The 51,900-nt window shown below is 49.4% G+C and carries 45 protein-coding genes and 4 tRNA genes (1 of these 49 cut by a window edge); 23 read left to right on the forward strand and 26 right to left on the reverse strand.

Annotated elements, in window-relative coordinates; translation table 11 throughout:
* The 4 genes from HMPREF2865_RS08390 to HMPREF2865_RS08405 form a co-directional block, all read right to left on the reverse strand.
* Positions 1-277: the 5' portion of a hypothetical protein gene (locus HMPREF2865_RS08390; RefSeq protein WP_070583845.1), read on the reverse strand. It extends 17 nt beyond the left edge of the window; 277 of the gene's 294 nt are visible here — the first part of the coding sequence; it begins with the start codon at positions 275-277; its stop codon lies beyond the left edge, outside the window.
* 80 nt (positions 278-357) lie between these two features.
* On the reverse strand, positions 358-612 hold the full coding sequence (locus HMPREF2865_RS08395) for a hypothetical protein (protein ID WP_070646719.1): 255 nt from the start codon (positions 610-612) through the stop codon (positions 358-360).
* A 266-nt stretch (positions 613-878) separates the two neighbouring features.
* The gene (locus tag HMPREF2865_RS08400; protein ID WP_070646720.1) at positions 879-2,219 is read right to left on the reverse strand and encodes a DUF2868 domain-containing protein; all 1,341 of its coding nucleotides are present in this window, start codon (positions 2,217-2,219) and stop codon (positions 879-881) included.
* Between the two features lie 163 nt (positions 2,220-2,382).
* Positions 2,383-2,467, reverse strand: a tRNA-Leu gene (locus HMPREF2865_RS08405).
* Positions 2,468-2,628: 161 nt separating this feature from the next.
* On the opposite strand from HMPREF2865_RS08405, the gene HMPREF2865_RS08410 reads away from it, so the two are divergent.
* The 4 genes from HMPREF2865_RS08410 (at position 2,629) to HMPREF2865_RS08425 (ending at position 4,191) form a co-directional block, all read left to right on the forward strand.
* On the forward strand, positions 2,629-3,294 hold the full coding sequence (locus HMPREF2865_RS08410) for a hypothetical protein (RefSeq protein ID WP_070646721.1): 666 nt from the start codon (positions 2,629-2,631) through the stop codon (positions 3,292-3,294).
* Positions 3,287-3,880 (forward strand): GTP cyclohydrolase II, encoded by a 594-nt coding sequence (ribA, locus tag HMPREF2865_RS08415; RefSeq protein WP_063068903.1) that lies wholly within the window; start codon positions 3,287-3,289, stop codon positions 3,878-3,880. Before HMPREF2865_RS08410 ends, ribA begins: the two co-directional genes overlap by 8 nt.
* A 125-nt stretch (positions 3,881-4,005) precedes the next feature.
* A tRNA-Val gene (locus tag HMPREF2865_RS08420) sits at positions 4,006-4,081 on the forward strand.
* Positions 4,082-4,114: 33 nt separating this feature from the next.
* A tRNA-Asp gene (locus tag HMPREF2865_RS08425) sits at positions 4,115-4,191 on the forward strand.
* 189 nt (positions 4,192-4,380) lie between these two features.
* On the opposite strand, the gene parE is transcribed toward HMPREF2865_RS08425, so the two are convergent.
* Positions 4,381-6,366 carry a DNA topoisomerase IV subunit B gene (gene parE, locus HMPREF2865_RS08430; protein WP_070646722.1) on the reverse strand — a complete coding sequence of 662 codons (1,986 nt, stop codon included), beginning with the start codon at positions 6,364-6,366 and terminating at the stop codon, positions 4,381-4,383.
* A 68-nt stretch (positions 6,367-6,434) separates the two neighbouring features.
* Positions 6,435-6,971 (reverse strand): RNA pyrophosphohydrolase, encoded by a 537-nt coding sequence (locus HMPREF2865_RS08435; protein WP_070583356.1) that lies wholly within the window; start codon positions 6,969-6,971, stop codon positions 6,435-6,437.
* 328 nt (positions 6,972-7,299) lie between these two features.
* On the opposite strand from HMPREF2865_RS08435, the gene HMPREF2865_RS08445 reads away from it, so the two are divergent.
* The 3 genes from HMPREF2865_RS08445 (at position 7,300) to HMPREF2865_RS08455 (ending at position 10,190) form a co-directional block, all read left to right on the forward strand.
* On the forward strand, positions 7,300-8,439 hold the full coding sequence (locus tag HMPREF2865_RS08445; RefSeq protein WP_070646723.1) for a polyamine ABC transporter substrate-binding protein: 1,140 nt from the start codon (positions 7,300-7,302) through the stop codon (positions 8,437-8,439).
* A 107-nt stretch (positions 8,440-8,546) separates the two neighbouring features.
* Positions 8,547-8,819: an ACT domain-containing protein gene (locus tag HMPREF2865_RS08450; protein ID WP_003680574.1), complete on the forward strand. Its 273-nt coding sequence runs from the start codon at positions 8,547-8,549 to the stop codon at positions 8,817-8,819.
* A gap of 15 nt (positions 8,820-8,834) precedes the next feature.
* Positions 8,835-10,190 (forward strand): PFL family protein, encoded by a 1,356-nt coding sequence (locus HMPREF2865_RS08455; RefSeq protein ID WP_070646724.1) that lies wholly within the window; start codon positions 8,835-8,837, stop codon positions 10,188-10,190.
* A 69-nt stretch (positions 10,191-10,259) separates the two neighbouring features.
* On the opposite strand, the gene HMPREF2865_RS08460 is transcribed toward HMPREF2865_RS08455, so the two are convergent.
* Complete coding sequence (locus HMPREF2865_RS08460) at positions 10,260-11,789, reverse strand: helicase HerA-like domain-containing protein (RefSeq protein WP_070646725.1); 1,530 nt, start codon at positions 11,787-11,789, stop codon at positions 10,260-10,262.
* Positions 11,790-12,030: 241 nt separating this feature from the next.
* On the opposite strand from HMPREF2865_RS08460, the gene HMPREF2865_RS08465 reads away from it, so the two are divergent.
* Both HMPREF2865_RS08465 and murI read left to right on the forward strand, forming a co-directional pair.
* Complete coding sequence (locus tag HMPREF2865_RS08465) at positions 12,031-13,260, forward strand: multidrug effflux MFS transporter (RefSeq protein WP_070461994.1); 1,230 nt, start codon at positions 12,031-12,033, stop codon at positions 13,258-13,260.
* Between the two features lie 61 nt (positions 13,261-13,321).
* Positions 13,322-14,131: a glutamate racemase gene (murI, locus tag HMPREF2865_RS08470; protein WP_049331752.1), complete on the forward strand. Its 810-nt coding sequence runs from the start codon at positions 13,322-13,324 to the stop codon at positions 14,129-14,131.
* 70 nt (positions 14,132-14,201) lie between these two features.
* Here the strand turns inward: murI and pgmB are convergent, their stop codons facing one another.
* The 3 genes from pgmB to HMPREF2865_RS08485 form a co-directional block, all read right to left on the reverse strand.
* On the reverse strand, positions 14,202-14,867 hold the full coding sequence (gene pgmB, locus HMPREF2865_RS08475; RefSeq protein ID WP_070646726.1) for a beta-phosphoglucomutase: 666 nt from the start codon (positions 14,865-14,867) through the stop codon (positions 14,202-14,204).
* A gap of 12 nt (positions 14,868-14,879) precedes the next feature.
* Positions 14,880-17,138 (reverse strand): glycoside hydrolase family 65 protein, encoded by a 2,259-nt coding sequence (locus tag HMPREF2865_RS08480; protein ID WP_070646727.1) that lies wholly within the window; start codon positions 17,136-17,138, stop codon positions 14,880-14,882.
* A 76-nt stretch (positions 17,139-17,214) separates the two neighbouring features.
* Entirely contained in the window at positions 17,215-18,567 is a 1,353-nt protein-coding gene (locus tag HMPREF2865_RS08485; protein WP_070588154.1) for an SLC45 family MFS transporter, read from the reverse strand.
* Positions 18,568-18,906: 339 nt separating this feature from the next.
* Between HMPREF2865_RS08485 and ettA the strand changes: the two genes are divergently transcribed.
* Positions 18,907-20,583, forward strand: a complete 1,677-nt coding sequence (gene ettA, locus HMPREF2865_RS08490; RefSeq protein ID WP_003747462.1) for an energy-dependent translational throttle protein EttA — start codon at positions 18,907-18,909, stop codon at positions 20,581-20,583.
* Positions 20,584-20,646: 63 nt separating this feature from the next.
* On the opposite strand, the gene HMPREF2865_RS08495 is transcribed toward ettA, so the two are convergent.
* Positions 20,647-21,282: a multidrug efflux system transcriptional repressor MtrR gene (locus tag HMPREF2865_RS08495; RefSeq protein ID WP_070646728.1), complete on the reverse strand. Its 636-nt coding sequence runs from the start codon at positions 21,280-21,282 to the stop codon at positions 20,647-20,649.
* A 226-nt stretch (positions 21,283-21,508) separates the two neighbouring features.
* Here HMPREF2865_RS08495 and HMPREF2865_RS08500 point away from each other — a divergent pair, with 226 nt between their 5' ends.
* Genes HMPREF2865_RS08500 through HMPREF2865_RS08510 form a run of 3 tightly spaced genes read left to right on the forward strand, consistent with a single transcriptional unit; the run spans position 21,509 to position 27,463 of the window.
* Positions 21,509-22,777: an efflux RND transporter periplasmic adaptor subunit gene (locus HMPREF2865_RS08500; protein WP_070646729.1), complete on the forward strand. Its 1,269-nt coding sequence runs from the start codon at positions 21,509-21,511 to the stop codon at positions 22,775-22,777.
* Between the two features lie 11 nt (positions 22,778-22,788).
* Entirely contained in the window at positions 22,789-26,001 is a 3,213-nt protein-coding gene (locus HMPREF2865_RS08505; RefSeq protein WP_070646730.1) for an efflux RND transporter permease subunit, read from the forward strand.
* A gap of 55 nt (positions 26,002-26,056) precedes the next feature.
* Complete coding sequence (locus tag HMPREF2865_RS08510; RefSeq protein ID WP_141752538.1) at positions 26,057-27,463, forward strand: efflux transporter outer membrane subunit; 1,407 nt, start codon at positions 26,057-26,059, stop codon at positions 27,461-27,463.
* Positions 27,464-27,537: 74 nt separating this feature from the next.
* Here the strand turns inward: HMPREF2865_RS08510 and HMPREF2865_RS08515 are convergent, their stop codons facing one another.
* Positions 27,538-28,875: a GTPase/DUF3482 domain-containing protein gene (locus tag HMPREF2865_RS08515; RefSeq protein WP_070646732.1), complete on the reverse strand. Its 1,338-nt coding sequence runs from the start codon at positions 28,873-28,875 to the stop codon at positions 27,538-27,540.
* Between the two features lie 574 nt (positions 28,876-29,449).
* Positions 29,450-29,911, reverse strand: a complete 462-nt coding sequence (locus HMPREF2865_RS08520) for a winged helix-turn-helix transcriptional regulator (RefSeq protein ID WP_079453694.1) — start codon at positions 29,909-29,911, stop codon at positions 29,450-29,452.
* Positions 29,912-30,125: 214 nt separating this feature from the next.
* Here HMPREF2865_RS08520 and alr point away from each other — a divergent pair, with 214 nt between their 5' ends.
* Positions 30,126-31,184, forward strand: coding sequence for an alanine racemase (gene alr / locus HMPREF2865_RS08525; protein ID WP_070646733.1), 1,059 nt, complete (start codon positions 30,126-30,128; stop codon positions 31,182-31,184).
* 59 nt (positions 31,185-31,243) lie between these two features.
* Here the strand turns inward: alr and HMPREF2865_RS08530 are convergent, their stop codons facing one another.
* Positions 31,244-31,987 (reverse strand): pseudouridine synthase, encoded by a 744-nt coding sequence (locus HMPREF2865_RS08530; protein ID WP_036493902.1) that lies wholly within the window; start codon positions 31,985-31,987, stop codon positions 31,244-31,246.
* Positions 31,988-32,317: 330 nt separating this feature from the next.
* Between HMPREF2865_RS08530 and HMPREF2865_RS08535 the strand changes: the two genes are divergently transcribed.
* Positions 32,318-34,399 (forward strand): carbon starvation CstA family protein, encoded by a 2,082-nt coding sequence (locus HMPREF2865_RS08535; RefSeq protein ID WP_070646734.1) that lies wholly within the window; start codon positions 32,318-32,320, stop codon positions 34,397-34,399.
* On the forward strand, positions 34,389-34,583 hold the full coding sequence (locus tag HMPREF2865_RS08540) for a YbdD/YjiX family protein (protein WP_049343946.1): 195 nt from the start codon (positions 34,389-34,391) through the stop codon (positions 34,581-34,583). Before HMPREF2865_RS08535 ends, HMPREF2865_RS08540 begins: the two co-directional genes overlap by 11 nt.
* A gap of 60 nt (positions 34,584-34,643) precedes the next feature.
* On the opposite strand, the gene HMPREF2865_RS08545 is transcribed toward HMPREF2865_RS08540, so the two are convergent.
* From HMPREF2865_RS08545 to ppsA, 3 genes are all read right to left on the reverse strand, one after another.
* Entirely contained in the window at positions 34,644-35,126 is a 483-nt protein-coding gene (locus tag HMPREF2865_RS08545; protein ID WP_070646735.1) for a hypothetical protein, read from the reverse strand.
* Positions 35,127-35,298: 172 nt separating this feature from the next.
* Entirely contained in the window at positions 35,299-36,003 is a 705-nt protein-coding gene (locus tag HMPREF2865_RS08550; RefSeq protein ID WP_070646736.1) for a peptidoglycan DD-metalloendopeptidase family protein, read from the reverse strand.
* Between the two features lie 270 nt (positions 36,004-36,273).
* Entirely contained in the window at positions 36,274-38,658 is a 2,385-nt protein-coding gene (gene ppsA, locus HMPREF2865_RS08555; RefSeq protein WP_070646737.1) for a phosphoenolpyruvate synthase, read from the reverse strand.
* Between the two features lie 416 nt (positions 38,659-39,074).
* Here ppsA and HMPREF2865_RS08560 point away from each other — a divergent pair, with 416 nt between their 5' ends.
* Complete coding sequence (locus tag HMPREF2865_RS08560; protein WP_070588146.1) at positions 39,075-39,896, forward strand: posphoenolpyruvate synthetase regulatory kinase/phosphorylase PpsR; 822 nt, start codon at positions 39,075-39,077, stop codon at positions 39,894-39,896.
* A 55-nt stretch (positions 39,897-39,951) separates the two neighbouring features.
* On the opposite strand, the gene dcd is transcribed toward HMPREF2865_RS08560, so the two are convergent.
* The 4 genes from dcd to rdgC all read right to left on the reverse strand — a co-directional run bounded on the left by dcd (position 39,952) and on the right by rdgC (position 42,857).
* On the reverse strand, positions 39,952-40,518 hold the full coding sequence (gene dcd / locus HMPREF2865_RS08565; RefSeq protein ID WP_070646738.1) for a dCTP deaminase: 567 nt from the start codon (positions 40,516-40,518) through the stop codon (positions 39,952-39,954).
* A 125-nt stretch (positions 40,519-40,643) separates the two neighbouring features.
* Entirely contained in the window at positions 40,644-41,075 is a 432-nt protein-coding gene (locus tag HMPREF2865_RS08570; RefSeq protein WP_070646739.1) for an MORN repeat-containing protein, read from the reverse strand.
* Positions 41,076-41,097: 22 nt separating this feature from the next.
* Positions 41,098-41,880 (reverse strand): ADP-ribosylglycohydrolase family protein, encoded by a 783-nt coding sequence (locus tag HMPREF2865_RS08575; RefSeq protein WP_070646740.1) that lies wholly within the window; start codon positions 41,878-41,880, stop codon positions 41,098-41,100.
* Between the two features lie 77 nt (positions 41,881-41,957).
* Positions 41,958-42,857 (reverse strand): recombination-associated protein RdgC, encoded by a 900-nt coding sequence (gene rdgC / locus HMPREF2865_RS08580; protein ID WP_070646741.1) that lies wholly within the window; start codon positions 42,855-42,857, stop codon positions 41,958-41,960.
* A gap of 133 nt (positions 42,858-42,990) precedes the next feature.
* Between rdgC and HMPREF2865_RS08585 the strand changes: the two genes are divergently transcribed.
* Positions 42,991-43,066, forward strand: a tRNA-Glu gene (locus tag HMPREF2865_RS08585).
* 124 nt (positions 43,067-43,190) lie between these two features.
* The gene (serS, locus tag HMPREF2865_RS08590; RefSeq protein WP_070646742.1) at positions 43,191-44,486 is read left to right on the forward strand and encodes a serine--tRNA ligase; all 1,296 of its coding nucleotides are present in this window, start codon (positions 43,191-43,193) and stop codon (positions 44,484-44,486) included.
* Positions 44,487-44,552: 66 nt separating this feature from the next.
* On the opposite strand, the gene HMPREF2865_RS08595 is transcribed toward serS, so the two are convergent.
* The 3 genes from HMPREF2865_RS08595 to HMPREF2865_RS08605 all read right to left on the reverse strand — a co-directional run bounded on the left by HMPREF2865_RS08595 (position 44,553) and on the right by HMPREF2865_RS08605 (position 46,053).
* Positions 44,553-44,792, reverse strand: coding sequence for a putative hemolysin (locus HMPREF2865_RS08595; protein ID WP_070646743.1), 240 nt, complete (start codon positions 44,790-44,792; stop codon positions 44,553-44,555).
* Between the two features lie 129 nt (positions 44,793-44,921).
* A complete protein-coding gene (locus HMPREF2865_RS08600) occupies positions 44,922-45,725 on the reverse strand; it encodes a basic amino acid ABC transporter substrate-binding protein (protein ID WP_004521100.1) in 804 nt (267 codons plus the stop codon).
* A 76-nt stretch (positions 45,726-45,801) separates the two neighbouring features.
* Entirely contained in the window at positions 45,802-46,053 is a 252-nt protein-coding gene (locus HMPREF2865_RS08605; protein WP_003680526.1) for an NGO1151 family protein, read from the reverse strand.
* 161 nt (positions 46,054-46,214) lie between these two features.
* Between HMPREF2865_RS08605 and HMPREF2865_RS08610 the strand changes: the two genes are divergently transcribed.
* The 4 genes from HMPREF2865_RS08610 (at position 46,215) to HMPREF2865_RS08625 (ending at position 49,305) form a co-directional block, all read left to right on the forward strand.
* Entirely contained in the window at positions 46,215-47,015 is an 801-nt protein-coding gene (locus HMPREF2865_RS08610) for a hypothetical protein (protein ID WP_070646744.1), read from the forward strand.
* 121 nt (positions 47,016-47,136) lie between these two features.
* Positions 47,137-47,697, forward strand: a complete 561-nt coding sequence (locus tag HMPREF2865_RS08615) for a DUF3465 domain-containing protein (RefSeq protein WP_070646745.1) — start codon at positions 47,137-47,139, stop codon at positions 47,695-47,697.
* A 143-nt stretch (positions 47,698-47,840) separates the two neighbouring features.
* On the forward strand, positions 47,841-49,010 hold the full coding sequence (gene metZ, locus HMPREF2865_RS08620) for an O-succinylhomoserine sulfhydrylase (RefSeq protein WP_070646746.1): 1,170 nt from the start codon (positions 47,841-47,843) through the stop codon (positions 49,008-49,010).
* A gap of 88 nt (positions 49,011-49,098) precedes the next feature.
* Entirely contained in the window at positions 49,099-49,305 is a 207-nt protein-coding gene (locus tag HMPREF2865_RS08625; RefSeq protein ID WP_003747401.1) for a DUF2788 domain-containing protein, read from the forward strand.
* 67 nt (positions 49,306-49,372) lie between these two features.
* Here the strand turns inward: HMPREF2865_RS08625 and HMPREF2865_RS08630 are convergent, their stop codons facing one another.
* Positions 49,373-50,164, reverse strand: a complete 792-nt coding sequence (locus HMPREF2865_RS08630) for a Cof-type HAD-IIB family hydrolase (RefSeq protein WP_070646747.1) — start codon at positions 50,162-50,164, stop codon at positions 49,373-49,375.
* A gap of 198 nt (positions 50,165-50,362) precedes the next feature.
* Positions 50,363-51,754, reverse strand: coding sequence for a 3'-5' exonuclease family protein (locus tag HMPREF2865_RS08635; protein WP_070646748.1), 1,392 nt, complete (start codon positions 51,752-51,754; stop codon positions 50,363-50,365).
* Positions 51,755-51,900: the final 146 nt, after the last annotated feature.

Below are 51,900 nucleotides of genomic sequence, written 5' to 3' on the forward strand. Positions count from 1 at the left end.
CTTTCGAAGAAGCATCTTTCTGTTTGTACTGAATATATTTCAGGAATGTCCATATCATCAAGCTTACTGCGACGAGGCTTTCGATAATTTCTGAAAGGAAATATTCTTCCCCTAAAAAATATTTCGGATTGATCACATAGAGACTCAAGATAGTGTTCACCCCGATGACAATAAAGTTTACAGCGAAGCTGATGACCAGTAGGACCTTCCAATATTTTTTGGCAAAAGTTGCGAGCAACTGCAAGTTTTTCTTATAATTTTCCCAAAAATTTTTCATGCCGTTATCCTTCAGTATTGTTGATAAAGAATCCGTATCCCGTAAATATTTTCGGGATACGGAGTTTGATCGGCAATGATTTAATAGCCAAACGATCTTCTGGCGACAAACGAACCTAATCTGCCTCCTAAAACTCTACCTACGTTGGCTCCGATAGCACCACCGGCAGCCATACCGCCCGGTCCCGCAATCGCGCCTAACGCCATTCCGGTAAAGCCGCCGGCAAAAGCACCTGCTCCGGCACCAACCCAGCGGCCGGCTCCTGAAACCGCGCTTCGACTGAAATTAAAACCGCCGGAAACTTGTTGTAAATCATCCATGTTTAGTGTTTGCATATTAGCACTCCAAAATGAAAAATGGGGTGAAAAATAGCAAGCGTTTTCATCCGTTTGCTGTTGTATTGACAGTGCAAGTATGTAGTAGTTTTTTTTGAAATTATTTTTTAAGTTATATTAAAAAATGAAAACATAACGGATAGTCAAGAAATGATTAAATTTAAATTGGTTATATCATCAAGACAGCAAGACAATATTAAAAACAAGCTTCCAAGTTGCGATAAAAGGTCGTCTGAAAACTTTTCAGACGGCCTTCGGTTTATCTGTCAAATAGCGCTTTGCCGTTTTTCTTGTGCCAAACGGGTCGGTTCCAGCCAGGCAATGTTTCTTTCTGCCAGCGCATCGCGCCAATAATCCAGTTTGGTATCCAAATCTTCAGAGAAACTGTCTTGATTCAAAAGTTGAATGATAACGCCGCCGTCCGTAGCTTCAGCCAAGCGGCTGATTTGACGCAAAATGCCGCGATCGGGAACAGTTTGCGTGCGTACGCCGATGAGAAGTTGCGCCGGAGTTTGTTTCAATTCGGCTTCCAATTGTTCCAAATCTTTTCTGCCGGCGGCCACGCCTTTGTCTATCCATTCTTGCGCCAAAACGCCGGAAAACCAAAGCGGATCAGGCCATTCCGTTTCCAGTGTAACAGCCCATTTAGGCGCATTATTCAGCGTAATTTTAGATGAAACGGGAACGATGTTTTCCTGAAAATCATCGGCATCAACAATCTTCGTTTGCCATGTGCGAAGGATGTTTTGATAGTAGGGCTGATTCAAATCCAAACATTCGCGCAGGGTTTTTAAAGTAATCTTGCAAGCCAGCCAAGCAAGCAAGCGCGGCAGAATGCCATAGCAGATAATGCTGCCGATGAGTAAGCCTGCCCAAGCGTGTGCATCTTCGATATGATTGTTTAGACGGCCTGCAATTACGGCCTGACTGTCGGGAACAGGAAAGCCCAAATGTTCCGGCAACCATGACAAAGCCTCAACCGTTTTCACCAATGCCGTATTGCTTAAAAGCGTACTTTCCCAGTTGAACGTATATTGACGCACCAAAAGCAGCAGCAAAACAGAAACCAACATTCCCGACAGCGTGCAAAGCCACAGGCCGTGTGAAGTTGCACCAATCAGCCAACGCGTTTGCGGTTTGCGCCATTCATCCACATAAAGCCGCAAAATTGCCTGATTGACCGGGTCTTTACCTCGGAACCAAGTTGTCGGACTGCTGATAAAGTGCATATTTTTCAAACGCAGGAATAAAGTCGCCAGCCACACCAGCAGCATGACTGTATTCATGCCCAAAATCCCGGCCAATACCAGAAAAAAGTTCAGCCCCTGATTATCCATTAAAAGATAAGTGCTGGAAAAACCGACCGTAAACAACAATGTCGCTGCAACAATCCAAAGCCAAAACGAGCCTGTCTCCACCTGTTGCAACACATATTTCAAATGCTGGTCGCGGTCAATAATTTGAGCGCGGCGTATCAGTTTTTCCTCATTGCCGCCATCAATATGTCGCAACGCTTCCGTCGCCTGCACAGGATCTCCCGGAAAAATATAGGCACGTTCTTCAAGGATACGGACCAATTCGACAAGTTTTTGCGATGGATTCAACATAAATGATAGGCCGTCTGAAAGATAAAATGGAAACGTCTGTTATACCCACAAATAAACCCCTTTTTTGCAAAGGTCAAAAAATTAAAAGCAGTTTTGATTTTGAATAGGGTATATAGTGGAATAGATGTAAAAAAAGCAGCCCGAAAGCTGCTCATTTTGAGTGTGGTGCGGACGGAGAGACTCGAACTCTCACACCTCGCGGCGCCAGAACCTAAATCTGGTGCGTCTACCAATTTCGCCACGTCCGCACTAATTTGAACCGTGGATTATACACAAGATTAATGGGGGCGCAAAGTCTTGTTTGCTTGAATTTTTCGGTTTATCCCTTATATAATGGTTTATTCCGGCCGTCTGAAAGCAGGGTTTGTTTTCAGACGGCCTCAACTTTACTATTGGTGAGGAAGGGCAGATGCCTGCTTTATTGATTAAAGATTTTTTGCAGACGCAAGGTTTGAAGTTGCCTGCGGATGAGATACATGTTGCTTATTTGACTACCCAGGCTGTGATTAAAATGGGCAATGCTTCGGTTGAGCGTTCGATTTTGTGGCCGTCTGAAGACGGTTGGCAGTTGGCGGATTATGTTGATGCCGAACATGAATGGTTGCTGAAACAGATTTTTATGGCTTTGGATTCGGTTGCCGAGCGCACCGAGCATTTGAAAAGCGCAGCGGTTTATACAGCGTTTCCGAAAGATGGCGCGTTGTCTCTGGTTCGACTGAGCCGTTGGGGCGTGCCGTTGGAAAATGTGATTCCAATCGACGAGCAGTCCGGACAGGCTTTTTTGGCTGTGCGTACGGCGCAAAGCGGCTGGATGAATGTTTGTCAGAATGTGGCGTATTGGCAGGAAATTGGTGAATTGTCGGACGAACGCAATCATCCCGGTTTGAGTCAGATTTCTGTTCCTGTCTGTATGCCCAGCGGTGCGGTTTTGGGTGTGGTACATGCCGAGTTTGATGTCAAAGACGGTGCGCCTGATGAAGTATTGGTGGCTTGGATTGCCCTTGCCTTGGCTCTGTCGGATTCTTTGAAAAATCTGTTGGGCGTGGCTGAAAAAGAGGAAGCGGAAAATGAGTAACGCCTTGAAGTTTGTTGCGTCATGCCGTTTGCCTACGGAATGGGGCGAGTTTACCATGCACGGCTTTGAAGAAGAGGGCGGTCAGGAACATGTCGCATTGACGATGGGCGATGTTTCAGACGGCCTGCCTGTGTTGTCGCGTATTCATTCCGAGTGCTTGACCGGCGATGCTTTATTTTCGGTGAAATGTGATTGCGGCCCTCAGCTTCAAGCGGCGATGCAGGCTGTTCAGAAAGAAGGGCGTGGCGTTATCGTATATTTGCGCCAAGAAGGCAGGGGCATTGGTTTGATAAACAAAATCCGTGCTTATCGTCTGCAAGATCAAGGTTTGGATACGGTTGAGGCCAATGTAGCGCTCGGCCTTCCTGTTGATGCGCGCGACTTCACTTTGGCCAAGCAGATTTATGATTATCTGCATATTCGTGAAGTCAAGTTGTTGACCAATAATCCTGAAAAAATCCAAACGTTGAAAGATTCCGGCATCAATGTGGTCGAACGGATTGCATTACATGTCGGCGAAAATGTGGAAAATGAACGTTATCTGCATACTAAAGCGGATAAATTGGGGCATTTGATTTTTGATTGATAGATGGGCATAACGGTAATTTTTGCGGTTAAATAAAATATTCTATATTCTTTCAATGGGATATATTTTTATTTAAATAAAAACCTTGCGCGTAGCCTGATTTTTTGATTTAATGTCGGCTTATCGGGTGATTAGCTCAGTTGGTAGAGCGTCTGCCTTACAAGCAGAATGTCGGCGGTTCGACTCCGTCATCACCCACCAAGTTTCTTTTTCATTGTCTTTGACAGTGAATGCGCGGTGGTAGCTCAGTTGGTTAGAGTACCGGCCTGTCACGCCGGGGGTCGCGGGTTCGAGCCCCGTCCGCCGCGCCATTATTTAAAAAGCACTGATAATATCAGTGCTTTTTTATTTGTCTTAAACACACAATTCAGCTGCAAAAATAGAAACAGGTAAGTAACAGGATATTGAAATACTGTTTAATCTTAATTTCTGATGATTGAAAAAAGGCCGTCTGAAACTTTTAAAGTTTCAGACGGCCTTTAGTCTATTAAAACAATGGATTAAATATCCAATTCTGCCGTATCGCCTTCTTTTTCCATCCATGCGCGGCGGGCGGCGGCTTCGCCTTTGCCCATCAGTTTAACGAAGATGTCGCGTGTTTCGTCATCTGCACCTTCTGGGATTTGTACCTGCAACAGACGGCGGGTGTCGGGGTGCATGGTGGTGTCTTTGAGCTGATCGGGGTTCATCTCGCCCAAGCCTTTGAACCGGCTGATGGAATAAGCAGTTTCTTTAACGCCTTCTTTTTGTAGTCGCTCCAAAATGCTGTCGAGTTCGTTTTGGTCGAGGGCGTAGAATTTGCGGGCGGGTTTGCTTTTGCCTTGTGCGTTGACATCGACGCGGAACAGCGGCGGTTGGGCGACGTAGATGTGTCCGTCGGCGACCAGTTTCGGGAAGTGGCGGTAGAACAGGGTCAACAGCAAAACTTGAATATGCGAGCCGTCCACGTCGGCATCGGATAAGATGGCGATTTTGCCGTAGCGCAGGCCGCTTAAATCGGGATTGTCGTTGATGCCATGCGGATCAACGCCGATGGCAACGGAAATATCATGGATTTCGGCGTTGCCGAAGAGCTGATCGGGGTGGACTTCGAAGCTGTTGAGCACTTTGCCGCGCAGGGGCAGGATGGCCTGTGTGGCTTTATCGCGGGCAAGTTTGGCTGAGCCGCCGGCGGAATCACCTTCGACGAGGAAGAGTTCGTTTTCGCGGATGTCTTCGCTTTCGCAGTCGGTTAGCTTGCCGGGCAGGACAGCGACGCCGCTGCCTTTTTTCTTTTCGATTTTTTTAACCGAACGCATCCGTGCTTGTGCCTGACGGATGGCGAGTTCGGCAATTTTTTTGCCGTAGTCCACGTTTTGGTTCAGCCACAATTCCAAAGGGTCGCCCGATACGGTGGCAACGAGTTTCAGTGCATCGCGGTTGGTCAGTTTGTCTTTGGTTTGACCTTGGAACTGAGGGTCGAGAACACGGGCGGAGAGGACGAAGGCGGTTTTGCTGAACACGTCGTCGCTTTGCACTTTCACGCCTCGCGGCAAGAGATTGTGCAGATTGATGAAGTTGTTGACTGCGTTGAACACGGCTTGTTTCAAGCCTGCTTCGTGCGTGCCGCCCAGAGGGGTAGGAATCAGGTTGACATAGCTTTCGTTGGCGCATGAGCCTTCTTCCAGCCAAGTCAGGGCAAACGCGGCGCCCTCGCCAATGCTGAAATCGCCGTTGTGGCCGTCTGAAATGTAGTTTTCGCAGGAGAAGATAGGCACGGCTTCCTGCGCATCGGCAATGAGGTCGGTCAGATAGCTTTTCAGGCCGTCTGGATAGTGCCAAGTTTGGGTGTGTGCTTCGTCTTCGCCTTTGACAGGACGGGTCAGGGAAACGCGTACGCCCGGCAGCAGTACGGCTTTGGCGCGCAGCAGGCGTTCGAGTTCGGGAATGCTGTAATTTGGGCTTTCAAAATATTTGCCATCCGGCCATACGCGCACTTCGGTACCACTGTCTTTGACGGCGCATTTGCCCACTTCAGTCAATGGCTCAATGACGTCGCCACCCGAAAAGATGATGCGGTGGACTTTGCCTTCGCGTTTGACCGTTACTTCAAGGCGGGTGGAAAGGGCGTTGGTAACAGATACGCCGACGCCGTGCAGACCGCCTGAAAAGGCATACGCGCTGCCGCCGTCTTTTTTATTGAACTTGCCGCCTGCGTGCAGACGGGTGAACACGAGTTCGACTACAGGTACGCCTTCTTCAGGGTGCAGGCCGACGGGAATACCGCGACCGTTGTCGCGTACGGAAAGCGAACCGTCTTCATGAATTTGCACGTCGATTGCAGTCGCGAAACCGCCCAACGCCTCGTCCGCCGCGTTATCAATCACTTCCTGACAGATATGGGTCGGGCTGTCGGTACGGGTGTACATACCGGGACGTTCTTTGACCGGCTCCAAGCCTTTGAGGACGGTAATGCTGGATTCGCTGTATTGATTGTTTTTAGCCATAGGAATGATGTAAAGGCCGTCTGAAAGGATGAAAAACAACGCTTTCAGACGGCCTGAAAGCGTTTGGGTTATAGGTTTTCTATTGGATTGCGACGGATAAAGTCTTCATAGCTTTCTATGCCGCGCAAGAAACGGGAGAGTTCGGTCAATGCGTCCAAATACACGCCGCGCTTGAAGTCGATGACTTCGTCAACCGGCGCCCAGTATTGGTGCCAACGCCAGCCGTCGAATTCAGGATGGTGGCAGGCGCGGAGGTTGACGTCGCTGTCGCGGCCGACCAAACGCAAAAGATACCAAATCTGTTTTTGTCCGCGATACGAACCGCGCCATTCGCGCCGCACCCAGTGGCTGGGCACGTCATAACGCAACCAGTCGCGTGTACGGCCAACGATTTTGACATGTTGCGGCAGCAGGCCGACTTCTTCGTACAACTCGCGGTACATGGCGGTCTCAGGGCTTTCGCCCGGCTTGATGCCGCCTTGCGGAAATTGCCATGAATGTTCGCGTACGCGTTTGCCCCAAAAGACTTCGTTACGTTCGTTAATCAGGATAATACCGACATTGGGGCGATAGCCTTCTCTGTCTAACACGGTGTCGCCCTTCATTAAATTCAATCGTGCAATTTTCCCACAAATTGGGCGGTTTTGACAAATCTTGAGGTCGTCTGAATAAGCCCACAGTTTTTTCCAGACGGCATGAAACCGTTTCTGAAAAAATGTTGTTTATGAATAAAACCATAGCTTCAGGCCGTCTGAAAAATGAAATTTTTTTCTGCTTTAAGGTCTTGCATTCAAAAGCTTTTTGCCGTTTAATGCAAACCTTGCTGAATCAAGGGCAAAGGACACATGCCGGCCGCCCCCACAGTTTCCCTTTTGTAAGTGGCATCTGCCACCGCTGCAATATTTTTACCCCCCGAACAAAAGGTCTGAAACCATGAAAAAATCTTTGATGGCGGCGGCAATTGTGAGCCTCGTCTTGACTGCGTGTAGCGGTGGAAAAGAAACCGCCGCAGAATCTTCCGCATCTCAAACTTCTTCTTCCCAAACTGATAAACTCAATATCTATAACTGGTCGGATTATGTCGATCCGGCCACGCTGTCTGCGTTTGAAAAAAATACGCATATCAACGTCCGCTACGATTACTACGACAGCAACGAAGCGCTGGAAGCCAAGCTGCTGACCGGCAAGTCGGGTTATGACCTGGTTGCGCCGTCTATTGCCAATGTCGGCCGCCAGATTAAAGCCGGCGCGTATCAAAAAATCGACAAATCGCAAATTCCCGATTACGCCAATATCGATCCCGATTTGTTGAAAATGATGGAAACCGTCGATCCGGGCAACGAATATGCCGTCCCTTATTTCTGGGGCATCAATACGCTGGCGATTAACAAGCAGCAGGTTCAAAAGGCGTTGGGTACGGATAAGTTGCCTGAAAACGAATGGGATTTGGTGTTTAACCCTGAATACACCCAAAAATTGAAATCCTGCGGCATCAGCTATTTCGACAGCGCCATCGAGCAAATTCCTTTGGCTTTGCATTATTTGGGCAAAGATCCGAATAGCGAAAACCCTGACGACATCAAAGCCGCAGTCGATATGATGAAAAAAGTGCGTCCCGACATCAAACGCTTTACCTCGTCGGGCTATATCGATGATATGGCGGCCGGTAATCTTTGCGTATCGGTAGGCTATGGCGGCGACCTCAATATTGCCAAAACCCGTGCCAAAGAAGCCGGAAACGGCGTCGAAGTCGAAGTATTGGCGCCGAAAAGCGGCGTCGGTATTTGGGTGGATTCGCTGATGATTCCGCGTGATGCGCAAAATGTGGCTAATGCACACAAATACATCAATCACACGCTCAATCCGGAAACAGCGGCCAAAAACGGCAACTATGTGACTTATGCTCCGGCCAGTCGTCCGGCGCGTGATTTGATGGATGAAAAATACACTTCTGACGAATCGATTTTCCCAAGTAAAGAATTGATGGAAAAAAGCTTCATTGTCTCCCCTAAGTCAACCGATGCGAGCAAACTCAGCGTTCGCCTGTGGCAGGCTTTGAAAGCAGGGCGATAATCAAAATTGAAATTTGAATACTCAGGCCGTCTGAAACAGTTTTTCAGACGGCCTGAGTGTTATAATTGTCAACACTTTTCAAATATACTATAAGGAGAAACAGCGTTATGAACAATTCAGTCATCACCGTCATCGGTAAAGACCGTGTGGGCATTGTGTACGACGTTTCCAAAATTTTAGCGGAAAACCAAATCAATATTCTCAACATCAGCCAACAGCTGATGGATGATTTTTTTACCATGATTATTTTGGTGGACACTTCAAAATGCACCAAATCGCGTCAAGAGGTTTTGGATTTGTTTGCGGAAGAGAGCAAAAAACTCGCGCTTGATATCCGTATGCAAAACGAAGAAATTTTCCAAGCCATGCACCGTATTTAAGTCGGAGGGAGAGCCATGAGTATTCAATCCGGCGAGATTTTAGAAACCGTCAAAATGGTGGCCGACCAGAATTTTGACGTGCGCACCATTACCATCGGCATTGATTTGCACGACTGCATCAGCAGCGATATCAATGTGTTGAACCAAAACATTTACAATAAAATCACCACTGTTGGCAAAGACTTGGTGGCGACGGCAAAATATCTGTCTGCCAAATACGGCGTACCGATTGTGAATCAGCGTATTTCCGTCACACCGATTGCCCAAATCGCCGCGGCCACCCATGCCGATTCCTATGTCAGCGTGGCGCAAACTTTGGATAAGGCTGCCAAAGCGATAGGCGTGTCCTTTATCGGCGGCTTTTCCGCGTTGGTGCAAAAAGGCATGTCGCCTTCGGACGAAGTGCTGATCCGTTCCATTCCCGAAGCGATGAAGACTACTGATATCGTGTGTAGCTCCATCAATATCGGCAGCACGCGTGCCGGTATCAATATGGATGCGGTCAAGCTGGCAGGCGAAACCATCAAACGCACGGCTGAAATCACGCCCGAAGGTTTCGGTTGCGCCAAAATCGTCGTGTTCTGTAATGCAGTGGAAGATAACCCGTTTATGGCGGGCGCGTTTCACGGTTCGGGCGAAGCGGATGCCGTTATCAATGTCGGCGTTTCCGGCCCGGGTGTCGTAAAAGCCGCGTTGGAAAATTCAGATGCAACGACATTGACCGAAGTTGCGGAAGTAGTGAAGAAAACTGCTTTCAAAATTACCCGCGTGGGCGAACTTATCGGCCGCGAAGCCTCAAAAATGTTGAATATTCCGTTTGGTATTCTTGATTTATCGTTGGCACCAACCCCTGCCGTCGGCGACTCGGTGGCGCGCATTCTTGAAGAAATGGGTTTGAGCGTCTGCGGTACGCACGGCACGACGGCGGCTTTGGCCTTGCTGAATGATGCTGTGAAAAAAGGCGGCATGATGGCTTCCAGCGCGGTCGGCGGTTTGAGTGGCGCGTTTATCCCTGTTTCGGAAGACGAGGGCATGATTGCCGCAGCCGAAGCCGGAGTGCTGACACTGGATAAACTCGAAGCTATGACCGCCGTCTGCTCCGTTGGTTTGGACATGATTGCCATCCCCGGCGACACGCCTGCTCATACCATTTCCGGCATCATCGCCGACGAAGCTGCCATCGGCATGATCAACAGCAAAACCACTGCCGTGCGCATTATTCCGGTAACCGGCAAAACCGTCGGCGACAGCGTCGAGTTCGGCGGCCTGCTGGGCTACGCGCCTGTAATGCCGGTCAAAGAAGGCTCATGCGAAGTGTTTGTCAACCGAGGCGGTAGAATCCCGGCTCCGGTTCAATCGATGAAAAACTGATTGGATTGATAAATAAAAAAAGGCCGTCTGAAATTGATTTTCAGACGGCCTTTTATATTTGCAGGCTGATTATTTGAACATATTTTTGATAATGCCCATTACGCTGCGTGAAATGGCGTTGGTTACTTGGCGGTTGATTTGGCTGCCGATGGCGTCGGCAACGTTGTAGCCCAAACCTTGGCCGGATTTTTTGCGTCCGCCGCTCAAACCGCCGATCAGTCCGCCAAGGATGCCGGGATCGGCATTGGCAGCCTCTTTTTCTGCAGCTTTTTGTGCTTTTTCCTGCTCTTTGGCGGCATTTGCGGCTTCTTTTTCAGCGGCAGCCTGGCTGTCTGCTTCGGCCAATGCTTCAAAAGCGGAGTAGTTGTCCACTATGTCTTTATAGGTTGGATACAAATCATCGTTTTGGAACAAGCGGTTGCGCTCTTCTGCGGCAAGCGGGGTTAAGGAAGATTGCGGCGGCAGAATAAGGGCGCGCTCTACCGGCTCGGGCATACCTTTTTCATCAAGGAAGGAAACGAGGGCTTCGCCGACGCCGAGTTCGGCAATCGCTTCGGCGACTTTGATGTTGGGGTTGCTGCGGAAGGTTTCGGCAGCGGCTTTGACTGCTTTTTGGTCGCGCGGTGTAAAGGCGCGCAGGGCGTGTTGCACGCGGTTGCCGAGCTGTCCGAGGATGGTGTCGGGCAAATCGAGCGGGTTTTGGGTCACGAAATACACGCCCACGCCTTTGGAACGAATCAGGCGCACGACTTGCTCAACCTGCTCTACCAGCGCATTGGCGGCGTTGTCGAACATCAAATGCGCTTCGTCGAAGAACATCACGAATTTCGGTTTGTCCAAATCGCCGACTTCGGGCAGGGTTTCAAACAATTCCGCCAACATCCACAGCAAAAACGCGCTGTACATACGCGGCGAGCGCATCAGTTTTTCGGAGTTAAGGATGTTGATGATGCCTTTGCCGTTGTCGGTCTGCATCCAGTCTTGCAGGTTGAGGGAAGGCTCGCCGAAGAATTTTTCTGCGCCTTCGTTTTCCAAAGTCAGCAGTTGGCGTTGAATCGCGCCGATACTGGCGGCAGAAACGTTGCCGTATTGCGTGCGGTATTCCGAAGCGTGGTCGGAAACGTGTTTCAGCATGCTGCGCAGGTCTTTCAAGTCCAGAATGTGCCAGCCTCTGTCATCGGCAACTTTGAACACGAGGTTGAGCAGGCCTTCTTGCGTGTCGTTCAGATTCATCAGGCGGGCCAAAAGCATAGGGCCCATTTCTGAAACGGTTACGCGTACGGGAATACCGGTTTCGCCGTAAACATCCCAAAAGCGCACGGGGAAATTTTGCAGCCATTGTTCGCCCAAATCAAACTCGGCGATGCGTTCGCCTACTTTGCCGCTGTTGGCACCGGCTTGCGCGATGCCCGACAAATCGCCTTTGACATCGACCAAAAATACGGGAACGCCTTTGCTGCTGAAGGCTTCCGCCATGCGGCGCAGGGTAACGGTTTTACCCGTACCGGTTGCACCGGCGATCAAGCCGTGGCGGTTGGCCATTTTGCCTTGGATTTCGAGCGTTTTCCCGTCGGCACGCGCAATTTGAAATGTAGTCATGATTATTCCTTAGAATCCGTGATGTGAAACAATTTGTTGTCTTAAAAAACAAGCATTTTAACGTTTGCGGCGAGGGGATTCAACCAAGCAAAGTTTCAGACGGCCTTAAGTTTTGCAAAGGTTTTTTTGCAGTGATTGGACAAGGTTGAAATCTGCTATAATTCCATCCAATCCGCAACCGTCTGACAAGGCGGTTGTTTTCTTTGTTTTTTGAATATTTTTTACGAAAGCGAAAGTCGGAATGACTGCACAACAAGCCCCTTTGGGCGAAAAAACCATGGCCGTGCTGATGGCGATGTTGGTCGCGCTGATGCCGTTTTCTGTCGATGCCTATCTGCCTGCGATTCCCGAAATGGCAAAGTCGCTGGGTTCGGACATCCACCGCATCGAGCAAAGCCTGAGCTTTTTTATGTTTGGCGTGGCGTTTGGTCAGGTGGTCGGCGGTTCGATTTCGGATATTAAAGGCCGCAAACCTGTCGCCTTGGTGGGCTTGAGCATTTACTTTGCCGCCGTTATCGGTTTGACGATGGTGAATAATGTCGAGCAGCTGTTGAACTTGCGTGCCTTGCAGGCGTTTGGCGCGGGGATGACCGTGGTGATTTCCGGCGCGATGGTGCGCGATTATTATTCCGGACGCAAAGCCGCGCAGATGTTTGCCTTAATCGGCATCATTCTGATGATTGTGCCATTGATGGCGCCGATGATTGGTGCAGGCTTGCAGAATTTGGGCGGCTGGCGCATGATTTTCGGCTTTCTGGCCTGCTATTCGCTGCTGCTTTGGGGTTTGATGTGGTATTTCCTGCCCAAGCCGCACCAAAAAGGCAAAATCAGCATGGACGTGTTCGGCGTGGTGGCAGGCAGGTTTAAACGTGTTTTGAGAACGCGCGCCGCGATGGGCTATCTGTTTTTCCAAGCTTTCAGTTTTGGTTCGATGTTTGCCTTTTTGACCGAATCGTCGTTCGTGTACCAAAATCTGTATCATGTTTCACCAAACCAATATGCTTGGATATTTGCGCTCAATATCATTACCATGATGTCTTTTAACCGCGTTACCGCATGGCGTTTGAAAACCGGTACGCATCCGCAAAACATCCTCAAATGGGGCATTATCGTCCAATTTTCCGCCAATCTGCTGATGACGGTTTTGGTGTTGTCGCTGTCTTTGCCGCCTTTGTGGGCTTTAGTGCCATGCGTGATGTTTTCAGTTGGTACGCAAGGCTTGGTCGGAGCGAACACTCAAGCCTGCTTTATGAGCTATTTCAGCGCAGAGGGCGGCAGCGCAAATGCCGTTTTAGGCGTGTTCCAATCCCTTATCGGCGCATCGGTCGGCATGGCAACGACTTGGCTACATAATGGTTCCGCCTTGGTGATGGCCGGTATGATGTTGAGTTCGACCGTATGCGGTATCGTGCTGTTGTGGGTTTGCTCGCATCAGGCTTGGATGGAAAACGATAAAAAAGAATATGTTTAACCTTCAGGCCGTCTGAAAAACGGTTTCAGACGGCCTCAACACTATATTGAAGAAATTAACCATGAGTACCAGCAAACAACGCCCCATCGGCGTATTCGATTCTGGCGTCGGCGGCTTGACCAACGTCCGCGCCCTGATGGAACGCCTGCCGATGGAAAACATCATCTATTTCGGCGATACTGCACGCGTTCCCTACGGCACCAAATCCCGGGCCACCATCGAAACCTTCGCCATGCAGATTGTCGATTTCCTGCTGGAAAACGATGTCAAAGCACTCGTCATCGCGTGTAACACCATCGCCGCCGTTGCCGGACAGAAAATCCGCCAAAAAGCAGGCAATATGCCCGTATTGGACGTCATCTCCGCAGGTGCGGAAGCCGCTTTGCAAACCACCAAAAACAACCGAATCGGCATTATCGCGACCAATACCACCGTCAACAGTAATGCCTACGCACGCGCCATCCATTCAAAAAACAACGACACGCTGGTGCGCACACAAGCCGCGCCCCTGCTTGTGCCATTGGTAGAAGAGGGCTGGCTCGATCACGAAGTCACCCGCCTGACCGTGCGCGAATATCTGAAGCCACTCTTGGCCGACGACATCGACACGCTGGTGTTGGGTTGTACCCACTTCCCATTGCTCAAACCGCTTATTGGCCGCGAAGCACAAAACGTTACCTTGGTCGATTCCGCCATCACCACCGCCGAAGCCACCGCCAAAGCCTTGGCGCAAGCAGGTTTGCTGAATACAGAAAACGACAATCCGGATTATCGTTTCTACGTCAGCGATATCCCACTGCGTTTCCGCACCATCGGCGAACGCTTCTTGGGTAGGAGTATGGAGCAGATTGAGATGGTTACATTGGGTTGATTGGAAATATTAAAGGCCGTCTGAAAACCTGATTCAGGTTTTCAGACGGCCTTTTTACTTCTTTAATATTTTATCTGTCTGACTGTTCCCACACGCTTTGCAGGTAGGCGTAGGTCAGCTCGGTGGTGCTGGACACCAGTGCGATGTCGCAGCCCAAGTCTTCGGCTTTGCCCACGCCGATGGGCAAGGCGCCGGCGGCTTTGATGGCGGCGACACCTGCGGCGGCGTCTTCAATGCCGATGCATTGGCGGATGTCTGCGCCCACACCCTCAGCTGCGGCGAGGAAGATGTCGGGGGCGGGTTTGGAATGCGCGACGGCGGCAGGGTCGGCAATGGCGTCGAAGAAGTGGGTCAGCCCCATGCGTTCGAGCAGGAACGGGCCGTTTTTACTGGCGGACGCGAGGGCGATTTTTTTGCCGTTTGCTTTCAATGCTTCCAGTAGGGGCAAAATGCCGGGGTATACGTCTTCAGGTTTGACTGCCTGAATCATCTCGACGTAGTTGTCGTTTTTGCGGCGGGTCAGTTCGGCGAACTCGGCTTCGCTGACGGTTTTGTCGCCGTGCGCGAGGATGCGTTTGAGCGAATCGTCGCGCGATACGCCTTTGAGCTGCTCGTTAAACTTGCGGTCGATGCTGATGCCCAGTTCTTCGGCGAGCTTTTTCCATGCGTGGTAGTGGTATTCGGCGGTGTCGGTGATGACGCCGTCGAGGTCAAAGAGCACTGCGGTAAAAGTCATTTTGCGCCCTCCTTATTTTTCCAATGCGACAGTGTGGCTGCCGTTGAGTGTGATGTCTTTGCCGTACACCTGCAAATCGAGCGGCTCGCCTTTGAGCAGGGTGAAGACGACGTTTTCTTTGCCGACGGCGACTTTAATCAGACGGCCGCGGTAGTTGATATGGAAGGCGTAGCCTGTCCATGCGCTCGGCAGGAACGGTGCGAAGCTGAGTTTGCCGCCCCAAGTTTTCATTTGGGCGAAACCTTGGACGATGGCGAGCCACGAGCCGGTCATAGAAGTAATGTGCAGGCCGTCTTCGGTGTCGTTGTTGTAGTTGTCCAAGTCCAGGCGGGCAGTGCGCTGGTACATTTCCACGGCTTTTTCTTCTTTGCCCAGTTCGGCGGCGAGGATGGAGTGGATACATGGAGACAACGAGCTTTCATGAACGGTCATCGGTTCGTAGAAGTCGAAGTTGCGGCGTTTTTCGTCGATATTGAAACGGTCGCCGAAGAAGTAGATGCCTTGCAATACGTCCGCCTGTTTGATGAAGGGCGAACGCAGGATTTTGTCCCACGACCATTTCTGGTTGAGCGGCAAATCGTCGGGCGAAAGCGCGGACACGGGGCGGATGTCTTTGTCGAGGAAGCCGTCGTGTTGGACGAATACGCCGAGTTCTTCGTCATGCGGACGGTACATATTCGCGCTGATGTCCGCCCATTTTTCCAGCTCGGCGGCACTCACGTTCAAATCCGGACGCGGGTATTTCGCCAAGGCTTCGTGGGTGTAATCCAATACCCATGCAGCGAGGGTGTTGGTGTACCAGTTGTTGTTGATGTTGTTTTCGTATTCGTTCGGGCCGGTTACGCCGTGAATCATGTATTTGCCGTTGCGTTTGGAAAAGTGGACGCGGTCCGCCCAGAAGCGGGACACTTCGACCAAGACTTCCAAGCCTTCTTTGGCAAGATAGCTTTCGTCGCCGGTGTAGTTGGTGTAGTTGTAGATGGCGTAAGGAATCGCGCCGTTGCGGTGGATTTCCTCGAAGGTGATTTCCCATTCGTTGTGGCACTCGATGCCCGTAAACGTCACCATCGGATAGAGTGCGCCTGCCAAGCCTTGTTCGCGCGCGTTGTGTTGCGCCTGCGGCAGTTGGTTGCGGCGGTATTGCAGCAGGTTGCGGGTAACTTCGGGTTCCGCTAGTGCGAGGTAGAGCGGCACGGCGTAGGCTTCGGTGTCCCAATAGGTCGCGCCGCCGTATTTTTCGCCGGTAAAACCTTTGGGGCCGATATTCAGGCGCGCGTCTTCGCCGTAGTAGGTGGAGAACAGTTGGAACAGGTTGAAGCGGATGCCTTGTTGCGCTTCGTCGCTGCCTTCGATGACCACGTCGGCGATTTCCCAACGGTGCAGCCAGCCTGCTTTGTGTGCGTCCAGCAAGGTTTCAAATGCAACGCCTGCGATTTTTTCCGACAAGGCGCGACCTGCGGCTTTCACTGCTTCCAAGCCCTGATAATCGCGGCTGGTAGTAACAATCACGCGTTTTTCAAAGGTTTCGGGCGTGCTGCCGACTTTAGCTTCAAAAGAATTGGAGACCTGCCAGTCGGTTTGGCTGCCGCCAAGGGCTTTGAAGCTGCCGGCGAAGGTTTGCTCGGCGTTGACGATGAATTGTTCCACGCCGAAGGGATTAGCGACGGTTTGGGTGGCAATGTAGGAGAGGCCGTCTGAAACGCCTTTGTCCAATACCTGCCAGAATTTTTCTTCATAGTTGGAGTCTTCGTTTTTCACGTCGGCGTCGATAATGGAATCGATGCGGACTTGGTGGGTTTTGCCGTCAACGGATACGGCTTCCCAGCGGATGAGCGCCAGTTCTTTTTGTGCAACGGACAGGAATTTGCACACATCGAAACGCACGCCGAATACGGTGAACGAGCGGCGCAACACGCCGTGCTGCATATCGAGTTCGATGGAGAAGTCGGCAACGTCGTTTTTCGCCAAGTCCACTTCCTGCCCGTCGACAAAGATTTTGACTTTGCTGAAATTAAGCGCGTTGATGGCTTTGCCGAAATATTTTGGATAGCCGTTTTTCCACCAGCCGACGCGGGTTTTGTCGGGGAACCACACGCCGGCGATGTAGGTGCCCAAATGGCTGTCGGCGGAGTAGGTTTCTTCAAAGTTGCCGCGCATGCCCATATAGCCGTTGCCCAAGCTGGTCAGGCTCTCTTGCAGCCGTTTGTGTTCTTTTTCCAGTTTTGCCGAACGCAGCGTCCAAGGGCTGATTTCCATGATTCTTGTATACATTTATGAAGCTCCTGTTATTAAAATTGTAAGTTCGGCAAAGGTTTCAGACGGCCTTTGCCGATGGTGTTGAAACGGATTATTCGCCGTGGGTCTCTTTAATCAGACATACTGAGAAGGCTCCCAGCAGCAAGACCGCGCCTGCAACTAAGAACATGGTTGCCTGATGGCTGCCCAGCATAGGGAAGAGGATAAAGCTCAGCAGGGAGGCGACGATTTGAGGCATACAGATAGAGCCGTTAAACAGGCCCAAATAAGTACCCATGTGTTTGCCTGAGAGGGCATTGGTCACAATCGTCAAAGGATAGGTAATGATACCGGCCCACGCAATACCGATTAAGGTGTAAGACAACACCAGCGCGTATTGGTTGCTGATGAAGAAAACGGAGAAGAAACCGAGTGCACCCAAAGCCAAGCAACCGAAATAACCGGCTTTATGGTATTTATTCGGTACTTTTGCCAGAATAAACGAGCAGATAACGGCAGCAATAGATTGTACCGCCGCCAAAACGCCGTACCAGTTGCCTGCTTCTTGGTAGCCTACGGAAGAGGCATCGGTTGTCTGCCAAACGTTTTCCGCAATCGCGCCTGCCGAGTAAGTCCACATATATTGGAAGGCAAACCAGCAGAAGAATTGTACCAAAGTTACCGTCCAAAACGCTTTAGGCGCAGTTTTCAAAAGTTCGAACCAGTTGGCTTTTTCCTGATTCGCAGCGACGTCGATGCCGTGATAGCGGGCGTAGGTTTCCGGGTCGTATTCTTTGACTTTGAAGATGGTGAACGCACTGGTAATAATCAGCAACGCTGCGCCCACATAGAATGCTACGACCACGGTTTGCGGTACGACGCCTTTTTCGGCCGTGTTCGCCAAACCGATATACGCAAACACAAACGGCAGAATCGCCGCCACAACCGCGCCCGTATTCGCTAAGAAACTTTGAATCCCGTAGGCGTAGCTTTTCTGCTCCTCGTTGACCATGTCGCCGACCATCATTTTAAACGGCTGCATTGCCATATTGGAGGATACGTCCAACAGCGCAATCATCAGCGCGCCAAACGACAAAGCCGCCAAAGAAGCGTAGCCAAAACCGAAGCTGCCCGAGTTCGGCATCAGAATCATGACGATAACTGCAATCAGCGTGCCATAAAGCAGATAGGGCAGACGACGACCGCCCAGGCGCGGCATCCAAGTGCGGTCTGAGTAGTAGCCCACAATCGGCTGAACCAACATACCGGCTAGCGGCGGCAGAATGAAAAACCAGCCCAAATTATGCGGGTCGGCGCCTAAAGTTTGAAAAATTCGGCTCATTTGTGAGCTTTGCAGGGTAAAGGCCGTCTGAACGCCGAGATAGCCGAAGCTCAGCATCCAAATCGTACTTTTTGCCAGTGACGGCAAACCTTGTTTTGCTGTTTTTTGCGTATTTTCCGACATGAGGTAAATCCTTTTTTTAAAAGTATTTTTATTGAGAAATCTGAAAGGTTCCTTGGTGTGGCGTTCTCTGTCGTTATTGTTTGTGTGCGTACTTTCAAGGATATAGGTGCATTTTATGAAGCGCGCCGGATATTGGCAATGCCAGTTCAAGGATAAACTGGCTTAAATCAAATTTTTTGCGGTTTGGCATTGATACCGTCGGGCAATGAGGGTATCGGTTCGGCTCGGTGTATATTTTGATGCTTATTTCTATTTTCAGACGGCATTTGAACAAGCAAGTATTGGGGCAATAGGTTAAAATGGGCCGTCTGAAATTTGTTTGATGAAAACGAGAAAACTATGTCCCAACAATACGTCTATTCTATGCTGCGCGTGAGCAAGGTTGTGCCGCCGCAAAAAACCATTATTAAAGACATTTCCCTTTCATTTTTCCCCGGTGCAAAAATCGGTTTGCTCGGTTTGAACGGTGCGGGTAAATCTACTGTACTGCGGATTATGGCGGGCGTGGATAAAGAATTTGAGGGCGAAGCCGTGCCGATGGGCGGCATTAAAATCGGCTATTTGCCGCAAGAGCCTGAGCTTGATCCTGAGAAAACTGTGCGCGAGGAAGTGGAAAGCGGTTTGGGCGAAGTGGCTGCCGCACAAAAACGTTTGGAAGAAGTATATGCCGAGTATGCCAATCCTGATGCGGATTTTGACGCGTTGGCGGAAGAACAAGGCCGTTTGGAAGCGATTATTGCGGCGGGTTCATCTACCGGCGGCGGTGCAGAGCATGAATTGGAAATTGCTGCCGACGCGTTGCGCCTGCCTGATTGGGATGCCAAAATCGGCAATCTGTCCGGTGGTGAAAAACGCCGCGTCGCTTTGTGCAAACTCTTGTTGAGCAAGCCCGATATGCTGCTGCTGGACGAACCGACCAACCACTTGGACGCAGAATCTGTCGAATGGCTGGAGCAATTCTTGGTACGCTTCCCAGGTACAGTCGTTGCCGTAACACATGACCGCTACTTCCTCGACAACGCCGCCGAATGGATTTTGGAACTCGACCGCGGCCACGGTATTCCGTGGAAAGGCAATTACTCGTCTTGGCTGGAGCAGAAAGAAAAACGCTTGGAAAACGAGGCGAAATCCGAAGCTGCACGCGTGAAAGCGATGAAGCAGGAGTTGGAATGGGTGCGCCAAAATGCCAAAGGCCGCCAAGCCAAGTCCAAAGCGCGTTTGGCTCGTTTTGAAGAAATGAGCAACTACGAATACCAAAAACGCAACGAAACTCAGGAAATCTTTATCCCTGTTGCTGAGCGTTTGGGTAACGAAGTGATTGAGTTTGTGAACGTTTCCAAATCGTTTGGCGATAAAGTGTTGATTGATGATTTGAGCTTCAAAGTACCTGCTGGCGCGATTGTCGGCATCATCGGCCCGAACGGCGCGGGTAAATCTACGCTGTTCAAAATGATTTCGGGCAAAGAGCAGCCTGATTCCGGCGAAGTGAAAATCGGCCAAACCGTGAAAATGAGCTTGATTGACCAAAGCCGTGAAGGTTTGCAAAACGATAAAACCGTGTTCGACAACATCGCCGAAGGCCGCGATATTTTGCAGGTTGGTCAATTTGAAATTCCTGCCCGCCAATATTTGGGACGCTTTAACTTCAAAGGCAGCGACCAAAGCAAAATCGCAGGTCAATTGTCTGGCGGCGAACGCGGCCGTCTGCACTTGGCAAAAACCTTGTTGAGCGGCGGCAATGTGTTGCTGTTGGATGAACCGTCCAACGACCTCGACGTGGAAACCCTGCGCGCGTTGGAAGACGCATTACTGGAATTTGCCGGCAGCGTGATGGTGATTTCGCACGACCGCTGGTTCCTCGACCGTATCGCTACGCATATTTTGGCTTGTGAAGGCGACTCTAAATGGGTGTTCTTCGACGGCAACTATCAGGAATACGAAGCCGACAAGAAACGCCGTTTGGGCGAAGAGGGCGCAAAACCGAAACGTATCCGTTATAAACCGGTAACACGTTAAGCAGGTTTGAATGAAAAGGCCGTCTGAAACTTCAAAGTTTCAGACGGCCTTTAGTTTTAATGTTTAGGATTGTTTTCTTAATTGAGGATGGTTTTCCAGTGTATCAATGATGATTTCAATCATGCGTGGAGCAGTTTGCGCCAAATCGAAGCCTTGACCTGAGGAAAGCCAGCGCCAAATCAAGCCGTCTAATGAAGACTTGATGAAGATGACCGCCATATCGATATCCAAATTATCCGCCAACGCTTTTTGTTGTACCGCATCAGTCAGGACAGCAACGATTTTTTCACGCCATAGTGATTGGTGTTTTTTAGCGATGGCAATGACCGCCTCGTTTTGCTCGGTGTGTTCGCATTTTAAAAACAAAATGCTGTGGAATTTATAGTGAAGCTCGTTGTGTTGCAGGCGCTCGAAAAAACGGGTCAGGGTCAGTCGGAAGCTTGACCAAGCCTGTTCGTTATTGTTGTTCGAGTCTTCTTTTATGCAGCTTTCGATGTCGTCGCAAATCCGTTGGAACAAGGCGTCAAACAAATCTTCTTTGTTTTTGAAATGCCAATACAGCGCGCCGCGCGTTACGCCTGCGGCTTGGGCGATTTCGTTAAGCGAGGTGCGGGCAATGCCTTTCTGATAAAACGTATCCAATGAGGCAAGCATGAGATATTCTTTGGTTTTTAAGGCTTCGGTTTTGGTTCTTCTCATAGTTGTTTTGTGGGGAATGTAAATTTATGGTTCGGATTATAAAAAATTACTTCTGAACATGCAAGAATGTATGTATAATTTAATTCAATACTTGATAGTGTTTCTCAACACTATATAATCAGCCTGTTTTTCATAAAAGCAGGCAATTTCTGTTTGTGAAATATGAGATTAAAGTAATCAATTTTCAATTAGTCAAACCCTTATTTATCATAGAGATAGGAAAATTATGGCTCTTTATGCTTCTAAAATGATGCGTGTCGCGGCAATTGCAGCAGCTACTGCGTTGGCGCTTTCCGCTTGCGGCAAAGGCGATGAAAAAGCAGCCGGCCAACAGGCGCAAGGCAGTCAGCAACAGCAAAAACAACCTGCGCCTGAAGTCCGCGTGGTCACTGTGCATCCGGAAACCGTTGCATTGACGACTGAATTGCCAGGCCGTCTGGAATCATTGCGTACTGCCGAAGTTCGCGCCCAAGTCGGCGGTATTCTGCAAAAACGCCTGTTCCAAGAGGGCAGCTATGTGCAAGCCGGTCAGCCTTTATATCAAATCGACAGCTCATCTTATGAAGCAAACTTAGAAAGCGCACGAGCCCAGTTGGCGAGTGCGCAAGCTACTTTGGCCAAAGCGAATGCCGACTTAGCCCGCTACAAACCGCTGGTTGCCGCCGATGCCATCAGCCAACAAGAATATGATGCGGCCGTAACGGCCAAGCGTTCAGCAGAGGCAAGCGTCAAATCTGCACAAGCAGCCATCAAATCTGCCGGTATCAGCCTGAACCGCTCCCGCATTACTGCGCCGATTTCCGGCTTTATCGGTCAATCTAAAGTTTCTGAAGGTACGCTGTTGAATTCCGGTGATACTACTGTTTTAGCTACGATCCAACAAACCAATCCGATGTATGTCAACGTTACCCAGTCTGCGAGTGAGGTCATGAAACTGCGTCAACAGGTTGCCGAAGGCAAATTGTTGGCGGCAAACGGCGCGATTGCAGTGGATATCAAATTTGACGACGGTACCGTTTACCCTGAAAAAGGCCGTCTGCTGTTTGCAGATCCGACTGTCAACGAAACAACCGGTCAAATTACCTTGCGCGCCGCCATTCCTAACGACAGAAATATCTTGATGCCGGGCTTGTATGTGCGCGTGTTGATGGAGCAAGTGGCAGTAGATAATGCATTTGTAGTGCCGCAACAAGCAGTTACCCGCGGTTCGCAAGATACTGTGATGGTAGTGAATGACAAGAGCGAAATGGAAGCGCGTGTCGTGACCATTGCCCAACAGCAAGGTAGCAATTGGGTTATTACAGACGGCCTTAAAGACGGCGACAAAGTGATTGTTGAAGGCATCAGCATTGCCGCTATGTCGGGTGCTAAACAGGTAACGCCGAAAGAATGGACGCCGCCTGCAAGCGCTGCGGCAGCAACACCGGCAGTTTCAGACGGCCAAGCTGCATCCGAGGCCAAGCCTGAAGCTAAAGCTGCATCTGAAGCCAAATAAGGAACGCGTGAATGTCTAAGTTTTTTATTGACCGCCCCATCTTTGCATGGGTTATTGCGATTTTTATCATCGCAGCGGGTATTTTCGGCATTCAAAAACTGCCGATTTCCCAATATCCGTCCGTTGCTGCACCGACTATTACTTTGCGCGCTACTTATCCGGGCGCTTCGGCTCAGGTAATGGAAGACAGCGTACTGGCCGTTATCGAACGTAATATGTACGGTGTGGAAGGTTTGGACTATATGACGACTTCTGCCAATTCCAGTGGCAGCGGCAGCGTCAGTCTGACGTTTACACCGGAAACCAATGAAGATTTGGCGCAGGTAGACGTGCAGAACAAATTGTCGGAAGTGTTGTCCACATTGCCGTCTACCGTACAGCAATATGGTGTAACCGTATCTAAAGCGCGTTCCAACTTCTTGCAAGTGGTCATGCTTTCTTCTGAAAAGCAATCCATTGAGGAAATGAACGATTACGCCCAGCGCAATATCATTCCTGAACTGCAGCGTATTGACGGGGTAGGGCAGGTACAATTGTTTGGTGCGCAACGCGCCATGCGTATTTGGGTTGACCCGAAAAAACTGCAAAACTACAACCTGTCTTTTGCAACGGTAACCAATGCGCTTGCGACACAAAATATCCAAATTTCTGCAGGCTCTATCGGTTCTTTGCCGGCGGCTGCAGGTCAGACTATTTCAGCAACTGTGACGGCGCAAGGTCAGCTGAGCACTGCTGAAGAGTTTGGCAACATCATTTTGGTATCCAATACCGATGGTTCTAATGTCTATCTGAAAGACGTTGCCAAAGTCAGCTTGGGTATGCAGGACTATTCTACTTCCACTCGTTTGAACGGCGTGAATACCACCGGTATGGCAGTGATGCTGTCTAACAGCGGTAACGCTTTGGCAACGGCGACTGCCGTAAAAGAAAAAATGGCGGTTTTGCAGAAGTATTTCCCAGACGGCATGAGCTGGAAAGTTCCTTACGATACTTCCAAATTTGTGGAAATTTCGATTGAGAAAGTGATCCATACACTTTTGGAAGCCATCGTATTGGTATTCTTGGTGATGTATCTCTTCCTGCAAAACATCCGCTATACGCTGATTCCGACCATTGTTGTGCCGATTTCCCTGTTGGGCGGTTTTGCCTTTATTTCATACATGGGTATGTCGATTAACGTATTGACCATGTTTGCGATGGTATTGGTGATCGGTATTGTGGTCGATGACGCGATTGTGGTCGTTGAAAACGTTGAGCGTATTATGGCGAGCGAAGGTTTGTCGCCTAAGGCTGCAACCAAAAAAGCGATGGGTCAGATTTCCGGAGCGGTGATTGGTATTACTGCCGTGTTGATGTCCGTATTTGTTCCGCTGGCAATGTTTAGCGGTGCAACCGGTAACATTTACAAACAGTTTGCCTTGACCATGGTGGCATCTATCGGTTTCTCTGCATTCCTTGCCTTGACGCTGACTCCGGCATTGTGTGCCACTATGCTCAAACCGATTCAGAAGGGGCATCACGAAGAGAAAAAAGGTTTCTTCGGTTGGTTTAACAAGAAATTCGACAGCTGGACACACGGCTACGAAGGCTGGGTTGCCAAAGTCTTGCGCAAGACTTTGCGCATGATGGTTGTCTATATTGGTTTGACTGTTGTGGGCGTATTCCTGTTTATGCGTCTGCCGACTTCCTTCTTGCCGTCTGAAGACCAAGGTAACTTGATGTTGAGCGTACAGCTGCCTGCCGGTGCGACCAAAGAACGTACCGATGCAACTTTGGCTCAAATCACTCAACTGGCGAAATCTGTACCTGAGATCGAGAACATTATTACCGTTTCCGGCTTTAGTTTTAGCGGTTCCGGCCAAAACATGGCTTTGGGTTTTGTCATTCTGAAAGACTGGAGCGAACGTACTGCTCCGGGCAGCGATGCGACTTCTATTTCCGGTAAGTTGACCGGCATGATGATGGCTACGCTGAAAGACGGTTTCGGTTTGGCGATTGTGCCTCCTGCCATTATGGAATTGGGTACAGGCTCCGGCTTGACGATTTACCTGCAAGACCGTAACAACAGCGGCCATGCTGCATTGTTGGCCAAGCGCAATGAGTTGATTGACAAAATGCGCAAAAGTGGCCTGTTTAACCCAAGTACCGTTCGTGCGAGCGGTTTGGAAGATGCGCCTCAATTGAAAATCGACATCAACCGTGCCGCAGCAGCCGCACAAGGTATTTCGTTCTCTGATATCCGTACTGCTTTGGCTTCTTCTTTGGGTTCGTCTTATGTCAACGACTTCCCGAATCAAGGCCGTCTGCAACGCGTGATGGTACAAGCTGATGCGAGTGCCCGTATGCAGCCTGCCGATATTCTGAACCTGACTGTGCCGAACAAATCCGGTGTTGCCGTACCGCTTTCTACCATTGCTACTGTTTCTTGGGAAAACGGTATGGAACAAAGCGTCCGCTTCAATGGTTATCCTGCAATGGAGCTTTCCGGCTCGCCTGTTAATGGCGTATCTTCTGGTCAAGCCATGGCTGCGGTACAGCAAATGGTTGATGAAATGGGCGGCGGTTACAGTCTGGAGTGGGGCGGTCAGTCTCGTGAAGAGGCCAAAGGCGGCTCGCAAACAGTCATGTTGTACGCATTGGCCGCTGCCGCTGTATTCTTGGTATTGGCTGCTTTGTACGAAAGCTGGTCTATCCCGTTGGCGGTTATCCTTGTGATTCCGTTGGGCTTGATTGGCGCGGCATTGGGTGTAACCGGACGTAACATGTTTGAAGCACTGCTGGGCAGTATTCCGGCATACGCCAACGATATCTACTTCCAAGTCGGTTTCGTTACGGTGATGGGTTTGAGTGCGAAAAACGCGATTTTGATTATCGAGTTTGCCAAAGACCTGCAAGCGCAAGGCAAGAGTGCGCTTGAAGCTGCACTTGCCGCCGCACACCTGCGTTTCCGTCCGATTATCATGACTTCGTTCGCCTTCATCTTGGGCGTGGTACCGCTCTATGTTGCCAGCGGTGCCAGCTCCGCGAGCCAACGTGCGATTGGTACGACCGTGTTCTGGGGTATGTTGATCGGTACGGTTCTGTCCGTGTTCCTTGTGCCTTTGTTTTATGTGATTGTGCGCAAATTCTTTAAAGAAAGTGCGCATGAGCATGAAATGGCTGTCAAACACGCCGCTGAAGCCGGCATGATTGAAGACGGTAAACACGATTCAGACAAGCACTAAAGCAAAGGCCGTCTGAAAATTTTCAGACGGCCTCAAAATGCTAAAGGATTCTAAAATGAAGAAGATTACATTCAAACCTGTACTGACCGCCGTTGCTGCTGCCGTGGCTTTGTCGGCCTGTACCATGATGCCGAAATATGAGCAGCCTCAAGTTGCCGTGGCCGATACGTTTAAATACGACACTGTTGACGACGGTATCCGTGCCGCCGAATTGGGTTGGCAAGATTACTTTGCCGATCCTCGCCTTCACCGCCTGATCGACATCGCATTGGAACGCAATACCGATTTGCGTACGGCCGCACTGAATGCGGAAATCTACCGCAGGCAATATATGATTGCGCGTAATAATTTGTTGCCAACCGTCAATGCCAGCGGTACAGGTTCGCGTCAAGGCAGCTTGAGCGGCGGAAGCGTCAGCAGCCAATACAGCGTGGGTTTGGGCGCAGCCTCTTATGAACTTGACCTTTTCGGTCGTGTCCGCAGCACCAGCGAAGCCGCATTGCAAGGTTATTTCAATGTTGCCGCCAACCGCGATGCAGCGCATCTGACCTTGATTTCTACCGTTGCCAAAGCCTATTTTAACGAACGCTACGCCGAAGAAACCATGGCATTGGCACAACGCGTATTGCAAACCCGTGAAGCGACTTACAAGCTCTCGCAATTACGCCATAAGGCCGGTGTGATTTCTGCCGTTGATTTGCGCCAACAGGAAGCCCTGATTGAATCAGCCAAAGCCGATTACGCATCCGCGGTGAAAAACCGCGAGCAAGCGCGCAATTCCTTGGCTATGCTGATTAATCAACCTTTGCCCGAAGATTTGCCTGCCGGTTTGCCTTTGAGCAAGCAGTTCAAATTGACCAAACTGCCTGCCGGTTTGAGTTCGGATGTATTACTCAACCGTCCGGATATCCGTGCGGCCGAACACGCGCTCAAACAAGCGAATGCCAATATCGGTGCGGCACGTGCGGCCTTCTTCCCGCGCATCAGCCTGACCGGTTCTGTCGGTACCGCTTCCGGCGAGTTGAGCGGCCTGTTTAAGAGTGGCACAGGTATTTGGGCTTTTGCACCGTCCATCACCCTGCCTATCTTTGATTGGGGCACAAACAAAGCCAATCTTGACGTAGCCAAGCTGCGCCAACAGGCACAAATCGTTGCTTATGAAGCCGCTGTTCAATCTGCATTCAAAGACGTTTCCAATGCGTTGGTTGCACGCGAACAGCTGGATAAAAGCTATGACGCTTTGAGCAAACAAAGCCGCGCCTACAACGACAGCCTGCGCCTCATCAGCCTGCGCTACAAACATGGCGTATCCAGTGCATTGGATTTGCTGGATGCTGAGCGCAGCAATTACAGCGCAGAAACTGCTCTTTTGGCCAATCAGCTGACCCGTTTGGAAAATCTTGCCGATTTGTATAAAGCACTTGGCGGCGGTTTGAAACGCGAAACCAAAGCTGCTGAATAAGTATTTGCCTGCTAAGATTAAAAGGCCGTCTGAAACATTTGGATTTCAGACGGCCTTTTTGTTATGAGGCAATTCTAAGCTTTTAATTTCTCGCTTAAAGTGGCGACATAGGCTGCGCGTTCGTTACGGCTGGCTTCGGGCTGGTGTGTGTTGAGCGAAGACCATTTGCGGTTGCTGCGCGCTTTGTTGAGTTCGCTTGGCAATTTGGCCGCATTCCATGGCGCTTTGCGTTCTTTTAGTTCAATATGCGATTGAGCAGCATGGCCGCGCGTTTGCAAGACGTGCAACAAATCCAGTGCGCGTGCGGCGAGTAGGGTAAGGGTTTCCGGATCGATATGCAGGGTTTGTCGGCCGTTGATTTTGTCGGTGATGTCTTGGGCATTGGGCAAAATACCGCCCAATAGTCCGCCGATGGCTGTACCCAAACCAAGTGAGCCGCCAAGTGTGGCAATGTCCAAGCCTAGGCCGATGAGTGCGCCTGCGGTTGCGCCGGTACCGGTACGGATGCCGTAATGTTTGAGCAACTCGCTGTCAAACGGATCTTGTTTGAAGGCTTTGGGCATCCATGTGCTGTCGCTGCCGACTTCGTCGTGATAGAAGCGGTAAAGTGTGAACAGGCGTTGTTGCATTTGCCGCTCAAGTTGGCGGATTTCCGATTGCATGACTTCCAAAGTTGGGGCAGGGTCGTCGTTTTCGGCAATTTCTTGGGTGAATGCGGCGGCATCCAGCAGAAAATCGGCAATTTCACGGCGTGCTTCCGTATCCAGCCGTTGCCACTCGCGACGGCGCATATTGATGAGGTGATCGAGGATGTCGCGCTTAGGTAACATGGTGGCAAGGTTGTCCCACAATCGGATTTCGCCTTCAAAGTCGAAGGCAACGGTATCAAAACCGGCGTAAACATGCAGGGTTCGGCGGGCAAGCATATTGGTCCAAGCGGTCAGGTCTTGATTTTGGGTGAAGTTGAACACGGGCATGATGGGCTTGGCGCACCAAGATAAAATGGTCAGTTCGTCTTTGTATTTGTCGAGGACGGGTTCTCGCGCATCGATAACATACATGGCCATATCGCTTTGCATGACTTGGCGCAACACTTTGGCTTCTTGGTTGAACTCGTGATGCGCTTCATGGTTGCTAAGGAATTGCTGAATGCGCTCAATGCCGTCATCGCGTGTGGATGTGTGGGTTTCCAGCCAGTCCAACACGCCGCCGGCATCTTCAAGGCCGGGTGTGTCGTAGAGGTAAACCAAGCTGTCGTCGCCATCGTTGATGAGGGCTTCTTCGACATGGCGCGTGGTGGATGGCGCGTTTTTCACTTCGCCGAAGGTGCTGTCGCGCAAAAGCGTACGTAAGAGCGAGGTTTTGCCTGTGTTGGTATGGCCGACAACGGCAAGGGAGAGTGGGGTGGTCATGGTCTTTGGGTTGGGTTGATATGGACGATGAATGTGTGAGTATGGAGCCGTTTATCTTTAGTGGCAATATATGTTTCAGACGGCCCTAAATTCTCTTTATATATGGGCGAAAATAGCAAGAAAAAGAGGGGAATAGCGGATTTGTTGTTTTTTAGCAAAATACTTGAAAATAGATGGGAAAACAGTTGACAGGGGGGTAGAAGGCTAGGATAATTCGCGCCGTTGAGTTGCTTGATGCAGCTTGATTTTTCTCCTCTATTTCTCCTTTGTAGACTTGGCGCATATCGAGACGGTATGCGCATTTTTTTATCCGCATTGAAATATGATTACATTTAAAATTTGTAAATCGAATAATTAAGAAATTTTACAAGAAAAACACTTGCGCGGTTGAGTCTCTTGTTGCATAATTCGTTTCGTTAGCTGGTTCGAGTAGTCAGTTAATAGTTTCTCCTCTATTTCTCCTTTGTAGACTTGGCACACATTCTGTCGGATGTGTGCATTTTTTTTGCTCATTTAAAACAAAGGCCGTCTGGATGTTGCAATCTTTCAGATGGCCTTTGTTTGTTGAATAGAATTAGATGTCTAATACTACTTCTTCTTTGACTTCTTCCATGACAACATAGCTGCGGCTTTCGGACGCAGCTGGCAGTTGCAGCAGGATATTGCCGAGCATATCGCGATAGGCGGACATATTGGGCAGGCGGACTTTGATAAGGTAATCGTATTCGCCGGAGACCAAGTGGCATTCCAGAATTTGCGGAATCTTCAGCACTTCGCGTTTGAAGTCTTCAAAAATATTGCCGGATTTGGAACGCAGTTTCAGCTCGACAAAGACCAAGAGGCTTTGGCCTAAAGCATGAGGATTCAGATGGGCGTGATAGCCGGTAATAAGGTTGTCGCGTTCCAAGCGGCGGACGCGTTCGGTTACCGGTGTGGTGGAGAGGCCGACTTTTTCAGCCAATTCGGTCATGGGGATACGTGCGTTTTGTTGCAGGAGCTTGAGAATTTTTAAGTCGGTTTTGTCGAGTTCTTTCATGGCCTTGATGTCTGTCGTTTTCATTTGGATTGAATCATAACCTTAAAACAGCCTGAGAAGAAGCATAAATGCTAAAGGCGCGAATGAGGTCTAAATTATGAATAGATTATTCTTGTGTATTTCATGGAATCCTGTGTAGTTTTTGACCTATAATATTTGCTTCAAAGTAATGGGGCAGGCCGTCTGAAACGGAAGCCGATAAGAGGAATACATTATGCGTCCGCTCAATGCGCAAATCCGTTTGGATAATTTACGTCAAAATTATCGTTTTCTCAAAGAGTTGCACGGCAATAAATTGTTGGCTGTGATTAAGGCTGATGCTTACGGGCATGGCGCGGTCAGATGCGCACACGCGTTGGCGGATATTGCCGACGGCTTTGCGGTGGCAACGGTAGATGAAGGCGTGGAGCTGCGCCAAAACGGCATTAAAAATCCGATTGTTTTGTTGGAAGGCGTATTTGATGCTGCGGAGTATGCGGATGTTGACCGTTATGATTTGTGGCCGGCAATCGGCAGTCAATGGCAGCTGGAGGCGTTTGTGCATCATGAGTGGCAACATCCGACAACTGTATGGCTGAAAATGGACTCAGGTATGCACCGTGCCGGTTTCTTTCCGCATAACTATGCCGCGGCCTATACTGCATTGAAACAATCCGAATCGGTTGAAAATATTGTGAAATTCAGCCATTTTGCCTGCGCGGACGAGCCGGAAAACGGCATGACCGAAATGCAGATTGAAGCGTTTGACTTGGCGTGTGAAGGCTTGGAAGGCGAAGAGAGCTTGGCCAATTCCGCCGCGATTTTGAACGTGCCTGAAGCGCGCCGCGATTGGGGACGTGCCGGTCTGGCCTTATATGGTGTTTCGCCTTTCAGCGGCGTGGATGAGCGTTTGAAACCAGTTATGCGCCTGACTTCCCGTGTTTTCGGCGAGCGCGTGTTGCAACCGCATTCTCCGATTGGCTACGGCGCAACGTTCTACACCAGCAAATCTACCCGTGTCGGTTTGATTGCCTGCGGCTATGCCGACGGTTATCCGCGTCGCGCTTCCACTAATTCTCCTGTGGCTGTGGATGGCAAACGCAGCCGTATTATCGGCAGGGTATCTATGGATATGATTACGGTTGAGCTGGAAGCCTCGAAAGAGGGCTTGGGCGCGGAAGTCGAGCTTTGGGGTGATGTGATTAATATCAATGAAGTTTCCGAAGTTGCCGGTATGATTCCATACGAAATCCTTTGCAATATCAAACGTGCGAAGTTTACGTATATCGAGTAAGCAGTAAAAGATCAGGCCGTCTGAAATATGTTTTCAGACGGCCTTTTTGTTATCTGCAATTAAAACGATTCGTCAGCGCGTAAATAACGCCATTTGCCTGGCGGCAGTCGGCCGAGTTTGACTTTGCCCATGCGGATGCGTTTCAAACCGACAACGCGCAGGCCGACCAGTTCACACATGCGGCGGATTTGTCGTTTTTTGCCTTGTCGTAAAATAAAGCGCAACTGGTCTTCGTTTTGCCATTCGACTTTGGCGGGGCGCAATTTCTCTCCGTCCAAACTCAAGCCGTGGTTGAGCAGGGCGAGGCCTTTGTCGTCCAGTTTGCCGCGGACGCGGACGAGGTATTCTTTTTCGCTACTGCTGTTTTCGCCAATCAGTTGCTTGGCAATGCGGCCGTCCTGGGTGAGCACCAATAATCCGACGGAGTCAATGTCCAAGCGGCCGGCAGGGGCTAAGCCGAATTTGTGCTTTTCGCTGAAAGGGATACGGCTATCGTCGCCTTCCCAATGGTTGTCGGCGGTAATGAGTTCTGCGGCAGACTTATAGCCTTTTTCTGCCTGCGCGCTGACGTAGCCGACAGGTTTGTTCAGCAGGATGGTTACGCGCGCTGCTTGTTTTTCATGGGCTTGTTTGTTGAGGTCGATGCGGTCGCGCTCGGTGACTTTTTGACCGAGTACGGCGGTTTGGCCGTTGACTTTGACCCAGCCTTGCTCGATGTAGCTGTCTGCCTCGCGGCGCGAGCATAAGCCTAATTGCGCCATGCGTTTGGAGAGGCGCATGGTTTCGGAATCGTTGTTTTGCATGGTATGGCAATATAGAGAAATGGGAATATCGGATTATAGCATTGACCGTTTGTCAGGCCGTCTTAAAACTGAATATTTGGGTTTTCAGACGGCCTTTCGTTTGCTATATGTTAAGGAATATTTAGTTTTGAAGTAAAAAATGAAGGGTATATTGTCTGTTTGTGTTAACCTTACGGACGAACTAATCATTTTGTTTTCAGTCGAATTGGGGTTGAAATGACATTCCACTCATGAAATCATGAAGACTATAATGACTGGTCTTTCTGAAGCGCATTAAGGCAGTTTGTCGCTAAAGCAAGCCTTGGTGCATCACGTTTTAAGGATAAATCAATGAAATCGCTCAAATCATTTTTGATCTGGGGCATTGTGGTTTTGGTAGGCTTGGCCTCCTTTACTACTTTAGCTCTCAGCCGTGGCGAGCAAGTCAGTGCGATTTGGATGGTTACGGCCGCCATTTCGGTATACTGCATTGCCTACCGTTTCTATAGTCTTTACATTGCCAACCGTGTGATGCAGCTTGATCCTAACCGTCTGACTCCGGCAGAACGCCACAATGACGGCTTGGACTATGTGCCCACACATAAAGGCGTACTGTTCGGCCACCACTTTGCCGCCATTGCCGGCGCAGGCCCTCTAGTTGGTCCTGTATTGGCAGCGCAAATGGGTTATCTGCCCGGTACTTTGTGGATTATCTTCGGCGTGGTATTTGCCGGTGCCGTACAGGATATGATGGTACTGTTTGTTTCTATGCGCCGTGACGGTAAGTCTTTGGGCGATATCGTGAAACAAGAACTCGGTACCGTCCCAGGCGTGATTGCATCCATCGGTATTTTGATGATTATGGTCATCATTATGGCGGTGTTGGCGCTGATTGTTGTGAAAGCATTGGTTCACAGCCCTTGGGGTACGTTCACCATCGCAGCAACTATGCCGATTGCGCTGTTTATGGGTATTTACACCCGTTATATCCGTCCGGGCAAAATTGGCGAGATTTCCATCGTCGGCTTTATTTTGCTGATGTTGGCTGTGATTTACGGTGAAGATGTTGCCCACAGCTCCTTTGGTCACTGGTTTGACCTTGACGGTATTCAGCTGACTTGGGCGATTATGATTTACGGTTTCGTGGCTTCCGTATTGCCGGTTTGGCTCTTGCTGACTCCGCGCGACTATCTGTCTACCTTCCTGAAAATCGGTACGATTGCAGCTTTGGCTTTGGGTATTGTTATTGTTAACCCAACCCTGCAAATGCCTGCAGTTACCCACTTTATCGATGGTTCAGGCCCGGTATTCTCTGGTGCATTGTTCCCATTCTTATTCATTACCATTGCTTGTGGTGCGGTTTCAGGCTTCCATGCGTTGATTTCTTCAGGTACCACGCCAAAAATGGTGGAAAACGAAACCCACGTCCGCATGATCGGTTACGGTGGCATGATTATGGAAAGCTTTGTGGCCATTATGGCTCTGGCCGCCGCCGCTTCGCTTGATCCAGGCGTGTACTTTGCGATGAACAGCCCTGCCGCGCTGATTGGTACAGATGCCAACACAGCTGCCGAAGTCATTACCACTAAACTGAACTTCCCTGTTGATGCCGCAACCTTGTTGCACACTGCTAAAGAAGTGGGCGAAAACACCATTCTGTCCCGTGCAGGTGGCGCACCAACCCTTGCAGTCGGTATGGCACACATCATGAGCCGTCTGATTCCGGGCGAAGCCATGATGGCGTTCTGGTATCACTTTGCCTTGCTGTTTGAAGCCTTGTTCATCTTGACCGCGGTTGACGCAGGTACACGCGTTGCCCGTTTCATGATTCAAGACTTGGGCAGTATCTTCTACAAACCATTCGGTAATACCGACTCTATCCCTGCCAACTTGGTTGCAACATTCTTAGCCGTGGCATTGTGGGGTTACTTCCTCTATACCGGCGTAACCGACCCTCTGGGTGGTATCAACTCGCTCTGGCCTCTGTTCGGTATTGCCAACCAAATGCTTGCAGGCGTAGCGTTGATTATGTGTACCGTTGTATTGGTAAAAATGAAACGCGACCGCTATGTTTGGGTAACCTTGGTTCCTGCTTTCGGCGTATTGTTTGTGACCTGCTATGCCGGTTTGCAAAAACTGTTCCACAGCGACCCGCGCGTCAGCTTCTTGGCTCACGCAGGCAAATACCGCGATGCCTTGGCTTCAGGCGAAGTCCTTGCTCCAGCTAAAGACATTGGCGAAATGTCACAGATCATCTTCAACGACCAAATCAATGCCGGTCTGACCGCTTTGTTCTTGGCAGTTGTCGTGATTGTCGCCGTGTACGGTTTCCGTACCGCTATGAAAGCCCGCAAAGTTGGCTGGCCAACTGCTAAAGAAATTCCAGCAGTGTACCGCGACGGTAAACAGCCGGAGGCTCAGCATGAAGCATAAGCTCGCATCTTGGTGGAAAACCATCAAGTTGACAGCAAACTTGATGGCCGGTGTCCCAGATTATGAAAACTACGTTGCCCGCCAGCGCAAACATAATCCCAATGCGCCGGTCATGACCGAGCTGCAATTCCAAGACTACTGCCGCAAACGCCGTTGCGGCAGCAACGGCGGACGCTGTTGTTAATGAAGGCATGAAAAAAGGCCGTCTGAAAATACTTTCAGACGGCCTTTTTAGTTCGATAAATTATTTATCTTGAGCGTTTTTTTGTTCACGGACAACCCATTGGGCAATGTCAGAACCCAATACTTTGGAAGTACGGTTCAAGACGGCACAAGAGCTTTTATAAGCGCCAAACATACCGCCGGAAGAATTGCGGGTAAAGGTTTTTTTGCCAACTTGTTTGCCGTCAATATACAAAGTGGCTGAAACAGCCATACCTTTGGCGTGACCGATAAAGGCATTGCCTGCGCTCATGGCGGAAGTAATGGCGATATCTGCGTATGTGCCTTGTTTTTTACCGTCACGGACAACTGTGACATCACTTTTGGCTGCAGTTTCTTGCAAAGATTTGGACATAATACTGCCTACTTCTAAACATTCCGAAACGATACGGGTATCGATTTCTTCTTTGTCGCGGTAAGGGATGCTTTCATCAATATGGACATCTGCGCTGGCAAATGCAGATGCAAACAAGAATGCGGTTGCAAGGATACGGTTAGAAGACATAGTAGGGTACCTAAAATAGAATGTTAAAAAGAGTTGTTATTGTATAACGGCATTTTCACTCAATCAACATAAGTTAAGTTGGTAAACACTTTGTTGAGATGGGTGTTATGATAAGACAAATCAAAAGGCCGTCTGAAATAAAGTTATTTCAGACGGCCTTTTAATTGAGGTATTAATTTGTTCTGGTCAAATAAGGCAGGGGATCGACTGCTTTGCCGTTTAGACGAACTTCAAAATGAAGCTTGACGTTGTCTGAATCGCTGCTGCCCATGGTAGCGATAACTTGGCCTGCTTGGACTTTTTGATCTTTTTGTACCAAAAGTGTGTCGTTGTGGGCGTAGGCGGTAATGGTGTAGTCATTGTGGCTGATCAAAATCAGCTTACCGTAACCGCGGACTTCTTCGCCAACGTAGATAACAGTACCGGCTGCGGCAGAGCGGATTTGTTGGCCTTGTGTGCCTGCAATATCTATGCCTTTGCTGGTGGTGCCGTTGTAGCGTTGGATAATGGAGGATGAAGCGTTATCGGTTGGCCATTGCAGGTTCAATCGGTTGATCGGGGTGACAGTAGTGGTTTGGCGTTGCTGCGTTGCAGTGCTGCGTGGGGCGACATGACGGCGGACGCGCAATACTTGGCCGACTTCGATTTGTGAGGCGTTGGGAAGGTTATTCCATGCAACCAGTGTGTTGACATTTTGTCCGTAGCGTTTGGCGATTTGGGTCAGGGTATCGCCAGGGCGGACTTTGTAGTAGCCGTCAGGTACGGCGCGGTTGGAAGAGGTATTGTTGCCGGCGCAGGCTGCTAAGACGGCAATGGTGCTGATAAGTGCCAGACGTTTCAAGGCCGTCTGAAAGGTGGAAATAAAGTTTGTATTCATGGGTTATTTCAAAATGTATCGTTATGCTGTGTATGATAGATGGGAAGAGTGAAAAAAGGTTCACTCAAAAGGCATGGGGTAAAATACAGAAAGGCAGTATATTAACATTGAAAATTTGTAGATATATCGGCATATTTTTTTATCATTTTGATGATAAAGGATTTTTTTAGCAAGGTAAAAGAAAGTGAAAGTTTTTTCAGATGGCATTGAATAAGGCAATAAAAATCCCCTGCCGGGATAAACGGGCAGGGGATTTTTGTCTTATCGAACTTATTTGTTCAATTCGTTAGCCAGATACAGCCAGGTTTCAATGACGGTATCAGGGTTAAGCGATACGCTCTCGATACCTTCTTCAACCAGCCATTTGGCAAAGTCCGGATGGTCTGATGGGCCTTGACCGCAAATACCGACGTATTTGTTTTGTTTGCGGCAGGCAGAGATTGCCAAGTGCAACATCACTTTAACGGCAGGGTTGCGCTCGTCGAAGGAGTCAGATACCAAGCCGCTGTCACGGTCGAGGCCGAGGGTCAGCTGGGTCATGTCGTTAGAGCCGATGGAGAAGCCGTCGAAGTATTGCAGGAATTGTTCTGCCAATACAGCGTTGCTTGGCAACTCGCACATCATGATCAGGCGCAGGCCGTTTTTGCCGCGTTCCAGACCGTTTTCTTTCAGGGCTTTAACAACAGCTTCCGCTTCACCCAAAGTACGAACGAATGGAATCATGATTTCGACGTTGGTCAAGCCCATTTCATCGCGAACGCGTTTCAAGGCTTTACACTCGAGTGCGAAGCAGTCTTTGAAGTTATCGGCTACATAACGCGCTGCACCACGGAAGCCCAACATTGGGTTTTCTTCGTGTGGTTCGTAGATGCTGCCACCCACCAAGTTAGCGTACTCGTTGGATTTGAAGTCAGACATACGGACGATGGTTTTACGTGGATAAACCGAAGCAGCCAAAGTTGCCACACCTTCCGCGATTTTATCGACATAGAAGTCAACAGGAGAAGCGTAGCCTGCGATACGGCGGGTAATTTCAGCTTTCAACTCGTCGTCTTGTTTGTCAAATTCCAACAAGGCTTTAGGGTGGATACCGATTTGACGGTTGATGATGAATTCCATACGAGCCAAGCCGATACCTTCGCTAGGCAGGTTGGCGAAGCTGAATGCCAACTCAGGGTTACCAACGTTCATCATGACTTTTACAGGCGCTTTAGGCATATTGTCCAAAGCAACATCGGTAATTTGTACGTCCAGCAGACCGGAGTAGATGAAGCCGGTATCGCCTTCGGCACAAGATACGGTAACTTCTTGGCCTTCGGACAGCAGATCGGTAGCGTCGCCACAACCTACAACAGCCGGAATACCCAATTCACGCGCGATAATCGCTGCGTGGCAGGTACGGCCGCCGCGGTTGGTCACGATGGCGGAAGCACGTTTCATTACTGGTTCCCAATCCGGGTCGGTCATGTCGGTAACGAGTACGTCACCTGCTTCAACGGAATCCATCTCGGAAGCATCTTTCACCAAGCGAACTTTACCTTGGCCAACTTTTTGACCGATGGCTCGGCCTTCGCACAAGACGACTTTTTCGCCGTTGATAGAGAAGCGGCGCAGATTGCGGCTGCTGTCTTCTTGGGATTTCACGGTCTCAGGACGGGCTTGCAGGATGTAGAGTTTGCCGTCCAAACCGTCGCGGCCCCATTCGATGTCCATTGGGCGACCGTAGTGTTTTTCGATGGTCAGCGCGTAATGAGCCAACTCGGTTACTTCGGCATCAGTAATGGAGAAGCGTTGACGGTCTTCTGCAGGTACATCAACGTTGGTCACAGATTTACCGGCTTCGGCTTTGTCGGTAAAGATCATTTTGATTTGTTTCGAACCCATGGTTTTGCGCAGGATAGCCGGTTTGCCTGCTTTCAAAGTAGGTTTGAATACATAGAATTCGTCAGGGTTTACTGCACCTTGTACGACGTTTTCGCCCAGGCCGTAAGAAGAGGTAACGAAAACGACTTGGTCGTAACCGGATTCGGTATCGATAGTGAACATCACACCGGAAGCACCGCTGTCAGAGCGCACCATGCGTTGTACGCCGGCAGAAAGGGCAACGATGTCGTGTTCGAAGCCTTTGTGGACACGGTAAGAAATGGCACGGTCGTTATACAGGGAAGCGAATACATGGTGCATTGCTTCTTTAACGTTATCCAAGCCATTGATATTCAGGAAGGTTTCTTGTTGGCCGGCGAAAGAAGCATCCGGCAGGTCTTCTGCTGTTGCGGAAGAACGTACGGCAACGGAAATGTCCGCACCGCCGGCATCGGCAACCATTTTGTTCCAAGCTGTTTCGATTTCAGCATCCAGCTGCTCAGGGAACGGAGTATCCAAAATCCATTGACGGATTTCTTTACCCACGCGCGCCAATTCGGCAACGTCTTCAACATCCAGTTGTTTCAGGGCTTCGGAAATACGCTCGCTCAGACCATTGTGAGCCAGGAAAGCACGATAAGCTTCGGCTGTGGTTGCAAAACCGCCGGGAACGCGCACGCCTTTTTCAGTCAGTTGGCTGATCATTTCGCCCAAAGAGGCATTTTTACCGCCCACTCGCTCAACGTCAGTCATACGCAGGTTTTCAAACCAAATAACGTAGTTTTCGGCCATTTGTGTGTCCAATCCAATCCAAAAATGTTAAAAAAGAAACAAATCCGCCTGCTTATTGTAGCCATTCGTTTGATGGCTGTCATGTGTTTTATCTTTTTAAAAATCACAAATTCGTCTGTGATATTGTGCTTTTCAGGCATGTAGCCTTCTGAAATGTGAATATCAGATTCATGTTTTTACGTGTTATCTTCTTGTTAAATATGGAAAACAAAATAAGTTAATAAATTTAAGAATCGAAATTTATTTCGCAAACTTGGAATAAAATTCTACAAAATAGCAAAAAATAAAATTTTGTGCCAATTTAAAAATTGTTCAAATTTGTTGTAATCCTGTGTAATCTGTCGGGAATCGCTTTATTGCAAAGGCTGTAACTGCTATGATTGCCGTCTGAAACGTTACCCTCAAGAGGATTCATTATGACTGATCCACGCCAAGTCTTCTATATTTCCGACCGAACCGGCCTGACCGCTGAAAATATCGGTGAAGCCTTGCTGAACCAATTTGGCAATGTTGAGTTCAAACGCCATACCTATCCGTTTATCGATACGCCTGAAAAAGCGCGTGCTGTTGTAGACAAAGTCAACCAGTCAGCTGAAAAATTCGGCGTGCGCCCGATTGCTTTTGTCAGTGTGGTCAATGACGAAATCCGTGAAATCATCAAGAAAGCCAATGCGTTCCATATTAATTTCTTTGAAACCTTTCTCGGTCTTTTGGAAAAGGAACTCAATACGGAGGCGGTTGCCGCCCGGCAGGGGCACCACAGTATCGGCAATACCCAACGCTATGATGCGCGTATGGAGGCGGTCAATTTTTCACTGAATCATGATGACGGCGTCAGCGATAAAAACCTGCAGGAAGCGGATGTGATTTTGATGGGCGTGTCCCGTTCGGGCAAAACGCCGACCTGTCTCTATCTGGCCCTGCAATACGGTATCCGCGCCGCAAACTATCCATTGATTCCCGATGATTTGGAATCGACCGATTTGCCGCGTATGGTCAAACCTTATAAAGACAAGCTGTTCGGCTTGACCATTCAACCTGAGCGTCTGCAGGCTATCCGTCATGAGCGCCGTCCTAATTCGACCTATGCCAAAATCGATACTTGCCGCAGCGAGATTGCCGATGCGCAAAATATGTTCAAACGCCACGGAGTGCCGTTTACCAATACAACGGATAAATCTGTGGAAGAACTCGCCGTTCATATCTTGCAGGCTTGTAAGTTGAAACGTCGTTTCTAAATGAAATGATAAAAGGCCGTCTGAAATTTCAGACGGCCTTTTTTATTTTGTATATTTAAGTCTTAGGCAGGGTAACACCAGTTTGTCCCATGTATTTGCCGTTTCGGTCTTTGTATGAAGTTTCGCAGACTTCATCGCTTTCAAAGAATAAGACTTGAGCCACGCCTTCGCCTGCATAGATTTTGGCAGGCAGGGGGGTGGTGTTGGAAAACTCAAGCGTAACGTAGCCTTCCCACTCAGGTTCGAACGGAGTAACGTTGACGATGATGCCGCAGCGTGCGTAAGTGGATTTACCTAAGCAGACGGTCAGGACGTTGCGCGGGATGCGGAAATATTCGACTGTGCGCGCCAAAGCAAAGGAGTTGGGCGGAATGATGCAGCAGTCGTCTTCGACGGTAACGAAGTTTTTCGGGTCGAAGTTTTTCGGGTCGACGATGGTGCTGTTGATATTGGTGAAGATTTTAAATTCATTAGCACAACGGATGTCGTAGCCGTAGCTGGATGTGCCGTAGGAAATGATGTGTTGGCCGTTGGCCTCTTTGATTTGGTTGGGCTCGAACGGCTCAATCATGCCGTGTTCTTCGGCCATGCGGCGTATCCATTTGTCGGATTTAATGCTCATGGTGGTTGTCCTGGGGTAAGGGTTGTTTGGAAATTCTTTGAAATCAATACAACAGCCTTTAGGCTGGCTTGTTAATTGATGTTTCAGACGGCCTAAAAGCTGGATAAGGCCGTCTGAAAGTCTGTTTATTTGGTTTTGGAAGCAGATTTCTTAGCCAGTTTGACTTCTTTAATCATACCGTCTTCGCATTTCATGATGAAGACGGGTGTGCCGTTTTGGGAGGCGGTAAAGTTTCCGTGCGCCCTGCCTTTTTTGAACACGCCCTCCAGCGTCATATTGCGTAATTTGGCGCTGTTGGAGGAGAAAGGTTCGATAAAGGTTTCGCCGTTCCCGGAAACGGTATATGCGCCTTTGCCGTCAAATTTGCCGTTTTTAAATGAGCCGACATAGCTGCGGCCGTCTTGGCATTTCCATGTACCTTTGCCGGACGGTTTGCCGTCTTTGCCGACATCGCCATCATAAGCGCAACCTTTTTCCTGATAAGGATTGATGGTTTTGGCAATGGCAGGCGTACCCAGCATTAAGGCGATAGGGAGTAGGGCGAGGTATTTCATCATTTATTCCTTTTTGCAGGCGGTTTCAGACGGCCTGATATTGGGATTCAAAAGTCAGCAGGGTTTCAGCAATACGGCGTGGCAATATGGCTAAAGCGTGTTCGCACATGGATGCAGGGATACCATGGTAGGCTTCGGCAATACTGCCGGTAATGGCTGCCAAGGTATCGCTGTCGCCGCCTAGGGAAACCGCTAGTCGGATGGCGTGTTCAAAATCATCGCTTTCAAGAAAGGCGGTAACTGCTTGAGGTACGGTTTCTTGACAGCTTTCGTTGAAATGATAATGCGGGCGGATTTGGTCGCAACTTTGGCTCAAATCATAGCCGAATTGTTGCGTAATGTTTTCTTTGATTTGCGCTTTGCCCATACCGGTACGCGCCCAAAAGATGGCGGCAGCTACGGCTTGCGCACCTTTAATGCCTTCCGGGTGGTTGTGCGTTACGGCGGCGGATTGTTCGGCAAAATGCAGGGTTTCTTCCAATGTGGCAAATGCCCAGCCAACGGCAGAAACACGCATGGCCGAGCCGTTGCCCCAGCTATTATAAGGTTCTGGATCTTTCCATTCTATCCATTGTGAGAAGCGGCCGCCATATGCGCCTTTTGGACAGGGATATGCCCTGCACCAGCCTTGTAAAATAGAGGCCAAATGATCGTTGCAGCCTTGTAAAACCCAGTCGGCAATGGCAACAGTGCAAATCGTGTCATCGGTAAAGTTGCTGTCGGGGCTGCAAATGTCAAAATCGGTGTGACGGTAGTTGTCAAACTCGAATCGTGATCCGGCAATATCGCCAATGACTGCGCCCAACATCATGACATCCTTTCTGATACTTCTATTTATATTTCAGACGGCCTTTGATATTCCCAATCGAAAGGCCGTCTGAAAAATTACTCTTGCCAGCCGCCTAAATAAGAAACCAGTTCTTCCAACATGGTGCTGATGGCTTCGGTCATCAGGATTTGTGAGGCAAAGGCGAGGCTGGCTGCATCGTCGCCGTTGCTTTCGGCTTCTTCTTGCAAAACGTCCAGATACTGGATGCGTTTGAGCGTAAAGTCTTGGGTAAGGATGAACGCGATTTGTTCGCGCCATACCAAGCCCAGCTGGGTAACGGTTTTGCCGTTTTTGACGTGTTGTACCACTTCGTCGGCGGTCAGGTCTTGTTTGGAAACTTTGACGACCGGAACAACATCGCCTACGCCTTTGAGTTCGCAATCACTGTCCAATTCAAAACCGCCTTCGCAATGGCCTTGCAGCAGCCAGCTGGTCATTAGGGAGGAGGGCGATTGTTTGGTGTTGGGCAACGAGGCTTCCAAACCGCCTAAGGCTTCGCGCAGTTTGGTCAGGATGTTTTCCGCTTTGGCAGATGCGGCATTGTCGACCAAAAGATACCCGTGGCGCGTGTCGAAAATCGCCTGTGTGCGGCTGCTGCGCGTAAAGGCACGGGGCAGCAGGTCGTCAGTAATCTGTTCTTTCAGCTCTTGTTTTTCCTTACGGCCGACATTGCGCGCTTCGTTGTTTTGGATTTCCAAAACCTTTTCATCCAAAATATCGCGGATGACGCCGGCTGGCAGGACTTTTTCTTCTTTTTTCAAAGCAACGCGCCAAGTGTAATCGGCAGGAAAAACCAGCTCGGGCGAAAAGGAAACCGGCGTGGCAAAGCCTTCGCTAAACCAGTCTAAACCCTGACAATGGGCAAATTCGGATTGCACCAATTTGTCGGCAAGGACTTCCAATTCGGGCAACTTGTCTTTGTTGAGCGGATAAAAACTGATTTGCTTAAACCACATGGCGAGTTTTCCTTTTTATTAAAACCGGCATTATACAGGGAAAATAACATACGGAAATCGGCAACATCTTTAAAAAAGCAGTAAAGGCGTTGACAGAAGAAAAGGGTTTCTGTATAGTTCGCGCTTCGGTTACGCGCCCATCGTCTAGAGGCCTAGGACACTGCCCTTTCACGGCGGCAACCGGGGTTCGAATCCCCGTGGGCGTGCCAAAATTCTTAAAAAACGCTCCTGCTTTTGCAGGGGCGTTTTTTGTTTTCAGACGGCCTGTCGCTGTGAAAATATCTTTAAATTGGTTTACAATAATGCCATTCTGAATCTTAATGAGAGAAAACAATGTTAGACATCCAATTGCTCCGCAGCAATACCGCCGCAGTTGCCGAACGTTTGGCCGCCCGCGGTTACGAGTTTGATACCGCGCGTTTCAACGCTTTGGAAGAACAACGCAAAGCCGTTCAAGTGAAAACAGAAGAGTTGCAGGCTTCACGCAACAGTATTTCCAAACAAATTGGCGCGTTGAAAGGCCAAGGCAAACACGAAGAGGCTCAAGCTGCGATGGATCAGGTTGCCCAAATCAAGGCGGATTTGGAGCAGGCTGCCGCTGATTTGGATGCCGTTCAGAAAGAATTGGATGCTTGGCTGCTGAGCATTCCGAACCTACCGCATGAAAGTGTGCCTGTCGGTAAAGACGAAACTGAAAACGTTGAGGTCCGCAAAGTCGGTACGCCGCGAGAATTTGACTCTGAAATCAAAGACCATGTTGATTTGGGCGAGCCTTTGGGCTTGGATTTCGAAGGCGGTGCGAAACTTTCCGGCGCGCGCTTTACCGTGATGAAAGGCCAAATCGCCCGTCTGCATCGCGCTTTGGCTCAGTTCATGCTGGATACGCACACGCTGAAACACGGCTATACCGAGCATTACACGCCTTACATTGTGGATGATCTGACTCTGCAGGGCACAGGCCAACTGCCTAAATTTGCAGAAGATTTGTTCCACGTTACCCGCGGCGGTGATGAGAGCAAGAAAACGCAATATCTGATTCCGACCGCCGAAGTAACGCTGACCAATACCGTTGCCGACAGCATCGTGGCCAGCAGCGATTTGCCATTGAAATTGACTGCGCATTCCCCATGTTTCCGTTCCGAAGCGGGCGCATACGGTAAAGACGTGCGCGGTTTGATTCGCCAACACCAATTCGACAAAGTGGAAATGGTGCAAATCGTTCATCCGGAAAAATCATACGAGGCGCTGGAAGAAATGGTCGGCCATGCTGAAAATATCTTGAAAGCGTTGGAACTGCCATACCGCGTGATCACTTTGTGCACCGGCGATATGGGCTTCGGCGCAACCAAAACCTACGACTTGGAAGTTTGGGTTCCTGCGCAAAATACTTACCGTGAAATTTCCAGCTGCTCCAACTGCGAAGATTTCCAAGCACGCCGCATGAAAGCGCGTTTCAAAGATGAAAACGGTAAAAACCGTTTGGTGCATACTTTGAACGGCTCAGGCTTGGCAGTCGGCCGTACTTTGGTGGCGGTTTTGGAAAACCATCAAAATGCCGACGGCAGCATTAATGTTCCTGCTGCGTTGCAACCGTATATGGGTGGCGTGACCAAATTGGAAGTAAAATAATCGCTGTTTAAAAGAAAAAGGCCGTCTGAAACTTGGGTTCAGACGGCCTTTTCTATGATTGAGTAATTATTTGTTGTGTTGACGGAAATATTCCCATTCTTCGACAACGGTACCGTCAGGCAAGTGGCACACGCCGTATTCGTTGCCGTCTTTGTCTCTTTTGATTTCGGATTTGCCGCCTTGTTTGACGCAGAATTCAGAAGCCGGATTGGCTGCTCCGACCTTAGGAGATTCTTGTTTTTCAGAAGCGGAGCAGGCGGCCAAAGCGGTTGCGGCAGCGAGGCTGAGGATGATGGGTTTGATCATGGTGTGTCTTTCATTTGAAAGATAAAAACAAGCGGATTATAGGGGACGCTTGCGTTTAATGGCGTTAACCAGATTAAAGGCCGTCTGAAAAGTTTTCAGACGGCCTTGAGTTTAAGAAGTCAAACCAGATTATTTGGCTGCTTCGGTTTTTTCGCCTTCTTTAGCAAAGTATTTGGCGTAAATTTTGTCGTATTCGCCACTTTCGCGTACTTTTTTCAGCGCATCGTTCAACATTTTAATGGTGGCTTCGTCGCCTTTGCGTGCAGCGATACCATAGTTTTCGATGGTGAAGTCAGGCAGGGAGATGAAATCCAGACCTTTGGTCGGGTTGTTTTTCACATAGTTGGCAATAACCGCGCTGTCGCTGACTACAGAATCCAAACCGCCGTTTTCCAATTCTTTGATAATCAGGGGAACGCTTTCAAAGCGTGCGATTTTCGGGTTGTCGTTGCCCAAGAGTTTGGAAACGGAGAAGTCGCCGGTGTAGCCGGTTACCACGCCGACTTTGGCCATGTTTTTCAGGTCTTCGGAAGAAGATACTTTTTTGCCTTTCGGAACGAGGACGACTTGGGTGATTTCAAAGTATGGGTCGCTGAAGAGCATGCTTTGTTTGCGGTCGTCAGTGATGGTTACGCCGGACATTACGATGTCCACGTCGCCGTTGTTCAGCGAAGGGAAGAGGCTTTCCCATGGCTGGTGTTTGAATTCGACTTTGAAGTTGCCGGCTTTGGCCATGGCATTCATCAAATCTACGTCAAAACCTTCTACTTTGCCGGCAGAATCCAAAGATTCAAATGGGGCAAACTCGGCGTTAGAGCCGACACGGTACACTTTATCGGCAGGAGCAGAGGCATTGTTGCTTTGACCGCCGCAGGCAGTCAGGGCAAGGGCGGAACAAGCGAGGGCAGTGGCCAGCCATTTTTTCATGTTCATGATATGTGCTTTCTTAATAAAATGTTAACGGATAAAATCTTAGTTTAGCATAATTTTGTGAACAAACTAGCTGAAATTAGTGGTCTTTTTCTCGGAAAAATGCGTAGGTTACGTCATGGAAGAGGTCGGTGTGCGGACTGTCTTCATAGCTCAATTCCGCCAACGCGTCTTCAAAGGCAAGCTGGATGGATTCTACGGCATCGTTGGCCATGTCGGAGGGCAGGGAGCGGATGAGGCCTTTGAGTGCGGTGGCGAGGACGTGGTTTTGCATACGCAAAGCGTCGTTGGCCTCTTCCAGATATTCGAGGCGTTGTTCGATGCTGCTCATGATGTATCCTTGAGTATTAAATAAAATAGTGATTATATAGTGAATTAATATTAAAATGTGACGCTTGCGCCGGCTTGCCGGATATGTCCAACCATCGGCCGCAGTTCAAGCGTTTTTTGTTTGAATGCGGTTCACAATAAAAATGAAAAAACGAGATTATTATGGAAAACAACCGTCTTGACCCCACAGCCCTCGAGGAAGAAGACCTGAATTGGGAAAAACGCTTGGAAAGATTGCGTCAGGCACGACAATTCAATACCGTGCCGACTCATGCCCCATTGGTCAAAAAATCGGACGACGCTGTCGAAGCTGCGCCCAAAACCGCGGCTAAAAAAGAATATAAATTGGATGCGGGCAATCGTGAAAAAGTGCTGGAAGAATATTTGTACCGTTGGCAGTTGGAACACAATACTGCCCTTGCAGACGATGGCGAAGCAGTGGAAACCGATGCGATGGTGGTTTTGCAGGATAACTGGTTGAGCGCGCAATCGGCGTTGCAGGCTGCGGCTTCAGAGCGCCATATCGAATCAACGCGCACCGTCAGACTGAATCCGAAATTAGGTGCCGTAGATTTTGATGCGCCTGAAGTGGAAGAAACTGAAAAGCCAGAAAATGATGATGCGGAAGCGGCTGAAGAGGCGGTTTCAGACGGCCTTGAACAAGAACCGGCCATCAATGTCCATATCAATGTATTGAACCCGCAAGCGATCGGCCGTAGGGAAGTATTCTGCGTTTCTGAAAAAGAGTTGACCGAGCGCCTGATTAAGCGTTTGCGTCCCCATGTGGCCGATGCGGTCAACGGCATGATTCGGATTGCTGTGCAAAAACAAATGGCCGTGTTCACTTATCAGTTGCAGCAAATGTTGAACGAGCAGGCGCCGGGCTTGGTGGAGGATGTATTGGAACACAACGTCAAACGTATTTTGGACGATATGAAGACTGAAATGAAATACCGCCGTTGAGTATCTGGGCCGTCTGAAAAGTTTCAGACGGCCTTCGGCGTAAATTTCCCTTAAAATTTTACGAAGCATGTATAATAGCGGCTCACGTTTTCGTGATAAATATCCTTTCTAAATAGTTGATATGCCCGATGCAGAATCGGGCATTTTTTTTGAGATTGTTATGAATAAAAATAAAATCATTGTATTGCTGATTGCTTTGGTTGCCGTATTTGCCTATAACAAAATGCAAAACAAGCAGCCGGTACAATCGCAGAATCAGCAGAAAATAGAAGCTGTTCAAAAACAAAATAATTCGGGTAGAAAAAACGCCGATACGGCTCAGCAGCAAATCGGTTCGGGCAAAGAATCAGCCGAAGCGGTTTTGAAACAGGCGTTTGAAAACGAGCAAAGCGATATTCAGGTTGAGGGCGAGGGTACGGTATGGAAAACCCTCCCGGATGACAACAAAGGCACGCGCCATCAACGCTTTATCTTGAAGCTTTCCAGCGGTCAAACGCTTTTGGTGGCGCATAATATCGATTTGGCCGATAAAATCAAAGGCTTGAAAAAAGGTGATAAAGTAGCGTTTTACGGCGAATATGAATGGTCGGAGCAGGGCGGCGTTATCCATTGGACGCATCATGATCCGGCAGGCCGGCATACTGACGGCTGGTTGAAACACGATGGCCGCCTTTATCAGTAAAAACGGTTTTCCTGTTTTTTCAGACGGCCCGAAACACGGCCTTCGGCTTGAAAGATGGTAGAAATCGGCGCAAAATGTTAACAAGTTAAACAGACGGAAAATATTGTTCCGTCCATTGGAATACACAGTAGATTGGAGAATAAATGAACAAAAAACTTCATCCGCAAACGCTGGCCATCCGGGGCGGCAAAGAGCAGACCGAATATCGCGAACACAATCAGGCGCTGTTTTTGACCAGCAGCTTCATGTGGGAAAGCGCACAACATGCGGCAGATTTGTTTTCCAAAAAAATTAAAGGCTTTACCTATACCCGTACAGCCAATCCGACTACTGCCGCTTTTGAAAAACGCATTGCCGCATTGGAAGGCGCAGAGCGCGCGGTAGCCACTTCGACCGGTATGTCTGCAATTCAGGCGGCGTTTTTTACCTTCTTGCAAGCAGGCGACCACGTTGTTTCCAGCCGCAGCCTGTTCGGCACGACCGTCGGTTTCATCAACAACATCGTTACCAAGTTCGGCATCGAAGTCAGCCATGTATCGCCGGTTGATGTAGATGAATGGAAAGCGGCCATCAAGCCCAATACCAAACTGTTTTTTTTGGAAACGCCGTCCAACCCTTTGGGCGAAGTTGCCGACTTGGAAGCTTTAGCAGAATTGGCGCACAGCATCGGCGCGCTTTTGGTGGTGGACAACAGCCTGCTGTCGCCAGCCGGTTCGCAGCCTTTGAAACATGGCGCGGATATTTCCGTTTCCTCCGCGACAAAAGCCATCGACGGACACGGTCGCGTCATGGGTGGCGTGTTGGCGGGTTCGGAAGATCTGATGACGCAGGTCGCCATGTATTGCAACTTTTGCGGGCTGGCGATGTCGCCGTTTAACGCATGGCAGTTGTTGAGCGGTGTAGAAACCTTGTCGCTGCGTATGGAAAAACAGTTCGACAATGCATTAAAAATCGCCCAATGGCTGCAACAACAGCCGCAAGTCCAAGCCGTATATTACACCGGTTTGCCCGACCATCCGCAGGCAGAGCTTATCCGCAAGCAACAAAACGGTGGCGGCATCGTCATCGGCTTTGAAGTCGCCGACCAAGAAGCCGCATGGAAAGTCGTGGACGGCGTGGAGCTTTTCTCCCGTACTGCCAACCTCGGCGATGTACGCTCGACCATCACCCATCCGTGGACAACCACGCACGGCCGGATGCAGCCTGAAGAAAAACTCGCCGCCAATATCCGCCCGGGCTTGATCCGCCTCTCTGTCGGTTTGGAACACATCGACGATTTGATTGATGATTTGCAACAAGCATTGAACAAATAATCTAAAAACAAATTTCAGACGGCCTCAAATTTTAATAGGCCGTCTGAAAGCAATTAAACACACATCTTAAGAATAAAAGGAAAAAATAATGTCTGAAGCAGAATTTGCCTCGTGGGCAATGAAAATTCTCCTCACCGGCCTGATTATCTTTTTGGGCTTTATCGTTTGGAACTTGGGTAAAGAATCCAAAGCCGGCAAATTCGGCATTGCCATGCTCTTCTTGGTTTTGGGCTTGGGTGTGTTTGGATTCGTGTTTAAAGAATTGCTGATTAGCTTTTTGGTATTGCCAAAGTAAGCAGAAAGTTTATAGATAGAACAAGGCCGTCTGAACATTTTTTCAGACGGCCTTTTGATTTGATGGTTTAAATGACGCCCAATTCTTGCAAGCCGCGCAATACGCCGTCTTCATCAACACTTGGGCAGACGAATTGTGCAGCAGCTTTAGCAGCTTCTTCTCCATTGCCCATGGCAACGCCAAAGCCGACGGTTGACAGCATTTCCAAGTCGTTGAAGCTGTCGCCGAATGCCATTACTTTGCTCATATCAATCCCCAGTTTTTCCACTGCGTGGGCGATGCCCCGTGCTTTTGAACCTTCTTTGCGCAGCAGGTCCACAGCATATTCATGCCAGCGGACAGATTTGAAGCCGTGTTGCTGGGTTAGTGGGTGCAGGATTTTTTCTTCTTCCTTATCCACAAAGACCAACATTTGATAAACAGGTTGTTTGCGGAAATATTCTTTGTCGGTTAAAAAGTTGGGCAGGATATGTGATAAGCCTTCGACAACGCGCGGCGAATGAGAGGAAACGGCAATTTCTTGGTTGTTGACGAATGCGTAGTCTATTTTGTGTTGTTCAAGCAGGTTGATGGCGGTTTCGATGTCGGCAATATCCAAGGGGTAGCTTTGCAGGGGCTCGCCGCGAAAGGAAATATATTGGCCGTTGATGGTAACGAGCATGTCGATACCGCATTCTTGAATCAAGGCTTTGACTTTGGCGGGAATGGCGGCTTCCGGACGGCCGGTGGCAATGGCAGTTAAAATGCCTTTGGCTTTTAATGCGCGCATGGCTTGGGCAACCGAAGGACGTAAGGTATCCGTGTATTTGCGGTAGAGGGTGTCGTCGATGTCAAAGAAGATGATTTCAGGATTGTTCATGGTTCACTCGTTGGGCTGGGTATACACAGCTTTCATTGAAAATTGTGTGAACAGCTTGTGTATAAATTGGTTTAGTATTTGATTGCTATTAAAAAAATAAGTTCTGATTAAATTTTAGGCAGATTTTTATTTTGGGAATAAAGCGGAAAGTTATTCACAATAGGCCGTCTGAAAATTTGGTTTTCAGACGGCCTTGTTTTAAGCAATCAAACGGATATTTTCTTTGTCTTGCCTGAATTTATTTTTAATCACGATAGGCAGGCTGCTGTCGAAATACCAGCTTCCATCAGGCAATGCCAACGCGCCGCCGGCGCAGAGCAGGGTAATGCTGTTTCCAGTCAGGGGGTTGGTTTCGGTAATTTCAATTTCGTGCGCTTTGCCCCAATCGGTTACGGGGAGTAGGGCGGCAAGCTCGGTAATGCGTTGGTTTTGATGTTTGATGCCGTTTGGCTGGCGGCAGTTGCCATTGCATTTTCCGACGGCCTCAACTGGGCAGGGTTCTCCTTTTGCGTAGCTGGTCGGCAAAATATTGAGCGAATCCGGGCAGAGCCTGTGTTCTTGCGACCATTGCGCCAAAGCGCGTTTGGCTGCTTTTTTGTGGGCAAACAAACCGTAAGGACGCCAGTTTCTGGTGCCGCTGTTTAACAAGACAATGCGTGCTTGAAGGCTGCCGTGTTCGTCCGCGATAAAGCGGACGGTAGAAAACGATGTGGACTTTTCAGACGGCATCAGTTGGTATTCCTGCATGGTCTGGGCTTTGAGCCATAATGTATGGAGCTGTCCGACTGCCGGAATAAAACGGATGGAGGCTGCGGCTTTGATGTGCGGCGGCAGTTTTTTGCTGTGCAGCAGGGTGGCGGTTTCACTGTATGCGCGTTCATGTGCTTCAATGGCTTGGGCTTTGCCGAAATGGTCAAACCAAACCAATACGCCGTAACTGTCGGGCAGGGCATAGAGCTGTTGGGCAAGTGAATCAGGCAGCCAAGTGGGTAACATTTTCGGATTCATCAATACACGGACGTGTTCGTCCCATTGTTGATGATTTTTTTCTGCCAGACTTAATTCGAGATAATCACACAATGCGGCAACATCGGTCATGGCGCGGTGGCGGTTGGCCGTCTGAATGCCGGTGCGTTCGATAATGCTGTCGAGGCTGTGTTTGTAAAACTCAGGATACAGGCGGCGCGACAGTTGAACCGTACAGAGCGAGGGTGCGGCAAAGTCAGTATGAATACGGGCAAACTCGTGGCGCAGGAAGGTATAGTCAAAGCGGCTGTTGTGAGCAACAACCACAGCACCTTGCAACAACGGCAACAAATCGGCTGCAATATCGGCAAAGACAGGCGCGTTTTTCACCGTTTCATCATGAATTCCGGTCAGCCTGGCAACAAATTCGGGAATGCTGCGGCAAGGATTGACCAATTGCTCGTAATGTGTGGCGCGTCCTTGCTCAAAACGAACAAGGGCGACTTCCGTTATCCTGTCTTGATAGAAATTTCCACCGGTCGTCTCCAAATCCACCACGACCACAGGCCGTCCCAAACGGGAAAATGCTTCGGATAAGAGCGGCCAGCGTGCGAAATCTGACATTTTATTCTCTGTAAATTCAATAGCAAATGCGCATTTTACACGCTGTCTGCAAGTTTTCCAAATAAAACGCTTGACAGGAAACAGCCCACTCTCTATAATTCAAATCTTTCTTGATGCACCCGTAGCTCAGTTGGATAGAGTATCTG

Origin of the sequence: Neisseria sp. HMSC073G10 (genome assembly GCF_001812605.1) — a bacterium.
Taxonomy (GTDB): Bacteria; Pseudomonadota; Gammaproteobacteria; order Burkholderiales; family Neisseriaceae; genus Neisseria; species Neisseria subflava_A.

What these genes read in the sequence shown, in the direction of transcription:
- HMPREF2865_RS08550 (WP_070646736.1), bottom strand. Translation starts at nt 36,003, where the DNA reads ATGAATACAAACTTTATTTCCACCTTTCAGACGGCCTTGAAACGTCTG.
- metZ (WP_070646746.1), top strand. Translation starts at nt 47,841, where the DNA reads ATGAACAAAAAACTTCATCCGCAAACGCTGGCCATCCGGGGCGGCAAA.
- HMPREF2865_RS08500 (WP_070646729.1), top strand. Translation starts at nt 21,509, where the DNA reads ATGGCTCTTTATGCTTCTAAAATGATGCGTGTCGCGGCAATTGCAGCA.
- HMPREF2865_RS08510 (WP_141752538.1), top strand. Translation starts at nt 26,057, where the DNA reads ATGAAGAAGATTACATTCAAACCTGTACTGACCGCCGTTGCTGCTGCC.
- ettA (WP_003747462.1), top strand. Translation starts at nt 18,907, where the DNA reads ATGTCCCAACAATACGTCTATTCTATGCTGCGCGTGAGCAAGGTTGTG.
- pgmB (WP_070646726.1), bottom strand. Translation starts at nt 14,867, where the DNA reads ATGACTTTTACCGCAGTGCTCTTTGACCTCGACGGCGTCATCACCGAC.
- HMPREF2865_RS08450 (WP_003680574.1), top strand. Translation starts at nt 8,547, where the DNA reads ATGAACAATTCAGTCATCACCGTCATCGGTAAAGACCGTGTGGGCATT.
- ppsA (WP_070646737.1), bottom strand. Translation starts at nt 38,658, where the DNA reads ATGGCCGAAAACTACGTTATTTGGTTTGAAAACCTGCGTATGACTGAC.
- HMPREF2865_RS08635 (WP_070646748.1), bottom strand. Translation starts at nt 51,754, where the DNA reads ATGTCAGATTTCGCACGCTGGCCGCTCTTATCCGAAGCATTTTCCCGT.
- HMPREF2865_RS08625 (WP_003747401.1), top strand. Translation starts at nt 49,099, where the DNA reads ATGTCTGAAGCAGAATTTGCCTCGTGGGCAATGAAAATTCTCCTCACC.
- HMPREF2865_RS08600 (WP_004521100.1), bottom strand. Translation starts at nt 45,725, where the DNA reads ATGAACATGAAAAAATGGCTGGCCACTGCCCTCGCTTGTTCCGCCCTT.
- HMPREF2865_RS08410 (WP_070646721.1), top strand. Translation starts at nt 2,629, where the DNA reads ATGCCTGCTTTATTGATTAAAGATTTTTTGCAGACGCAAGGTTTGAAG.
- HMPREF2865_RS08445 (WP_070646723.1), top strand. Translation starts at nt 7,300, where the DNA reads ATGAAAAAATCTTTGATGGCGGCGGCAATTGTGAGCCTCGTCTTGACT.
- HMPREF2865_RS08515 (WP_070646732.1), bottom strand. Translation starts at nt 28,875, where the DNA reads ATGACCACCCCACTCTCCCTTGCCGTTGTCGGCCATACCAACACAGGC.
- HMPREF2865_RS08495 (WP_070646728.1), bottom strand. Translation starts at nt 21,282, where the DNA reads ATGAGAAGAACCAAAACCGAAGCCTTAAAAACCAAAGAATATCTCATG.
- HMPREF2865_RS08465 (WP_070461994.1), top strand. Translation starts at nt 12,031, where the DNA reads ATGACTGCACAACAAGCCCCTTTGGGCGAAAAAACCATGGCCGTGCTG.
- ribA (WP_063068903.1), top strand. Translation starts at nt 3,287, where the DNA reads ATGAGTAACGCCTTGAAGTTTGTTGCGTCATGCCGTTTGCCTACGGAA.
- HMPREF2865_RS08520 (WP_079453694.1), bottom strand. Translation starts at nt 29,911, where the DNA reads ATGAAAGAACTCGACAAAACCGACTTAAAAATTCTCAAGCTCCTGCAA.
- HMPREF2865_RS08570 (WP_070646739.1), bottom strand. Translation starts at nt 41,075, where the DNA reads ATGATGAAATACCTCGCCCTACTCCCTATCGCCTTAATGCTGGGTACG.
- HMPREF2865_RS08535 (WP_070646734.1), top strand. Translation starts at nt 32,318, where the DNA reads ATGAAATCGCTCAAATCATTTTTGATCTGGGGCATTGTGGTTTTGGTA.
- HMPREF2865_RS08615 (WP_070646745.1), top strand. Translation starts at nt 47,137, where the DNA reads ATGCCCGATGCAGAATCGGGCATTTTTTTTGAGATTGTTATGAATAAA.
- HMPREF2865_RS08395 (WP_070646719.1), bottom strand. Translation starts at nt 612, where the DNA reads ATGCAAACACTAAACATGGATGATTTACAACAAGTTTCCGGCGGTTTT.
- HMPREF2865_RS08485 (WP_070588154.1), bottom strand. Translation starts at nt 18,567, where the DNA reads ATGTCGGAAAATACGCAAAAAACAGCAAAACAAGGTTTGCCGTCACTG.
- HMPREF2865_RS08545 (WP_070646735.1), bottom strand. Translation starts at nt 35,126, where the DNA reads ATGTCTTCTAACCGTATCCTTGCAACCGCATTCTTGTTTGCATCTGCA.
- dcd (WP_070646738.1), bottom strand. Translation starts at nt 40,518, where the DNA reads ATGAGCATTAAATCCGACAAATGGATACGCCGCATGGCCGAAGAACAC.
- HMPREF2865_RS08610 (WP_070646744.1), top strand. Translation starts at nt 46,215, where the DNA reads ATGGAAAACAACCGTCTTGACCCCACAGCCCTCGAGGAAGAAGACCTG.
- HMPREF2865_RS08630 (WP_070646747.1), bottom strand. Translation starts at nt 50,164, where the DNA reads ATGAACAATCCTGAAATCATCTTCTTTGACATCGACGACACCCTCTAC.
- serS (WP_070646742.1), top strand. Translation starts at nt 43,191, where the DNA reads ATGTTAGACATCCAATTGCTCCGCAGCAATACCGCCGCAGTTGCCGAA.
- murI (WP_049331752.1), top strand. Translation starts at nt 13,322, where the DNA reads ATGAGTACCAGCAAACAACGCCCCATCGGCGTATTCGATTCTGGCGTC.
- parE (WP_070646722.1), bottom strand. Translation starts at nt 6,366, where the DNA reads ATGGCTAAAAACAATCAATACAGCGAATCCAGCATTACCGTCCTCAAA.
- HMPREF2865_RS08480 (WP_070646727.1), bottom strand. Translation starts at nt 17,138, where the DNA reads ATGTATACAAGAATCATGGAAATCAGCCCTTGGACGCTGCGTTCGGCA.
- HMPREF2865_RS08435 (WP_070583356.1), bottom strand. Translation starts at nt 6,971, where the DNA reads ATGAAGGGCGACACCGTGTTAGACAGAGAAGGCTATCGCCCCAATGTC.
- HMPREF2865_RS08460 (WP_070646725.1), bottom strand. Translation starts at nt 11,789, where the DNA reads ATGACTACATTTCAAATTGCGCGTGCCGACGGGAAAACGCTCGAAATC.
- rdgC (WP_070646741.1), bottom strand. Translation starts at nt 42,857, where the DNA reads ATGTGGTTTAAGCAAATCAGTTTTTATCCGCTCAACAAAGACAAGTTG.
- alr (WP_070646733.1), top strand. Translation starts at nt 30,126, where the DNA reads ATGCGTCCGCTCAATGCGCAAATCCGTTTGGATAATTTACGTCAAAAT.
- HMPREF2865_RS08605 (WP_003680526.1), bottom strand. Translation starts at nt 46,053, where the DNA reads ATGAGCAGCATCGAACAACGCCTCGAATATCTGGAAGAGGCCAACGAC.
- HMPREF2865_RS08530 (WP_036493902.1), bottom strand. Translation starts at nt 31,987, where the DNA reads ATGCAAAACAACGATTCCGAAACCATGCGCCTCTCCAAACGCATGGCG.
- HMPREF2865_RS08540 (WP_049343946.1), top strand. Translation starts at nt 34,389, where the DNA reads ATGAAGCATAAGCTCGCATCTTGGTGGAAAACCATCAAGTTGACAGCA.
- HMPREF2865_RS08400 (WP_070646720.1), bottom strand. Translation starts at nt 2,219, where the DNA reads ATGTTGAATCCATCGCAAAAACTTGTCGAATTGGTCCGTATCCTTGAA.
- HMPREF2865_RS08595 (WP_070646743.1), bottom strand. Translation starts at nt 44,792, where the DNA reads ATGATCAAACCCATCATCCTCAGCCTCGCTGCCGCAACCGCTTTGGCC.
- HMPREF2865_RS08455 (WP_070646724.1), top strand. Translation starts at nt 8,835, where the DNA reads ATGAGTATTCAATCCGGCGAGATTTTAGAAACCGTCAAAATGGTGGCC.
- HMPREF2865_RS08560 (WP_070588146.1), top strand. Translation starts at nt 39,075, where the DNA reads ATGACTGATCCACGCCAAGTCTTCTATATTTCCGACCGAACCGGCCTG.
- HMPREF2865_RS08505 (WP_070646730.1), top strand. Translation starts at nt 22,789, where the DNA reads ATGTCTAAGTTTTTTATTGACCGCCCCATCTTTGCATGGGTTATTGCG.
- HMPREF2865_RS08575 (WP_070646740.1), bottom strand. Translation starts at nt 41,880, where the DNA reads ATGTTGGGCGCAGTCATTGGCGATATTGCCGGATCACGATTCGAGTTT.